The sequence below is a fragment of the Herbaspirillum sp. Her4 genome (genome assembly GCF_057961335.1).
Genome location: NZ_CM176330.1, coordinates 3,426,832 through 3,483,576, shown reverse-complemented (window position 1 = coordinate 3,483,576; position 56,745 = coordinate 3,426,832). Strand labels below are relative to the sequence as shown.

Sequence of the window (56,745 nt, the reverse complement as noted above, 5' to 3'; positions counted from 1 at the left end):
ACGCCGTGGCCGCCGACGCCCGTGCCGCCCAGCTCGAGCTGGAAGGCAATGTGGTGCGCACCTACGTGCAACTGGCGCTGCAGTACGGCCTGCTGGACAACACCGAGGCCATGCTCAAGGAAGAACAGAAGATCCTCGACCTGGCCCATCGCCGTTTCAAGGGCGGCCTCGGGACCCAGCTGGAAATCACCCAAGCCGAATCCCCCCTGCCGGAAACCCGCCGCCAGATGGAAGCCCTGCAGGAAAACATTGCCCTGACCCGCAATCAGCTGGCCGCGCTGCTCGGTGCTGGCCCCGGTGCTGCCGACGGCATCACGCGGCCGACCATGCAACTGCAGACCTCGCTCGGCCTGCCTAGTGCGCTGCCGGCCGACCTGGTCGGCCGCCGCCCTGACATCAGCGCCGCCCGCTGGCGTGTGGAAGCGGCCGCCAAGGGCATTTCGGTGGCCAAGGCCGCCTTCTATCCCAACATCAACCTGCTGGCCGGCATCGGCCCCGCTGCCGCCGGTGGCGGGCTGTTCTCGTTCCTCTCGGCCCCCAATCTGCAAACCACCTACGGTCCGGCGATCTCGCTGCCCATTTTCGAAGGCGGACGCCTGCGCGGCCAGCTGGGCGCGGCCAGTGCCGGCTATGACATCGAGGTGGAACACTACAACGCCCTGCTCTCGCAAGCCCTGAAAGGCATCTCCGACCAGGTCGTGACCCTGCAGTCGGTGGCGCGCCAGCAGAAGCAGGCGCAGGAATCGGTGCAAGCGGCGCAGAAGAACGTCGACATCGCCACTCGCGCCTACCAGCGCGGCCTGAGCGACTATCTCAACATCCTGCATGCGCAGACCCAGTGGCTGCGCCAGCAACAGATCGTGCAGCAATTGCAGGCACAGCGCCTGGCGGCCTTCGCGGCCCTGCAGACCGCACTGGGCGGCGGCATCGAGGATGAAGCACCGGCCAAGGTGGCGGCAAAATGAACACCCCTGCCCTTTCCATCAAAGCCCAGTTGCGCGAAGCTGCCACCGATTGGTGGCGCAGCGATGCGCCGACCTGGGTCTATGTCTTCAAGATGGTCTTCGCCGGCTTGCTGGCGCTGGGCATCGGTTACGGCCTGGATCTGGAATCACCGCGCTCGGCCCTCATTACCGTGTTCATCGTCATGCAGCCGCAAAGCGGCATGATCCTGGCCAAGAGCTTCTATCGCGTCATCGGTACGCTGGTCGGTTCGGCCGCGGTGGTGGTCTTCGTCGGCTTGTTTGCCCAGACCCCGGAACTGTTCCTGCTGGCCTCGGCACTGTGGATCGGGCTCTGTACCGTGGGCTCGGCCCATAACCGCAATTTTCGTTCGTATGGCTTCGTGCTCTCCGGCTATACGGTGGCGCTGATCGGCTTGCCCTCGGCCCTGCACCCGGCCGTCACTTTCGATTCGGTGATGACGCGGGTCAGCGAGATCATGGTCGGCATCGTCTGCGTGGGCCTGGTCAGCGCATTGGTATTCCCGCAGGCCAGCGCCCCCGGACTGGTGCGCATCATCCGCGGCCGCTTCACCGCCTTCGTCGACATGGTCAGTGCCACCTTGGGCGGCACCGCCGACCGCAAGCAGCTCGAAGCCACCAATGCCCGTTTCGTGGGCGACATCATCGGCCTCGAAGCCATGCGCAGCTCGGCCATCTTCGAAGATCCCGAAGTGCGCCTGCGCAGTGGCCGCCTCTCCCGCATGAACAGCGAGTTCATGGCCTTGTCGACCCGCGTGCATGCGCTGCACCAGCTGATGAACCGGCTGCATGCCAACCCGGCGCCGAGTGCCCGGGTGGTGATCGAGGCCATTTCACCCTACTACCGCGAAGTGCAGCCCCTGCTCACCCGCGCCAGCGGCGAGCCGGTCATGAGCGCGCTGGACGCCGCCGATGCGGCCCTGAAGCTGGATGCCTACAAGCGTGAACTGCCGCGCCGCGTGCGGGCCACGCGCCATACGCTGTCCGAGCAGTGCCAGAGCGACAGCGCCATGCTGGACTTCGATACGGCCTCCGAACTGCTCTACCGCGTCATCGAGGAATTGCACGCCTATACGCTGACCTATGCCTCGCTGACCCAGCGCCACCACGAGCGCGAGCAATGGGAGCATTCCTATGCCCCCAAGACCAGCATGACTACTGCCTTGATTGCCGGTGCCCGCGCCGCCATCGTGATGCTGGCCCTGGCCGCGTTCTGGATCGTCAGCGGCTGGCCCAGCGGCGACGTGGCCGTGCTCAATGCCGCCGCCTTCTGTGCCATCACCTCGCCCGCGCCCGATCCGGCCAAGGCGACCCGTACGGTGGCCATTGGCGTGCTATTTGCTGCGGTAGCCGGCTACTTGTACACCTTCCATATCCTGCCGCGCCTGGATGGCTACTGGATGCTGGCCAGCGCGCTGATGCCGGTGCTGATGCTGGCCGTCTACCTGACCACCCGACCCGCTTATGCAGGTTATGGCTTGGGGATCTGCATTTTCTTCCCCTTCCTGGCGGTGCCGGACAATTTTGCACACTTCAATGCGGCCGGTTATCTGAACGAATCCGTGGCGCTGGTGGTGTCGCTGATCGTCACAGCCGTGGCCTTCATGCTGCTCTTGCCGCCGACCACCGACTGGACCGTGCGCGTGCTGGAAAAGCAGTTGCGCAAGCAGGTGGTCGATGCCTGTTTCGGCAAACTGGCGCACCTGGCCTTGAAGTTCGAGAGCGGTACCCGCGACCTGATGCACCAGATCACCATGTTCACCAGCAGCCGTCCCCTGCTGCGTCAGAAGGCGCTGGGCTGGATGTTTGCCACGCTGGAAGTGGGCCACGCCATCATCGAACTGCGCAACGAGCTGCAGGGCATCCGCTCGGAGGCCCCGGACCTGCTGCCAGCCTCTGCCTATGCCGCCCTGAACCGTCTGCGTGAAGCCATTCCGGCGCTGTTTGCACAGCCCTCGGCGGCCACCCTGTCGGCGGCGCTGGCCGCCAACGATGCCACCATCGCCGAAGTCCAGGCCGCCATCGGTCCGCATTACCGCGAACGCAGCGAACGCCATCGCCTGCAGCGCACCTTGAGTTACCTGCATTTCATCCGTACCGCCCTGCTGGACGAGCAATCACCGCTGCACACCATGCGCGCCGGGGGCCAGAACAACACAACGGGAGCCCGCCATGCCACGTGAGATTTCCTTCTTCGACGCCTATATTCCGACCGTCCTGCTTCTGGCGGTGGTAGCCGCCGTGTTGGCCATGCTGGCCGACCGCGTGCTGGTGCGCTTCGGCTTCTACGAGCTGACCTGGCACCCCGCCTTGTTCCGGGTCAGCCTGTTCGTCTGTCTGGCGTCCTTGCTGGGGCTGGCGGTGTATCGCTAGCGCACCGCACTTCCTTGCGTACTCATCCCTTACGAAAAGATAAAGAAACAATCAGGAGTAGTTCATCATGCCGGTCAAATCGATCTTCCGCGTTCTCATCACCACGGCCATCTTCCTGCTGGCCATCCTGCTGGCCTGGAGCCTGTGGCAGCACTACATGCATTCCCCCTGGACCCGTGACGGCCGCGTGCGCGCCGACGTGGTCAATATCGCCCCCGATGTCTCCGGGCAGGTAGTGGCCTTGCCGGTGCGCGACAACCAGCTGGTCAAGAAAGGCGACCTGCTGATGGAAATCGACCCGGCCCGCTACACCCTGGCGCTGCAGCAGGCAGAGGCTGCCGTCACGGCGCGCAAGGCCGATCTGGACGTGCGCAAGGCGGAAGTGGAAGCGCGCCGCGCCGACCTGAACATGCGCCGTGCGCAAGCCCGCCGCCGTGCCGATGTGGATGCGCTGGTGGTCTCGCGCGAAGCCCGCGAAGATGCCGGCAGCCAGGTCACCGCCTCGCAAGCCCAGCTGGAAGCTGCCCAGGCCCAATTCCAGGGAGCGCAGGCGCAATACCAGGCCGCGTTGTCGCAGCGGGATACGGCCAAGCTGAACCTGGAACGCACCAAGGTCTTCTCGCCCGTGGATGGCTACATCACCAACCTGAGCGTGCGCCGGGGCGACTATGCGGCCGCCGGTGCAGCCAAGATCGCGGTGATCGACAGCCATTCCTTCTGGGTCTATGCCTACTTCGAAGAAACCAAGCTGCCACTCCTGTCGATCGGCGACCGCGCCAAAATCCAGCTGATCAACGGCGCATCCATGGAAGGCCACGTGGACAGCATCGCCCGCGGCATCTATGACCGCGACAACCCGCAGAGCCGCGAACTGACGGCCGACGTCAACCCGACCTTCAACTGGGTGCGCCTGGCCCAGCGCATCCCGGTGCGCATCCACCTGGACAAGGTGCCGGAAAACGTCTTGCTGGCCTCGGGGCTGACCTGCACGGTGGTGCTGGAGCCGGGCAGCGGCAAGCAGCAGGCGATGGCAAAGAATTGATGACGTTGCAGTGAGATGAAACGATGAAGCGACCTGGCGACAGGTCGCTTTTTTTATGGACGCTTGCGCATGACGGCACCGACGCACATGCCTACCGGCTTGAGCAGCTTGTCGGCCGTGGCCAGGGTGGGACTGGACTCACCGCGTTCGATGTCCTGCAGGGTACGGGCCGATACGCCGCACACCTTGGCATATTCGGCGATGGTCAGGCGCAAGGTGGTGCGGATCTTGCGGACCACCGCCGGCACCGGCAGCGTGGGATCGGCGGCCAGTTCGTCGAAGAGTGCGCGGCGCTCTTCCATCTGCTCGATGGCGGTCAGGGGCTTGAAGCGTTTGTCCATTCAGAGCGCCTCCAGCTGTGCCCGTACCTGGTCCACGGTGGCGGCCAGCGGGTCGAGGAAGGTGCTTTCGATACCCAGGCTGCGGCCATATGGCAGCAGGTCCGCCAGCGGCGACGCCATCTCGCGCAAGGCCGATCTGACCGGTTCCTGTACGATCTGCGCGGCTTCGCAGGCCTGCGTGATGACGCTGGCCCACTGCGGTGAGCCACCATCGTCGCGTTCCCAGCGCATGCGCCGTGCAATGCCATCCGGATGCAGCCACATCGGGGCGAAGTCGAACAGCGGCGTCAGGCTGATCCGCCCCTGTGCATCGCGCCGGATGGCGGTATTGCGGGCGTGATTGTCCTTGTTGCGCAGGACGATGTTGGCGATGTCGCGCTTCAGATATTCGATGATCTCGGGCAGCGGATCGGTGGCGACTTCACCCAGCCTGGCGCAGACAACATTGTGCGACGGGATGGCCGCAAAGCCCGTCACGCCGCACAGGGAAGCAATGCTTTCCTGGGCGTGGCGTACGACTTCGGTCCCGCGCACTTCGCGGTCAAAACGGGGGATGAACAAGGCCTTGCCATGCAGTTGCAGCGCGCCGTGGACCTTCAGGCCCAAGTGCATCGCCAGCTGCATGTAGGGGGCCTCCAGACGCAGGATGTCGGCCAGATCCGGGTCGGGCCCGCGTCCGAACTTGACGATGTAATGGCGCTCGGCCTGCTCATCGGGCAAGGCGTGGTCGAGGTAGAACAGGCCATCGCGGGCACGGGTGAGCAGGATCTTGGGCCACTCGCCCTGTACCCCCGACGAGCCCGCCAGGAACAGGCCATGCTGGGCGAGGTATTCATTGAAGTCTTCGGAGCGTGCAGCGATGTCCTCCATCGCAAAGCCGCGCAGTTGCGGTCCGCTGCGCGCCTGCACCCACTCCCAGGCTTCCTGCACGCGCAGGTTGCCGATGGGATTGCCCGCGCCAGCACACAGCAGCGGCCAGTCGGCGCTGGCTTCGGCGCGTTCATCCAGCCCCAGCTGGCGCAACAGCTCGCCACGGCCATAACCTTGCGGCAGCAGATCGATCAGGCAAGCTGGCCAGCGCGCTTCGCTCAGGCTCTCCAACCCCACCGGCACGTTCACCGACAAGGCCGCAGCATCGCGCCTGCCCATGTAATCGATGGCGTGCACGGCTTCATAGCTGAAGTAAGTCGAGGCCGCCATGCCCAGCTCGACCGGCGCAGTCAGTGACAACGCACCGGCCTGCCGCCAGGCCCCGTCGATATGAACTTGAAGTGTGCAGGAAGTCTTCATATACACATCATACTATCATTATTGACCCGAAAATCCAGTTCAATCATGATATTTTGATGTGCAAATGATCTTGTGCTACTCGGCAAACACCTGCCACACCAGCCACACATTGGCCGCCGAAATGGTCACGAAAAGCAGCCAGACCAATACGCTCACCCACCAGCGGTTGACCAGATCGCCCATCAGATCGCGGCGGCTGGTCAGGCGGATCAGCGGATACATGGCGAAGGGCAACTGCAGCGACAGCACCACCTGGCTGGCGACCAGCAGCTTGCCTACCGAATGCGGCCCCAGCGTGAGCACGCCGATCAGCGCCGGTACCAGGGCCAGCGCGCGGGTGATGACGCGGCGCTGCCAGCACGGAATCTTCAGTTTGAGGAAGCCTTCCATGATGACCTGTCCGGCGATGGTGCCGGTGAAGGTCGAACTCTGTCCGGAGGCGAACAAGCCTACCCCAAACAGAATGGCCGCCATGGCCGAGCCGGTAATCGGGTCCAGCAGGTGGTAGGCCTGATCGAGCTCGGCAACCTGCGTATTGCCGCTCTTGTGGAAGGCCGAGGCCGCCAGGATCAGGATGGTGGCGTTGATGACCATGGCGATCAGGAGCGACACCGTGGTATCGACCCGCGTATAGCGCACCGCCTCCAGCAGCGATGCCGGATCGCGCTGCACGCTGCGGGTCTGGACGATGGAGGAATGCAGGTAGAGATTGTGCGGCATCACCGTGGCCCCGATGATGCCGATGGCCAGGTACAGCGGCTCGCGGCTGGAAATGGCCTGCAGCGAGGGGACGAAGCCCTGCATTACCTCGTGCCAGTCCGCCTTGACGAAGGCCAGTTGCGCCAGCAGGCAGGCGGCGATGGTGATGACCAGGCCCAGGATGATGGCTTCGACCTGGCGGAATCCCCTGCCCTTCAAGCCCAGCACGATCAGCGTATCCAGCGCGGTCAGCAGCACTCCCACCGGCAACGACACCCCCAGCAGCAGGTTGAAGGCCAGCGCGCAGCCCAGCACCTCGGCCAGGTCGCAGGCGATGATGGAGAGTTCGGCCAGCACCCACATGCCCTTGCCCACGGCGGGCGGATAGTGCTCGCGCGAATGCACCGCCAGATCCTTGCCGGTAGCGATGCCCAGCCGCGCGCACAGGCATTGCAGCACGATGGCGGCCAGGCTGGAGAGCATCACCACGAACAGCAGCTGATAACCAAACTGCGAACCCGCCTGGATGGACGTGGCCCAGTTGCCCGGATCCATGTAGCCGATCGAGACCAGCAGACCGGGCCCGACGTAGATGCGCAGCTTCTGCCAGACCGAAGCACCACGCGGCACGTTGACGGTACCGGCCACTTCGGAAGGACAGAACGGAGCCGTGGCCGTCGTGGGCAGACCCGGGATGCGGGGAAAGCGGAAAGTGAATGGCAAGACGAAAATCCCCCTTTGTGCCGTTGATGGCGTCGCCGGGATCAGTGTCCCGGGCGATGCTGACTTATTGCGCCCACTTGGCCAGCGCCGTGTCGTCGCTCTCGCGGGCATCGACCCAGCGCGCACCGTCAGGCGTTTGCTCTTTCTTCCAGAACGGGGCCTGGGTCTTGAGGTAATCCATGATGAATTCGCAGGCGGCAAAGGCTTCGCCGCGATGCGGTGAAGTCACCGCCACCAGCACGATCTGCTCGCGCGGCTGCATCGGACCGACGCGATGGATCACCAGCGCATCGAAGATGGGCCAGCGTGCCTTGGCTTGTTCCACGATCTGCTCCAGGGCCCGCTCGGTCATGGCCGGATAGTGTTCCAGTTCCATCTCCGAGACCGCTGCACCATCGTTGAGATCGCGCACGGTGCCCACGAAACTGACCACCGCGCCGACGCGCGGATTGGCCAGGCGCAACTGCGCCACTTCAGTGGAGAGATCGAAATCGGCAGTCTGGACGCGGACGGGCATGGTTCAACAGGAAATGAATGCAGGCTGCGATTCTACCAGCGCCAGCCCGTGCGCGAGTGCAGCGGCGTTACACCAGCAGTCCCCACAACAGCAGCGTCATGCCCAGCCCGATCACCGAGACCAGCGTCTGGATCACCGACCAGGTAGCCAGGGTCTGCTTCAGGTTCAGCCCGAAGTATTCCTTGACCATCCAGAAGCCGGCGTCATTGACGTGACAGAAGAACACCGAGCCGGCACCGATGGCCAGTGCCATGAGCGAGTTGTGGGTGGCAGAGAGGCCCGCCACCAGCGGCGCCACGATACCGGCCGTGGCGGTCGTGGCGACAGTGGCCGAGCCGGTGGCCTGGCGCAGCGCCACGGCAATGATCCAGGCCAGCAAGATCAACGGCATGTGGGTGCCATCGGCGATCTTGGTGATGGTGTCGCTGATACCGGCCGACAGCAGGGTCTGCTTCAGTCCGCCACCCGCACCGATGGTCAGCAACAGACCGGCGATGGGCGGCAAGGCGCGGCGCAGCGTGGCACCAACTTCAAAGCGGCTGCTGCCCTGCCCCCAGCCCAGCACCACCACCGCAAACAGCACCGTCACGGTCAGCGCGATGATGGGTTCGCCGAAGAAATTGAGCATTTCAAACAGCTCGGTCTTGGGCGTGACCCAGATGCGCGCCACGGTGCGGCCCAGCATCAGCACCACCGGCAGCAGGATGGTCACCAGCGCCACCAGGAAGCTGGGCTGCGACTGGCCTTCACGGGCGCTGAACAGTTTGCCGATCTGGTCCGGTTCAGCCAGGTTCAGGCGCGGCGCGATGAAGTTGCCGTACAGGGGACCGGCGATGATCACCGCAGGGATGGCCACGATGAAGCCCAGCAGCATGGTCGTGCCCAGGTCGGCGTGCAGCGCGGACACGGCGATCAGCGGGCCCGGATGCGGCGGCAGCAGCGCGTGCAAGGTGGTCATGCCGGCCAGTGCAGGAATGGCCACAAGCATGATGGGCAGTTCGGAACGGCGTGCCATGACGAAGATGATCGGTGCCATCATCACCAGCCCCACTTCGAAGAACAGCGGCAGGCCAACCACCAGCGCCACCAGCGCCATCATCCAGGGGATGATGCTGCCGCGTGCATAGCGCAGCAGGGTATTGACGATGCGGTCGGCTGCGCCTGATTCGGCCATGAGCGCACCCAGCATGGCCCCCAGCGCGATGATGATGCCGGCTTCGCCGAGCAGGCTGCCGGCCCCTTTGCTGAAGGCTTTGGCAATGTCTTCCAGCGGCAGGCCGGCACCGATGCCGGCCACGAAGGTACCGATGAGGATGGACAGGAAAGGTGCGATGGACAGGAAACTGATCAGCACCACGATGGTGACCAGTGCCGCCAGCGTCACCAGCAGCAACTGCGTGTCCTGGGCCGCCCAGGCGGCCAGATGGGTCGAAATCAAGATAGATCCTTCTACAGGTGTGGATGAATGCGCATCGCTTCATTGAACGATGTCTTTTGCACCCCCTCCGCAGACCTGTTTGGCGCAGGCCTGGTCTCCTCCCAAAGAATCGGGATTCCGAATGGTCGATCTCAGCCCGCTGGATGCGGGTCTTCCGTCTTTTGCCAGACGCTGGCCAGCCACGGCTGCTGCTCGCGTGGCAATCCGTCAGGGCGGTAATAATGCCGCAATTCAACGAAGCCTGCAGGCAGCAGGTAGCCACGCCAGCCTTCCAGGCTATGCCACACGCCATAACGCGGACCGCTCCAGCCTTCCAGATCATTGCCGCGTGGATTGGAACTGAAGAGGATGCCGCCCGGCTTCAGGCTGGCATGCAACTGCCCCAGCACACGCGGCAAATGCACCGCCGGCACATGGAACAGCGAGGCATTGGCAAAGATGCCGTCGAAGCGCGCCACCGGCAGATCCAGTTGCAGGAAGTCCTGGTGCACGACTTCGCAGCCGCTCGCCGCTCGTGCCATTTCGACGAACTCGGCGGTACCGTCCAAACCCACCGCCACATGGCCGCGCCGGGTGAATTCGATCAGGTCGCGTCCCGGACCACAGCCGACATCGAGGATCGTGAACGGTCCCTGCCCGGCGGCTCCCGCCCTGGCGTGCAGTGCGTCCAGCAGGGCAGCCATGTTCTGGCTGACGTCATGATCCCAGGTCCCTTCGCGGAAGCTCTCGGCATGGCTGCTGTAATGCGCAATGGTGCCGGCTACGGGATCGCGGTGGGGGCTCACCTCAGCCTCCGGTGACGGGCGGGAAGAAGGCCACTTCGCCGCCGTCGACGACCTCGGTATCGGCCTCCGTCATCTCATGGTCGTAGGCCATGCGCAAATTCTTTTCGGGGCCGAGCACTTCGGCCCAGATGCCGCCGCGGCCCATCAGGAAGGCTCGCACGTCGCCGACGGTCCTGACGCTGTCGGGCAGCTCGATGATTTCCTGCGAGGTCTGCAGGGCTTCGCGCACGCTGGCGAAGAAACGGAGTTCGATTTTCATGGATTTCCTTGAGGGTGGCAGCAGGCCCTTAGTGGGCGATATGAATCTTGCTGCGGATATGCTTGAGATGCACCACGATGGTAAAGGTCATCATGACCAACAGCGACCAGGCGCTCCACTTGCCCAGGTGCACGGTGGACCAGGCCCCCATCTGGTTGGGGTAGCGCCAGATGCCGAAGAAGGTGCTGATGTTCTCGGCCAGCCAGATGAAGAACCCGATCAGCAGGAACGCCAGCAGCAGCGGCATCTTGCGATCGCGGTCCAGCGGACGGAACAGCACCGTGGAGCGGGCATAGAGACCCAGTGCACAGGCCGCCAGGTACCAGCGGTAGTCGCCGATGTAGTGATGGGTGAAGAAATTGACGTAAATCAGCAAGGCGATCAGGGTCGCCATCCAGTAAGGGGGATGATGCTGGATGCGCAGGTCGAACAGCCGCCAGGCCTGGATGATGTAGCTGCCCACGGCGGCATACATGAAGCCGGAGAACAGCGGCACCCCGAACAGCTTGGTATAGGCAAAGTCAGGATAGCTCCACGACTGGATCGCCCCCGAGGTCTTGAACACCTCCAGCGCAAAACCGACCACGTGGAAGACGCTGATGGCCTTCAGTTCGGCGATGGTCTCGATGCGGGTCGATACCATCCAGACCTGCACCAGCAAGGCGAAGAGCAGCAAGGCGTCATAGCGCGGAATGCCGAACAGACCGGCGCGCGGCATCAGGAACACGGCCGCAAAGAACAGCCCCGCAAAGAGGCAGCAGCGCGCCTCCTTGAGGCCGAACATGAGGAACTCCAGCACGAAGCGCCGCCAGCCGGTGGCTTCGCTGGGAATGCTGCTGCTCAGGTACTGATCGATTTTCGCCAGTCTCATCGCTGTTGCGCCGCGTTCAGTTCAGCAGATGATCGAAGGCCAGGAACTGCACCGTGTCGCCGGCGGCAATGGTCTGCCCCGGCGGATTGTCAATCAGGCCATCGGCCCAGGCAGTCGAGGTCAGCACTGCCGACCCTTGGCTGGGGAACAGATCCAGTCCGCCCTGCGCATTGCGGCGCACGCGCAGGAATTCCTGGCGGCGGTCGGCACGCGGCCAGTCGAAGTCGGCGCGCATGGCCACCGGTTGCGGCAACACGGCCTCGCGCGGCAGCCCTTGCAGGCGCAGGATGAAGGGCCTGACGAAAAGCAGGAAGGTGACGAAGGACGACACCGGATTGCCCGGCAACCCCAGGAAGAAAGCTTCACTTCCCTGTTCGCCCGCCCCTGGCCCGCGGCGCACCTGGCCGAAGGCCAGCGGCTTGCCAGGCTTCATGGCGATCTGCCACATGTTGATGCGGCCCTCGGCTTCGACAGCAGGCTTCACATGGTCTTCTTCCCCCACCGAGACGCCGCCGCTGGTGATGATGAGATCGTGCTCGCGCGCGGCCTCGCGCAGGGTCTGCCGGGTCGCCTCCAGACTGTCGGGAACGATGCCGAAGTCACTGACCTGGCAGCCCAGTTTCTGCAACAGGCCGCGCAGCAGGAAGCGATTGGAGTTGTAGATGCCGCCCGGTTTGAGCGGCTGGCCGGGCATGGTCAGTTCATCGCCCGTGAAGAACACCGCCACGCGCACCGGCCGCAGTACCTGCAACTGCGCCTGTCCGATGGAGGCCGCCAGCCCCAGTTCCTGCGGACGCAGGCGGGTACCGGCGGCGAGGATGGTGCTGCCCTGGCGGATGTCTTCACCGATCAGGCGCACCCATTCACCGCTCCTGGGGACATGGCGGATCACCACGTGCTCACCCTCGCTCTCGCAGGCTTCCTGCATGACGACGGCGTCGGCCCCTTGCGGCATCATCGCACCGGTAAAGATGCGCGCCGCCGACCCCGGTTCCAGCGGCTGGCCCACGTGGCCCGCCGGAATGCGCTGCGATACGCGCAGGCGCGCTTGGCCCGATGCGCAATCCGCCGCCCGCACGGCGTAGCCATCCATCTGCGAATTGTCCATGCCGGGCACGTCGATGGAAGCCGTCACCGGCGCTGCCAGCACGCGTCCGCACGCCTCCAGCGTATCGACGGTCTCGCTCTCCACCACCGGCACGGCGGCCGACAACAAGGTATCGAGCGCCTGGCTGACGCTTTGCATGGGCGGGCGGGCCGGCTTGTCGGATGAGGGGGCTGCGGAAGGAACGGGCGTGGAGGACATGGCAGGCCTGACGGAGAAGATCGAAGTTCGGGACAAGGGTGAAGCGTTGTTTTCTGGTCGATACAGCGACCCGACATTCTAATGCAATCGCCGCCCGTACGCGCTCCATGAAAAACGCCGTCCGGGCCAATGGCGCGGACGGCGTAGAGATGGTAAGGCGCGGCTTACAGACCGGTGTGCTCGGCCACGTAAGCCTTCACCCGGGCGGCATCGGCCGGCATCACCTCGAAGCGCTGCGGCAGCGCCTCGATGTTCTCGAAGCCCGCCGGACGGTCGGCGTCGCGGCCCAGGGCTTCGCGGATGGTTTCATTGAACTTGGCCGGCAAGGCCGTCTCCAGCACGATCATGGTCACGCCCGGCGTCAGATGCTCGCGCGCTACCTTGATGCCATCGGCGGTATGGGTGTCCACCGTGATGCCATAGGCCTTTTCAGCAAAGCGGATGGTCTCCAGGCGGTCTGCGTGGGTCGACTTGCCGGAGGCGAAGCCATACTGCAGGACGCTGGCGAATTCATTGCCGTCGCTGCCGGCCTGGCCGCTCAGGTCAAAGCCGCCTGCGGTCTCGACCTTGTGGAACAGCGCCTTGACCCGTGCGCTGTCGCGGCCCAGCAGGTCGTAGACGAAGCGCTCGAAGTTGGAGGCCTTGCTGATGTCCATGCTGGGGCTGCTGGTGTGGTAGGTCTCGGCGGACTTGCGCACGCGGTAGTGACCGGTGCGGAAGAATTCATCCAGCACGTCGTTCTCATTGGTGGCCACCACCAGCTTGTCGATGGGCAGGCCCATCATGCGGGCGATGTGGCCGGCGCAGATGTTGCCGAAGTTGCCCGAGGGGACGGTGAAGGACACCTTCTGCTCGTTGCTGGTCGTGGCTGCCAGGTAGCCGCGGAAGTAATACACCACCTGCGCCACCACGCGCGCCCAGTTGATCGAGTTGACGGTGCCGATCTTCTTGGCGGCCTTGTATTCGAGGTCGTTGGAGATGGCCTTGACGATGTCCTGGCAGTCATCGAAGACGCCTTCCACGGCCAGGTTGAAGATGTTCGGGTCCTGCAGGCTGAACATCTGCGCGGTCTGGAAGGCGCTCATCTTCTTGTGCGGCGACAGCATGAAGACACGGATGCCCTTCTTGCCGCGCATGGCGTATTCGGCGGCGCTGCCGGTGTCACCGGAGGTGGCGCCGACGATGTTCAACTCTGCGCCCTTCTTGGCCAGCGCATATTCGAACAGGTTGCCCAGCAGTTGCATCGCCATGTCCTTGAAGGCAAGCGTGGGACCATTGGACAGGCTCTGCAGCACCAGCTTCTTGCCGTCTTCTTCCTGCAGGGTGCGCAGCGGGGTGATCTGGCTGGCATCTTCACCGGCGCGGGTGTTGCGGTAGACGTCGGCGGTATAGGTCTTGTGGGCCAGCGCCTTCAGGTCGGCTTCGGGAATGTCGGTGGCAAATTTCTTGAGCACCTCGAAGGCCAGGTCGGCATACGACAACGTACGCCACTGGTCCAGCTCGGCACCGCTGACCTGCGGATACGTGGCCGGCAGGTACAGGCCGCCGTCAGGGGCCAGGCCGCCCAGCAGGATGTCGGAAAAGGAAGGAGTTGCAGCGTGACCGCGGGTGGAAACGTATTGCATGTCGATTAGAATGCGCCGGCAGGCGGCGGGAGCGTGGAATGGGAGGAAAGTGCACGATTATACGGCCAGCGGGCGCTGCACAAAAGCGCGGCATGGAAGAAAGCTGCACCTGCAGACAGGGCGGTGGCGCAGGGTCTCGGGCTGACAGGCCATTTGTTGCACTGAATCATCATGGCGCCGGCGCAAGCTGAAATAAAACGTTACCACCCTTGAAAGCCGCGCATGCCCGGGCTATGCTGCGCCACTTCGTGCAGCGCCGCCGGGATGGCGGGAATGTTTGCACGCTGGCCACATCAAAGATGCACTTCAAACTCAAAAGGATGGAAAACGGCATGAACCACAAGATCAAGACCCTGCTGGCCGCGGCCGGCCTGTTCGGCACCCTGCTGGCGAGCCTGCCGGCGCACGCCGAGAACTGGCAATCGCTGGGTGGCTCGGATACGTCCGAACTGCTGGTCGATACCGACTCCATCGTCGAATCGGGCGGCATCCGCGAAGCCTGGTCGATGTGGAACTTCAAGGAAGCGCGTCCCAACAATGGCGACAAGAGCTTCCCCGCGCTGAAATCCTACAAGGACCTGCACCAGTACAACTGCAAGGCCGGCAGCATGAAGCTGGTGCGCGAAATCATCTTCGCCGAGAACGATGGCAAGGGCGACAAGCGTGACCACAGCGATGCCCTGAAGGGACAAGAGTTCATCAAGCCCAAGCCGATGTCGGTCGGCGACGCCATGCTGCAGGCAGTCTGCAATTTCGAACTGAAGAAATGATCATAGGGGGCGTTTACCACCCCCCTTCTTCCCGATCCAAAGAAAAACGGAGCCCGCGGGCTCCGTTTTTCCTTGATGCAATGACAGCAGATCGAATCAGCTCAGCTCTTCCAGGCGGATCTTGGTGACCTGGCCGACCACTGTCGCCAGGGCTTCGATCTTGGCAATGGCAGCCTCGATGTTCTTTTCCTGGGTCTGGTGGGTCAGCATGATGATGTCGGTCTGCTGCTCGCCTTCAGCCGGCTCCTTCTGCAGCATGGCGTCGATGGAAATGGTCGAATCCGCCAGGATGCGCGTCACATCCGCCAGCACACCAGCCTGGTCGGCCACGCGGATGCGCAGGTAGTAGCTGGTCACGACTTCGCTCATCGGCAGCACCGGGGTATCGGCCATGGCGTTGAGCTGGAAGGCCAGCGAAGGCACGTGGTGTTCCGGATCGGCGGTCGCCAGGCGGGTGATGTCGACCAGGTCGGCGATCACGGCCGAGGCGGTCGGCTCGGAACCGGCACCCTTGCCGTAGTACAGCGCTTCACCCACGGCGTCGCCACGCACCACCACGGCATTCATCGCGCCTTCAACGTTGGCGATCAGGCGCGAGGCCGGAATCAGCGTCGGGTGCACGCGCAGTTCGATGCCCTTGGCAGTCTGGCGGGTGATGCCCAGCAGCTTGATGCGGTAGCCCAGTTTCTCGGCATAGGTGATGTCGCTTGCCTGCAGCTTGGTGATGCCTTCCACGTGGGCCTTGTCGAACTGCACCGGGATGCCGAAAGCGATCGAGGCCATGATGGTCAGCTTGTGGGCGGCATCCACGCCTTCGATGTCGAAAGTCGGATCGGCTTCGGCATAGCCCAGACGCTGCGCTTCCTTCAATACCACGTCGAAGTCCAGGCCCTTGTCGCGCATCTCGGAAAGGATGAAGTTGGTGGTGCCGTTGATGATGCCGGCCACCCACTGGATGCGGTTGGCGGTCAGGCCTTCGCGCAGGGCCTTGATGATGGGGATGCCACCGGCCACGGCCGCCTCGAAGGCCACCATGACGCCCTTTTCCTGCGCCGCCTTGAAGATTTCATTGCCATGCTTGGCGATCAGGGCCTTGTTGGCCGTGACCACGTGCTTGCCGTTGGCGATGGCCTTGAGCACCAGGTCGCGGGCGATGTCATCGCCGCCGATCAGCTCCACGACGATATCGATCTCGGGATCGTTCACCACCAGGTTGCCGTCATTGACGACCTTGACTTCTCCTTGGGTCAGTTCGGTCGCGCGGGCAGTATTGCGAGCGGCGACCATGGTAATTTCAATGCCCCGGCCTGCACGGCGCGCAATCTCTTGCTGGTTGCGCTTGAGAACATTGAAAGTACCGGAACCCACGGTGCCGATGCCGAGCAAACCTACTTTGATGGATTTCATATTGTCTTCGTGGTTGGTGAAAAATGACCGCCACGCCGCAGGCCGCGGACGTGACGGGTACTGCAAAACGGATCAGGCCGTGCCGTGGCGGCGGCGATAGCCTTCCAGGAAGTGCGCGATGCGCCCCATGGATTCGGTCAGGTCGTCGGTATTGGGCAGGAACACCACGCGGAAGTGGTCCGGCGTCGGGCAATTGAAGCCGGTGCCCTGCACGATCAATACCTTTTCCTCGGCCAGCAGTTCGTAGGCGAATTCCTGGTCATCCTTGATCGGATAGACCTCCGGATCCAGGCGCGGGAACATGTAGAGCGCCGACTTGGGCTTGACGCAGGTCACACCGGGAATATCGGTGAGCAGCTTGTGCGCCAGGTCGCGCTGCTTGGTCAGGCGGCCATTGGGGGCGACCAGGTCATTGATGCTCTGGTAGCCGCCCAGCGCGGTCTGGATGGCGAACTGGCCGGGCGCATTGGCGCACAGGCGCATCGAGGCCAGCATGTTGAGGCCCTCGATGTAGTCGCGCGCATGCTTCTTCTCGCCCGAAACCACCATCCAGCCGGCGCGGTAGCCGCAGGAACGATAGTTCTTGGACAGGCCGTTGAAGGTGATGAACAGCACATCGTCGGCCAGCGAGGCCAGCGAGGTGTGGGTGTTGCCGTCGTAGAGCACCTTGTCGTAGATCTCGTCGGCCAGGATGATCAGTTGATGCTGGCGCGCCAGCTCAATGATCTCCTTCAGCACCTCCACCGAATACAGCGCGCCGGTCGGATTGTTGGGATTGATGACGACGATGGCCTTGGTGTTGGGGGTGATCTTCTTCTTGATGTCGGCGATGTCGGGCTGCCAGCCTTGCTGTTCATCGCAGACGTAATGCACCGGAGTACCGCCGGACAGGCTCACGGCGGCCGTCCACAGCGGATAGTCGGGCGACGGCACCAGCACTTCGTCGCCGGTGTTGAGCAGCGCATTGACGCTCATGACGATCAGTTCGGACGCGCCATTGCCCAGGTAGATGTCATCGATGGTCACGCCTTCGATCTTCTTTTGCTGGGTGTAGTGCATGACCGACTTGCGGGGCGCGAACAGGCCCTTGGAATCGGTGTAGCCGGAGGCATTGCCCATGTTGCGGATCATGTCCTGCACGATCTCGTCGGGCGCATCGAAGCCGAAGGCGGCCAGGTTGCCGATGTTGAGCTTGATGATCTTGTGGCCTTCTTCCTCCATCTGGCGCGCCTTTTCCAGCACGGGACCCCGAATGTCGTAACACACATCTGACAGCTTCTTGGATTTCTGAATCGGTCGCACAGCTCTTCCTCTAATCGTTTCGCGACAGGCGGCGTCGGCCCCTGCCCGTCCTGTCCTGCTTCATCGGCCGCGGGCACCGGACCGGAACCTTTATCCTGCGGCTCCCCTCCATTACCACGCTTGCCATCATTTTCCTGCACGTTTTTGCCTGCTGCAGTGCAATGTAAAGCACCTGCAAAGCGGCCTGCGGCGCTGCCTCATGGGCTTGCCGGGAACCGGCCATTTTGCCCAAAGCTAAGCATTTTATCAATCAAATAGGCGTGCGCCGGGGTCGGAAACGGCTACAATGGCGCACTTTACGACCGCGTTGCTGCGATGCATGTCGACTTGACATCATGGCCCGGCCGTTCGCCCCGCGGGGCCGCCTGCAACCCATCCTGCCCATCTGCGATGAAGCTCCATTCGACCGAAACCAAGCAATACCAGACCGTCACCGCCTATGATGAGGACGGCGTCGAGCTCAATGCCATCCGTTTCACCAACAGCCTCCTGGTGCTGCCCGAGACCGAGCCGGTGCCCTGGCCGGCAGAGAGCTTCGAGGCGCTCACTCCCGAGCATTTTGCCCAGATCGATGCCACCGCACCGGACGTGGTCATCCTGGGCACCGGCGAGCGCCAGCGCTTCGTCCATCCCAAGCTGACCACGGTGCTGACTGCGCGCCGCATCGGCGTGGAGTGCATGGACAACCAGGCCGCCTGCCGGACCTACAACATTCTCATGGCCGAAGGGCGCAAGGTGGCGCTGGCGCTGATCATTGCGCCCCAGGCCTGACGCCGGCACCTGCCGCGACAAGAAACCCAAGAACACGCAACAAGGAACCGCTGTCAATGCGCGAACTGTATAAATCCAAGGCGTTCGTCTGGACGCTGCTCATTCTCTTCCTGCTGGTCTGGTTCTGGATGCTCGGAGCCCGTGTACTGGTGCCCACCGACGAAGGCCGCTATGCCGAGATGGCGCGCGAAATGGTGGCCACGCAGGACTGGATCACCACCCGCCTGAACGGCATCAAGTACTTCGAGAAGCCGCCCCTGCAAACCTGGATGAATGCCATCACCTTCGAGCTGTTCGGCCTCGGTGAATGGCAGGCGCGCCTGTGGACCGGCCTCTGCGGCCTGCTGGGCATCGGCCTGGCGGCTTATACCGGCACCCGCGTCTTCAGCGGCCGCGTCGGCTTCTATGCCGCCCTGGTGCTGGCCTCCAGCTTCTTCTGGGCGGGCATGGGCCACATCAATACGCTGGACATGGGCCTGTCGGGCATGATGACCATCGCCCTGTGCTCGCTGCTGATGGCGCAGCGCGACGGTGCCTCCCGTGAAGGCCAGCGCAACTGGATGCTCCTGTGCTGGGCCGGCATGGCATTGGCGGTGCTGTCCAAGGGCCTGATCGGCATCGTTCTGCCCGGTGCGGTGCTGGTGCTCTATACCCTGTTTGCGCGCGACTGGGCGATCTGGAAGCGACTGCATCTGGTCAAGGGCCTGATCCTGTTCTTTGCGATCTGCACCCCGTGGTTCGTCGCGGTGTCGCTGCGCAATCCGGAATTCCCGCAGTTCTTCTTCATCCACGAGCACTTCCAGCGCTTCACCACCAAGATCCATAGCCGCACCGGTCCGTGGTATTACTTCATTCCCATCCTGGTGCTGGGCATCATTCCCTGGCTGGGCGTGTTCTTCCAGAGCCTGTGGAAAGGCACCCGCGAGCAACGCGACACCGCCGGCTACAACAGCCTCAACGGCGGGCGTTTCCAGCCCAAGCGGATGCTGCTGGTGTGGGCGGTGTTCATCTTCGTGTTCTTCAGCATCTCGGACTCGAAGCTGCCCTCCTACATCCTGCCGATCTTCCCGGCGCTGGCGCTGCTGATCGCCTGCTACCTGGACGAAGCGGACTACAAGGCGCTGGCCTGGGCCGGTTCGCTGGTGGCCCTGCCCTCGGCCGTAGCCCTGGCCTTCATCCCGCGCGTGCCCTCGCTGGCCAAGGATGCCTACTCGCTGCCGCTGGTGGAGGCCCACGTGCCCTACCTTTACGCCGCCACCCTGATCTTCTTCGTCGGCGGCATCGCCGCCATCCGCCTGGCACGCCAGCACAAGGACTGGGCCGTGACCGCGCTGGCGGCGACCGCCTTCGTGGCCGGCCAGCTGCTGATGCTGGGCCATGATCCGCAGGGCCGCTACTCGGCGGGCGTGGACTACGTGCCGGCATTGCAGGCCGAATTGAAGCCGGAAACCCCGATCTACCTGGTCGGCCGCTATGAGCAGGCCCTGCCCTTCTACCTGCGCCGCACCATGACCCTGGTGCAGCATGCCGACGAAATGGAGTTCGGCCTCAAGCAGGAACCGCAGCTGTGGCTGCCGACCATCGACGCCTTCGTGGCGCAATGGGTGGCCGACAACGCGGCTGGCAAGAAGGATATCGCCATCATCGATCCGACCATCTACAAGCAGCTGGTTGAGCGCAAGCTGCCGATGCGCCTGATCGGCCAGGACCCGCGCCGCGTGATCGTGGCCAATGATCCGGCACCTGCCGCAGCAGTCGCCGGCGAGAAGAAGGCGGCGAAATGAACCTGACTACCTTTGGCTTCATCTTCGTCGGCATCTGCCTGAACGCCGTTGCACAACTGCTGCTCAAGGCCGGTACCAATGCCGTCGGCGCGATCCACCTGACGGCGGACAACTGGTTCTCCACCGGCCTCAAGCTGGCTACCCAGTTGCCCATCATCGGCGGCCTGTCCTGCTACGTGATCTCGGTGGGCGTGTGGATCATCGGCCTGTCGCGGGTGGACGTGACCATCGCCTACCCGCTGCTCTCGCTGGGCTACATCATCAATGCCATCGGTGCCTGGTACTTCCTGGGCGAAGCCATCTCCCTGCAGCGTCTGCTGGCCATCGGCGTGATCATCGTCGGCGTGGTCTTGCTGACCAGAAGCTGATTTACAATACCGGGTTGCCGCGCGCCCGGCGTGCCGGCCACTGCGCTGCCCGCTGCGGCGGCGCCCTCCCCTTGAACCTAGTCTGACCGGATTCCACCATGAGCCTGCCTTTCCTGCCGTTTTCCAAACCCACCATCGATGAAGCCACCATCGCCGCCGTCGGTGAAGTGCTGCGCTCGGGCTGGATCACCAGCGGCCCCAAGGTGCAGGCGTTCGAAAAAGCCTTGTCGGACTACCTGGGCGGACGCATCGTGCGTACCTTCAACTCCGGCACCTGCACCATGGAAATCGCGCTGCGCATCGCCGGCATCGGCGCGGGCGATGAAGTCATCACCACTCCCATCTCCTGGGTCGCCACCGCCAACGTGATCCTGGAAACCGGCGCCACCCCGGTGTTCGCCGACATCGATCCGGTCACCCGCAACATCGACCTGGACCGCCTCGAAGCCGCCATTACCCCGCGCACCAAGGCCATCATCCCGGTCTACCTGGCCGGCCTGCCGCTGGACATGGACCGCCTCTACGCGATTGCCGCCAAGCACAATCTGCGCGTGGTGGAAGATGCCGCCCAGGCGCTGGGTTCGACCTGGAAGGGCAAGCGCATCGGTGCCTTCGGCGATTTCGTCTCCTTCAGCCTGCAGGCCAACAAGAACATCACCAGTTCCGAAGGCGGTTTCTTGGTGCTCAACAATGCCGAGGAAGCCCGTCTGGCCGAGAAATACCGCCTGCAGGGCGTCACCCGCAGCGGCTTCGACGGCCTGGAAGTGGATGTTCTGGGCGGCAAGTTCAACATGACCGACGTGGCCGCCGCCATCGGCCTGGGCCAGTTCGCCCACATCGATGCCGTCACCGCCCACCGCAAGGAGCTGGCGCGCCACTATTTCGCCTGCTTCGGCAGCGATTTCGAAGCCAGCTTCGGTGCCCAGCTGCCAGTGGCCGACTTCGAGAACTCCAACTGGCACATGTTCCAGCTGGTCCTGCCGGAGCGCATCACTCGCGCCGCCTTCATGGAAAAGATGATGGAAAAGCAGGTCGGCATCGGCTACCACTACCCTTCCATTCACTTGCTGAAGCTCTATCGTGAACGTGGCTTCAAGGAAGGCATGTTCCCGGTGGCCGAACGCGTCGGCCAGCGCATCGTGTCGCTGCCCATGTTCAATGCAATGAGTAAAGAGGACGTGGAACGCTCGGTGGAAACGGTAAAATCGGTGCTTGGTTGATTTTTGCGGATAATGCAAAGAATTCGACGAAAAAATTCGGCATAATTCGTTTTATTTGCATTTTCGCAAGCTGGTCTCCTGCATTTCCCCTGGCCTGAACGCCGCGATGACCCTGTTTCGTGGCGCATCGGGCCATTGATTTATTGCAGAACACGCTTTCAGTACCGCTGGATGCGGGCTCCAGGGCCAGGCATTCCAGCCTTTATTTTTTGATATTTGATGAAACCAGAACTGTCCGTCGTCATCCCGGTTTACAACGAGGAATCCGGGCTCTCCAAATTGTTCGAGCGCCTTTACCCGGCGCTGGACGCCCTGGGCTACAGCTATGAAGTCATCTTCGTCAACGATGGCAGCCGCGACCGCTCCGCCGGCATCCTGGCCGAGCAATACCGCCTGCGCCCGGACGTGACGCGGGTGGTGCTGTTCAATGGCAACTACGGCCAGCACATGGCGATCATGGCGGGCTTCGAAGCCACTCGTGGCGAAGTGGTGGTGACGCTGGATGCCGATCTGCAGAATCCGCCGGAAGAAATCGGCAACCTGGTGGCCAAGATGCGCGAAGGCTACGACTACGTCGGCTCGATTCGCCGCAAGCGCCAGGATTCGGCTTGGCGCACCTACGCTTCCAAGGCCATGAACCGCCTGCGCGAGAAGATCACGCGCATCAAGATGACCGACCAGGGCAACATGCTGCGTGCCTATGGCCGCAACGTCATCGACCTGGTCAACCAGTGCCGCGAGGTCAATACCTTCGTGCCGGCCCTGGCCTACACCTTCTCGCGCAATCCGACCGAGATCGTGGTGGAACATGAAGAGCGCTCGGCGGGCGAATCGAAGTATTCCTTCTACAGCCTGATCCGCCTGAACTTCGATCTGGTCACCGGCTTCTCGCTGGTGCCGCTGCAATTCTTTTCGCTGCTGGGTATCGGCCTGTCGTTCGCGTCGGCGGCGCTGTTCATCCTGATCGTGCTGCGCCGCATGCTGATCGGCGCGGAAGTCGGTGGCGTCTTCACGCTGTTCGCCATCACCTTCTTCCTGATGGGCGTGATCCTGTTCTCCATCGGCCTGCTGGGCGAATACATCGGCCGCATCTACATGCAGGTGCGCTCGCGCCCGCGCTATGTGGTGCAGGCCATCCTTGAGCAATCCTCTTCAGAAGACAAGCAAGCCCTATGAACGCCGTCGTCTTTGCCTACCATGATGTGGGCGTCCGCTGCCTGAAGGTCTTGCTCGCGCGTGGCGTGCAGGTGTCGCTGGTGGTGACCCACGAGGACAGCGCTACCGAGAATATCTGGTTCGGTTCCGTGGCCGGCCTGTGCCGCGAACATGGCATTGCCTGCATCACCCCCGCTGACCCACGCTCGCCGCAGCTGCTGGCGCAGTTGCAGGCGCTGCAGCCGGACTTCCTCTTCAGTTTCTACTACCGTCATATGCTGCCGGTGGAAGTGCTGGCCTGCGCCAGGCGCGGTGCCTACAACATGCACGGCTCGCTGCTGCCCAAGTATCGTGGCCGCGTCCCCATCAACTGGGCGGTGCTGCACGGCGAGACCGAAACCGGTGCCACCCTGCATGAGATGACGGTCAAGCCCGACGCCGGTGCCATCGTGGCGCAGACTGCCGTACCGATTCTGCCGGACGATACCGCGCATGAAGTCTTTGGCAAGGTGGTCGTGGCGGCAGAAATGACGCTCTGGAACGTGCTGCCGGCCATGCTGGCGGGCAATACGCCCAACCTGCCCAATGACCTCTCGCAAGGCAGCTACTTCAGCGGCCGCAAGCCGGAAGATGGCCGTATCGACTGGCGGCGTACCGCCGGCGAGGTCCATAATCTGGTGCGCGCGGTGGCCCCGCCCTATCCGGGTGCCTTCGAGGAAATCGCGGGTGATAAAATTACGGTCACGAGAACCCGGCTGGTTCCGCCGGCGGCCCATCCTGCGCTGCAGCGGGCCCACGGTACGCAAGACAAGTTCTTCGAAGGCGGCAAGTTGTACGCACGTTGTGGCGATGGCAACTTCCTCCAGATCCTGGGCATCCTGATCAATGATCAGGATGCTTCACTCAACAATTACCTGAAATACATGGCCTCCTGAAGTCCGGCCATTCACTAGCTCTCTACATTATGAAAAAAGTCCTCATTCTCGGCGTCAACGGCTTCATCGGCCACCACCTGTCCAAGCGCATTCTGGAAACCACGGACTGGCACGTCTATGGCATGGACATGATGACCGACCGCATCACCGACATTCTGGAAAACGAGGCCTACAAGTCGCGCATGCACTTCTTCGAGGGCGACATCACCATCAACCAGGAATGGGTGGAATACCACGTCAAGAAGTGTGACGTGATCCTGCCGCTGGTGGCCATCGCGACCCCGTCGACCTACGTGAACGCCCCGCTGCGCGTGTTCGAGCTGGACTTCGAAGCCAACCTGCCGATCGTGCGTTCGGCCGCCAAGTACAAGAAGCACCTGGTCTTCCCCTCGACCTCGGAAGTCTATGGCATGTGCCATGACGAGGAATTCGATCCGGAAGAATCCGAACTGATCTGCGGCCCGATCAACAAGCCGCGCTGGATCTACTCCTGCGCCAAGCAGCTGATGGACCGCGTGATCTGGGGCTACGGCATGGAAGCCGGCCTGAACTTCACCCTGTTCCGTCCGTTCAACTGGATCGGTGCCGGCCTGGACTCGATCCACACTCCGAAAGAAGGTTCGTCGCGCGTGGTGACCCAGTTCTTCGGCCACATCGTCCGTGGCGAGAACATCTCCCTGGTCGACGGCGGCCAGCAGAAGCGCGCCTTCACCTACATCGATGACGGCATTGACGCCCTGATGAAGATCATCGCCAACGAAGGCGGCGTGGCCTCCGGCAAGATCTACAACATCGGCAATCCGGTGAACAATTATTCCATCAAGGACCTGGCCGACATGATGCTCAAGCTGGCCGCCGAGTACCCGGAATACGCCGAGACCGCCAAGCAGGTCAAGCTGGTCGAGACCACCTCCGCCGCCTACTACGGCAAGGGTTATCAGGACGTGCAGAACCGCGTGCCCAAGATCACCAACACCTGTGACGAACTGAACTGGGCCCCCAAGACCACCATGGCCGACACCCTGCGCAACATCTTCGATGCCTACCGCAGCCAGGTGGCTCAGGCACGTGCGCTGATGGATTGATTGGCCGCTGACTGACGATCTCATGCAAACCGCGCTTCGGCGCGGTTTTGCTTTTTCCGGCCATTTCCGTCTGGCTTGCGCCGGAACAGATCGCCGTCGTGACACCGTATTGCCCCGCATGCTGCGCTGCTGCATATTGTTCTATCCGGCGCAGGATGCTAGTCTCGCAACTTGTCGTCAGCCGCCGCAGTCCAACGCCCGGCGCACTACCCCGACAGTCAGCAACACCATGGCGGACCACCGCCGATCACCCTCTTTCCGGTCCAGCGAATTGCCCAAACTCACTCTCAAGATCGACGCCGATACGTACCGCGGCACCCGCGTGGGCGTCCCCAACCTGATCAACCAGCTGCGCCGCCATCGTGCCGGTGCCACCTTTCTGTTCTCGCTCGGGCCCGACCACACCGGCTGGGCGCTGAAGCAGATCTTCCGTCCGGGCTTCTTCAGCAAGGTCTCGCGCACTTCGGTGGTGGAACACTATGGCATCAAAACGCTGATGTACGGCACCCTGCTGCCCGCCCCCGACATCGGCAAGACCTGTGCCGATTTCATGCGCTCAGCCAGGGACGCGGGTTTCGAATGCGGCATCCATACCTGGGACCACCGGGTCTGGCAGGACGACGTTCGCACTGCCGACGCTCAGTGGACCGTGGAGACCATGCACAAGTCGCATGCCCGCTATCGGGAGATTTTCGGCGAGGCACCCCGTACGCACGGCGCTGCGGGCTGGCAGATGAACGATCACGCCTTCGTCCAGCTGGACCAGTTCGGCATGGCCTACTCCTCGGACGGACGCTCGCAGCTGCGGGAAAACGGCCGCCTGGCCGATGCCGATGCCGGCCCGCATCGCCTGTCGGCCTTCGGCAAGCCGCTCTCCTGCGTGCAACTGCCCACCACCCTGCCCACGCTGGATGAAATCCTGGGCCGGGAGATCGGCGGCAAGATGATCGACGCGAGCAATGCTGCTGAATTTTTGCTTCAGTTGACCAAGGAACCCCGTGACCATGTCTTCACTCTTCACGCGGAGCTTGAAGGACAGAAACTCGGCCCCATTTTCGAACAATTGCTCACCGGCTGGCGTGCCCAAGGCTACGAACTGGTCTCCATGGGCGACTACTACCAGAGCATCAAGAATGACGTCCTGCCCATCCTGCCGATCGCCTGGGGCGAACTGCCCGGCCGGTCGGGCGAGATGATCGTGCAGGCCATGTAAGGCTGCACAGGGCTTGATCATGGCTTTATCAGGGCCGGGAACCCCGGCCCGCCAACCATCCACCAACAAGACTTCACCTACGGGGCGCCACTTTGACAGACCGACCATCCCTCCTGAACAAGACCGTGCCGGACTTCTCCGCCGCCATGACCAGTGGCAAGACCTTCAACCTGGCCGACTATCGCGGCAAGAACCTGGTTCTGTATTTCTATCCCAAGGACAACACCCCCGGCTGTACCACCGAGGGCATGCAGTTCCGTGACCTGCATCCGCAATTCCAGGCCGCCAACACCGAGATCTTCGGCATCAGCCGCGACAGCCTGAAGTCCCACGAAAACTTCAAGGGCAAGCTGGGCATGCCCTTCGAGCTGATTTCCGACCCCGATGAAACCCTGTGCACCATGTTCGACGTCATGAAGATGAAAAACATGTATGGCAAGCAGGTACGTGGCGTGGAGCGCAGCACGTTTGTGATTGACGCCGCAGGCAAAGTGGTGAAAGAATGGCGTGGAGTGAAGGTTCCTGCACACGTGGATGAGGTGCTGGCCTTCATCAAAACCCTGGCCTGAATGAAGTTCGATTCCTGAGACAGGCGGTCCGGTTGCTGCAGCGCAATAGCCCACCCGGCTGCTGCGCGCAGGGTCCGGACGGCAACGATCGATTCAGGCCGCGGCGCGGAGACCTGGCAAGTAGCTGCGACGCGTTCCAACCATGCGGTCAAACGATACAAGCCATTGAATTCAAACAGAAAAACGTTTGCTGGAAGCCGTTTCAGGTTAAGGCCCGAGGCCTGCCGAAACGGCTTTTTTACTTTTTACTTTGCCACCCCCGCCGTCCCGGCCAATCAAGCCCTCGCCCAACCCCTGTCTGCCCTCCGTACGGCAACGGTCGCTACGTTGCAGCACAGGTGCAAGGATTTCATTGGCATGCCCGGCCTTGCAGCAAGATCCCTTTCTTTGCTGTCTGATGTATTGCTTCACCTGTTCGCTCTGACAAAGCGGTGTTTTCTTCATCCACTTCCGAGGTCCTGATGCCCCTGCCCAAAATGCCGAGCAAACCAGCTTCGATGCTGTCTCCCGAGGACTATCCCAAGGCCGATCGCAACAAGCCCGTCAAACCGAACATCACTCTCGTTGAAACCTCCGCTCCCGTAGTTGCACCCCAAGCAGTTGCAGTTGCCGTTGCCGACGTCTCCGATACCAAGGTCACCGCGCCCCGCGCGCGCATCACCGGCAAGACTGCCGCCGTGGCCGAGAAACCGAAAGCCGCTCCCAAGAGCGCAGAAGCCCGACCCAAGTCGCCCACCAGCCGCGTGGCCGACAAGCTGGGCAAGTCCAAGCTGTTCGTGCTGGATACCAACGTGCTGATGCACGATCCGACCTCGCTGTTCCGCTTCGAGGAGCATGACATCTACCTGCCCATGGTCACGCTCGAAGAGCTGGACAACCACAAGAAGGGCATGTCCGAGGTGGCCCGCAATGCGCGCCAGATCTCGCGTTCGCTGGATGCGCTGGTGTCCGACGTGGCCGAGGATTCGATCGACCTGGGCATCCCGCTGGCCAAGCTGGGCAACAAGGATGCCAAGGGCCGCCTGTACTTCCAGACCAAGCTGCAGAACGCCGCCCTGCCGGAAGGCCTGCCCGAAGGCAAGGCCGACAACCAGATCCTGGGCGTGGTGCGCGCGCTGGACCAGCAGTATCCGGAACGTCCGGTGGTGCTGGTCTCCAAGGACATCAACATGCGCCTCAAGGCGCGTGCCATTGGCCTGCCCGCGGAAGATTACTTCAACGACCATGTGCTGGAAGATACCGACCTGCTGTATTCGGGCATCCAGCAGCTGCCGGATGACTTCTGGAACAAGCATGGCAAGGGCATGGAGTCCTGGCAGGAAAGCCGCCACGGCAGCAGCTACACCTACTACCGTGTCACCGGCCCCTATGTGCCCTCGCTGCTGGTCAACCAGTTCGTTTTCATCGAGCCCAAGAATGGTGAACCGGCCTTCTACGGCCAGGTCAGCCAGATCAACGGCAAGACTGCCGTGCTGCAGACCCTGCGCGACTTCGGCCACGCCAAGAACAGCGTCTGGGGCATCACTGCGCGCAACCGCGAGCAGAACTTCGCGCTGAACCTGCTGATGAACCCGGAGTGTGATTTCGTCACCCTGCTGGGCCAGGCCGGTACCGGCAAGACCCTGCTGGCACTGGCCTCGGGCCTGGCGCAGGTGCTGGAGACCAAGCTCTACAACGAAATCATCGTCACCCGCGTGACGGTGCCGGTCGGTGAAGACATCGGTTTCCTGCCGGGCACGGAAGAAGAGAAGATGGGCCCCTGGATGGGCGCCTTCGATGACAACCTCGAAGTGCTCAACAAGTCCGATGGCGATGCCGGGGAATGGGGCCGCGCCGCGACCCAGGACCTGATCCGCTCGCGCATCAAGATCAAGTCGCTCAACTTCATGCGCGGCCGCACTTTCGTGAACAAGTTCTTGATCATCGACGAGGCCCAGAACCTGACGCCCAAGCAGATGAAGACCCTGGTCACGCGCGCCGGCCCTGGCACCAAGATCGTCTGTCTGGGCAACATCGCCCAGATCGACACGCCCTACCTGACCGAAGGCTCCAGCGGCCTGACCTATGTGGTCGACCGCTTCAAGGGCTGGGCGCACAGCGGGCATGTCACCCTGGCGCGCGGCGAACGCTCGCGCCTGGCCGATCACGCCAGCGACGTGTTGTAAGCACTTTTCTTCAGCACCCAAGCAAAAAGCCACGTGAAAACGTGGCTTTTTGCTTTTGGGCGGCCGCTGCGCTGGCAGCGACCATGAATGACGGCTTGTTACAGCACGTGCACGCCGATCCACCAGGCGATCGCCGCTACGAAGGCGGAGGCCGGAATGGTGAAGATCCAGGCCCAGACGATGTTGCTGGCCACACCCCAACGCACGGCCGACATCTTCTGCGCCGCGCCCACGCCGACGATGGCGCCGGTGATGGTGTGGGTAGTCGAGACCGGAATGCCCAGGGCGGTGGCGATGAACAAGGTGATCGCACCGCCGGTTTCGGCGCAGAAACCGCCGACGGGCTTCAACTTGGTGATCTTCTGGCCCATGGTCTTGACGATGCGCCAGCCGCCGAAGAGCGTACCGAGGCTGATGGCGCAATAGCAGGAAATGATGACCCACATCGGCGGCGCATCCGGGGAGGAATAGCCCGAAGCGATCAGCAGCATCCAGATGATGCCGATGGTCTTCTGCGCGTCATTGCCGCCGTGGCCCAGACTGTACATGGAGGCCGACAGCAGTTGAAGACGGCGGAACCAGCCATCGATCTTGCGTGGCGTGGAGCGGAAGAAGATCCACGACACCACGAGCATCATCAGGGAGCCAAAGACCAAGCCCAGCACGGGCGAGAGCACGATGAAGAGAATCGTCTTCAGCAGGCCCGCCGAAATCAGCGCGCCGGTACCGGCCTTGGCCACGGCCGCGCCGACCAGGCCGCCGATCAGGGCATGCGAGGACGAGGACGGGATGCCGTAATACCAGGTCACCAGGTTCCAGAAGATGGCCCCGATCAGGGCACCGAAGATGACGTACTGGTCAACGATGGCCGGTTCGATGGTGCCCTTGCCCACCGAAGCCGCCACGTGCAGTTGATGGAACACGAACACGGCCGCCAGGTTGAAGAAGGCGGCCATGGCCACGGCGGTCTGCGGACGCAGTACGCCCGTGGAGACCACGGTGGCGATCGCGTTGGCGGCGTCGTGGAAACCATTCATGAAGTCGAACAGCAGCGCCAGGACGATCAACAACGCGAGAATATGTAAGCTGATTTGGATTGTTTGCATGGGGGAAACCGTTGTGTGAAACCAGCGGCGTCCCCGTCGGAAATCGAGGGAATCGCCGCTACGCCGCGAGATCAGGCGTTTTCGACGATGATGCCTTCGATGATGTTGGCCACGTCTTCGCAGCGATCGGTGACGGTTTCCAAGATTTCGTAGATGGCCTTGAGCTTGATCAGGGTGCGCACGTCCGGTTCATCGCGGAACAGCTTGGACATGGCCGCACGCATGACGTGGTCGGCGTCGGATTCCAGGCGGTCGATTTCCTGGCAGATCGACAGGATCTGGCGCGAGTTGTCCATGTTCGACAGCAGGCCCACGGCGGCTTGCACCTTCTCCGCACAGGACAGGCACAGCTCGGCCAGGCGTTTGGCTTCCGGCGTGATGGCCTTGATGTCGTAGAGCGAGATGGTCTGGGCCGCATCTTCGAGCAGGTCCAGGATGTCATCCATGCGGGTGATCAGCTGGTGGATGTCATCGCGGTCCAGCGGCGTGATGAAGGTCTTGTGCAGCAGTTCGATGGCATTGTGCGTGACCTTGTCGGCTTCCTTCTCGACGGCTTCAATGGCGTGCACGCGAATTTCAAGGTCGTCGAAATTGGTCATCAGCGCCACCATTTCTTTCGCGCACTTGACCGCCAGCTCTGCATGCTGATTGAAAAGGTCAAAGAATTTGCCTTCAGTCGGCATCAATCGTCCAAACATTTTTCTCTCTCATCAATGGTTAGCGCTCATGTAAAGCGCCGTTTCGAACCGGCCTGCGGCTACCCCCTTGGAAGCCGGTACCCCGCCCTGCCGGTCCTGCACGAACGGCCTTGGGGACCGTTCGCCTTGCATGACACGGGCGGCCCGACGCCGCCCGTGATCCTTGTGCAGCGACACGCCCTGGTGGCGCGCCGCCGATGACATCAGTCGCCGCCGTAAGGCTGCGCCAGATTGCCGATATAGTTGTCGTACTTGGTATACATCCCCAGGAATGACAGGCGAATGCTGCCGATGGGGCCATTACGCTGCTTGCCGATGATGATTTCCGCCGTGCCCTTGTCGGGCGAGTCCGGATTGTAAACTTCATCACGGTAAATGAACAAAATAACGTCAGCATCCTGTTCGATAGCGCCTGATTCGCGCAAGTCGGACATCACGGGACGCTTGTTGGGACGTTGTTCCAGCGAGCGGTTCAGCTGCGACAGCGCGATCACCGGGCAGTTGAGTTCCTTGGCCAGGCCCTTCAGACTACGCGAGATTTCCGAGATTTCGGAGGCGCGGTTTTCAGAAGAGCTGCCACCGTTGCCCGACATCAGCTGCAGGTAGTCGATGATGATCAGGCCCAGCTTGCCGCATTGGCGCGCCAGGCGGCGCGAACGTGCGCGCAATTCGATGGGCGACAGCGCCGGCGTTTCGTCGATGTAGAACTGCGCATCGTTCATCTTCTGGATGGCGTGCGTCAGGCGCGGCCAGTCTTCGTCCAGCAGGCGGCCGGTACGCAGGCGGTGCTGGTCCAGGCGTCCGACCGAACCCAGCATACGCATGGCCAACTGCGCGCCACCCATTTCCATGGAGAACACGGCTACCGGCAGGCCCGACTCGATGGCGACATGTTCGCCGATGTTGATCGAGAAAGCGGTCTTACCCATGGAAGGACGGCCGGCGACGATGATCAGGTCGCCCGGCTGCAGGCCGGAGGTCATCTTGTCCAGGTCCATGAACCCGGTCGGAACGCCGGTGATGTCGCTGGTATTGTCGCGATTGTAAAGTTCGTCGATGCGCTCGACCACTTGCGTGAGCAGCGGCTGGATTTCCATGAAGCCCTGAGAGCCGCGCGACCCTTCTTCGGCGATGGCGAAGATCTTGGATTCGGCCTCGTCCAGCATGGACTTCACATCCTTGCCCTGCGGATTGAAGGCATTGCCGGAAATCTCGTCGGCCACGGTGATGAGCTTGCGCAGAATGCCGCGATCACGGACGATCTCGGCATAGCGGCGTATGTTGGCCGCAGAAGGCGTGTTTTGCGCCAGTGCATTCAGATAAACCAGCCCGCCCACTTCTTCAGCCTTGCCACTGGTGGACATGGCTTCGTAGACGGTGATGACGTCGGCCGGCTTGGTACTGTTGATGAGCTTGACGATGTGCTCGAAGATGATGCGGTGATCGTAGCGGTAAAAGTCTTCAGCGCTGACGAAGTCGGCGATACGGTCCCAGGCTGCGTTGTCCAGCAGCAGGCCGCCCAGCACCGATTGCTCGGCCTCGATGGAGTGGGGCGGCACACGGAGCGCATCGAGCTGGGGGTCCGATGACTCTCTCTGGCCACGGAAAAATTCTGGATTGCCGCGGGACGATTCTTTCATGGCGCGCATTATAACCTGCTGATGTGAAGCCGTAGGTCCGGCCGAACGTTTTTGCACGACCAGATGCTTCATGCGAACGAATGCAATATGAAGCCATTGACAAGCCGCGCCATGACGATGGCCAGTGGCGGCGTGTCTTGGTACAACTGACAATAAAAAAGCCAGGCGAACCCGGCTTTTCTATTGCAAAACGAATTGCAGCAAACAGGCGTATTACGCTTGCTCGCCCTTGACTGCGATGGTGACATCGACCACCACGTCGGTGTGCAGAGCCACCGACACGGGGTGTTCGCCAACGGTCTTCAGCGGGCCGTTGGGCAGGCGCACTTGCGACTTCTCGACAGCAAAACCCTTCTTGCCCAGGGCTTCAGCGATGTCGAAGTTGGTCACGGAACCGAACAGACGGCCGTCAACGCCGGCCTTCTGCGACACTTCCACGGTAGCGCCGGCCAGCTTTTCGCCTTGGGCTTGGGCAGCGGCCAGCTTCTCGGCGGCAGCCTTTTCCAGATCAGCGCGCTTGGCTTCGAATTCAGCGATGGCTGCATCGGTAGCACGGCGGGCCTTGCGTTGGGGGATCAGGAAGTTGCGTGCGAAACCGTCCTTGACGCGCACGACATCACCCAGACCGCCGAGATTCACGATTTTTTCCAACAGAATGACTTGCATGTTTTTCTCCTATTTCTCGACGCTGATTAGGCGTTGTGCAGATCGGTGTACGGCAGCAGGGCCAGGTAACGCGCGCGCTTGATGGCGGTGTCAACTTGACGCTGGTAGTGGGCCTTGGTACCGGTCAGGCGTGCCGGCATGATCTTGCCGTTTTCCTGGACGAAGTCCTTCAGGGTGTCCACGTCCTTGTAATCGACCTGTTCAACGCCAGCGGCGGTGAAACGGCAGAATTTCTTGCGCTTGAACAGCGGGTTTTGCTGTTGGCGCTTGTTTTTCAGCTTGCTTTTATCGAACTTTTTACCGAATGCCATGGTTGGCTCCTGTATCTAAAAATTGGGTAAGGTCTGTTTGGCTACCTTGCGCCGCTCAATCCGGCGCGACCGGGCCAAAATCAACGATATGAAACACGACGCTCTTGCTGTTGCGATTCCTGCGGGCCAAAAAGCCGGTGAACCGGAAGACTTCACCCAGTGCCGCCCTGTTGAGCGCACCGGAGATTTCCCCCGCTGCCAGCGCCGCGATCTCGAATTCGACCTGACGCTTCATGCCAGCCTCCGTCTGCTCCGACTGATGCTGCAACCTGGCAGTGACAATCGGGATACCGGCCGGCGTATAACGCAATACATCACGTTCGGCCAGGCTGGCGATGACTTGAAGCTGGTTCACTCTCCGCTATGGTGTCGCAGCGCTTAAGCTGCCGGAGCTTCGGTACGGCTCTTGGCCGCGTCTTCCTTCTGCACTGCCTTCAGGATGGGCGAAGGACCGGTTTCGGCCTTCTTCATCTTGACGGTCAGGTGGCGCAGGACGGCGTCGTTGAACTTGAAGCCGGTTTCGATTTCAGCCAGCGTTTCGCTGTCGACTTCGATGTTCAGGCAGACGTAGTGAGCCTTGGCCAGCTTCTGGATCTGGTAAGCCAGTTGGCGACGGCCCCAATCTTCGACACGGTGGACCTTGCCGCCGCGGGTGGTGACGATGCCCTTGTAACGCTCGATCATCGCCGGCACTTGCTCGCTTTGGTCCGGGTGGACGATAAATACGATTTCATAATGACGCATGTAGACTCCTTATGGACTTATTGAAGACGCCCACCCCGGCGTCAAGACGGGTGTGGGAAGAGGAAAACCCGAGATCATACTAGGTTTCCGTCCTGACAGCAATGCCAGCGTCACGCCACTGCGGCCGCGGGGCCACAACGCGGGCCCTGCACATCGCCGCCAGCGGCTCAAAACCAGATTCTTCAGTTGCAGCGCGCTCTATATAAATGAGAAAGCTTGCCTTTTCCGCCCCGGAATATGCATGTTGCCGTTGACACAAGGATTGCACCTGTATAAAAATACAGACTGTTCATCCAGACAGCCTTCCCTCCGAGAAAGGCCACCCTCATGCTCAAACTGACTGCGCGCCAGGAACAGATCCTGAACCTGATCAAGAACGCCATCGAGAACACCGGCTTCCCTCCCACGCGTGCAGAGATCGCTGCCGAGTTGGGCTTCCGTTCCGCCAACGCCGCCGAAGAGCATCTGCAGGCCCTGGCCCGCAAGGGCGCCATCGAGATTTCCCCCGGCACCTCGCGCGGCATCCGCCTGCGCGAATCAGGTACCACAGGCATCAGTACTGCACGCCAGATGGCCCTGCCCCATCCCGCCCTGATGCAGCTGAGCCTGCCGCTGATCGGGCGCGTCGCAGCGGGCTCCCCCATCCTGGCCCAGGAACACGTGGAAAAGACTTACCAGGTCGACCCGGCCATGTTCCCGGCCAAGCCCGACTACCTGCTCAAGGTGCGCGGCATGTCCATGCGCGACGCCGGCATCCTGGACGGCGACCTGCTGGCCGTGCGGCGCGCCGACCAGGCGCGCAATGGCCAGATCGTGGTGGCCCGCCTGGCTGACGAGGTCACGGTCAAGCGCTACCAGAAGAGCGGCAGCGTCATCACCCTCTTCCCCGAGAATCCGGAATTCGAGCCCATCATCGTCAAGCCGGAAGACGACCAGTTCGCACTCGAAGGACTGGCCGTGGGATTGCTGCGCAGCTGGAACTGAATTCAGGCCGGCGCGCAGGCCCGACCGCAGGAAAGACGCTGCCAGCGGCGACTGATCGCTTGTTTATGCATGAACCTCCGCTTAAAACGGAGGTTTTTTGCTTTCTATTTAGCTCTTCACCTGTGACCGGTTACGCATATCATCCTTGATGGACAGCTATGCCCGGCGCAATGGATGCGCCCAACCAAGAGGACCCTTTTCGATGTCGACGCGCAAGAGCAGCAACAAGCACGGCAAACATATTCCGGCCCCGGCGGCCGCCAAGTCCAACCTGCAGGATCTGCTGGACGTTCGCAAATGTCTGGACCTGCTCGACAATCGCAAGACCGAGGAAGCCAAGACGATCTGTACAGCCGTACTGGCCCGCGCCCCCAATCTGGTGTTTGCCAACCACGCGCGCGGACTGATCGCCATGCAGGAAGGCCAGTTCGCCCAAGCCGAGCAATACCTGCGCAAGGCCATCGAGGCCGATCCGAACAACGCCGAATACCTGAGCAACCTGGCCGGCACGGTGCTGAGTCAGGATCGCATCGACGAGTCCATCGCCATCTACGAGCGCGCCATCGCCATCGACAAGGAGAACCGGGCGGCACGCATCGGCCTGGCCAATGCCCTGCACGAAAAGAATGATCCGGAAGCCTCGATCAAATATTTCGAGGATGCGGCCCGACGCGAACCGAATGCGCCGGGCCCGCTGTCGCACCTGGGCCGCGCCCTGATCGACGCACGGCGCTTTGACGAGGCGGTCGCCACGATTCTGAAGTCGCTCGAATACCAGATCAATTTCGCTCCCTCCCACACCGCCCTGGGCGAAGCCTTTCATGCCATGGAGATGTACAAGGAGGCCGTAGAGTCCCACAAGACCGCCATCCTGCTCGATCCCCAGGACACCTACGCCCACAACAAGATCGCCGATAGTTATCTGAAAATCAACAAAATCGAAGAAGCTCACGAACACCTGCTGCGCGTCATCGAGATCGCGCCCAAGGATCCGAATGGCTACGTCAAGCTCGGTTCAAGCTACTTCAACACGGGCGACCGCTTCGACGATGCCATGCGCATGTTCAAGCAGGCCCTGGCGCTGGACCCCAAGCACGCCCTCACCTACAACAACATCGGCGCGATCCAGCACGATCATGGCGATTATGACGATGCGCTCGGCAATTTCCGCACGGCATTGGCGCTGCGGCCGAATTACCCGACCGCCAAGCACAACCTGGCACTGACCCTGTTGCTGCGCGGACAGTTCGAGGAAGGCTGGGAGTGCCACGAGAGCCGCCTCACCACCAAGGAACGCGCCCACGTCTACCGCCTGATCCACAAGCTGTTCGAGGTCATTCCGAAATGGGATGGCAAGTCCTCGCTGGCGGGCAAGCGCATCCTGCTGATGCACGAGCAAGGCTTTGGCGACAGCATCCAGTTCCTGCGCTATGCCCGCTTGCTCATGGAGCAAGGTGCCAGCGTGGCGCTGCATGTGAAGAATCCTCTGTACCGCCTGTTCCAATCCTTCACACCGGCAGTGACACTGGTGCGCGAAAGCGATCCCCTGCCACCCTGCGACTGCGCCTATGTGCTCATGAGCCTGCCCTATGCCCTGCGCACCCATAGCGTAGAGGATATCCCGCGCTATGCGGAAGGCTATCTGTCTGCCGATGCGTCGCTGGCGGCGCACTGGAAGCAGAAGATTTCCACCTTGACACGATCAGCGGACAATCTGCGCGTCGGCATCGTCTGGGGCGGCAATCCGGAGCATGGCAATGACCGCCATCGCTCGATTCCGCTGGAGAAAGTCAAGCAGTTGTTTGAAATTCCCAGGATGGAGTTTTATTCATTACAAAAAGGCAAGCCGGCAGACGGCCTGAAGGAATTGCCGACCGATTGGCCCGTCTTTGACCTGGGCAATGAGTGCCAGGACTTCGCCGATACCGCTGCCGCCATCAGCAATCTTGACCTGGTCATCTGCGTGGATACCTCGGTGGCCCACCTGGCCGGAGCACTAGGCCACCCCACCTGGGTACTGCTGCCGCATGTCCCCGACTGGCGGTGGCTCAACGACCGCGATGATTCCCCGTGGTATCCCGGCATGCGCCTGTTCCGCCAGCCGGCAGTCAGCGATTGGGACTCGGTCCTGAAAAAGGTTGGCGAAGAATTAACGCTGCTGCAACATAAGAAAGCCCAAGGCTGAGCTGGCAAGGAGCGCCCAGCCATTGCAGGAAACCGCCCTTCCCGGGCGGTTTTTGCTTTTCGGAACATTTTTCTTGGCCGCAACAGCAATTTTCCTAAAGTTTTTGGAATTGCCGTCGAAAAAGGATTTGCTTGGAGTTTCAAAGCACGCAGTTTTAGTTCGGAAAGCCTTGAAAAAGATTTTTTGCAAAAGCCCTAAACTTTTTCCAAGACTGCCCGATAAAGCAATCAACAGAGGTTGAAACGCCTGGGGCTCATGGGTAGAAGACCAACGTTAGGCACTGAAACTCGGATCATCGGTCTCAAATCTTAGGAGAATTAACATGGCAGCAGTCATTAATACCAATATTCCGTCGCTCAATACGCAACGGAACCTGAATTCCTCGCAGTCGTCGCTCAATACCTCGATCCAACGTCTGTCGTCCGGCCTGCGCGTCAACAGCGCCAAGGACGACGCCGCCGGCCTGGCCATCGCCGACCGCATGAACTCCCAGATCAAGGGTCTGGCAGTTGCACAACGTAACGCCAACGACGGTATCTCGATGGCGCAAACCGCTGAAGGCGCTCTGTCGACCGTCGGCGACAACCTGCAGCGTATGCGTGAACTGGCTGTGCAAGCAGCCAACGGCACCAACAGCGCACAAGACCGCAAGACCCTGAACGACGAATACACCCAGCTGTCGCAGGAAGTGTTCCGTGTTCTGAACGGCACCAGCTTCAACGGCCAGAACCTGTTCACCGGTGTTGGCCAAGGCGCATCGGCCGGTACTGGCTCCGACGCCAACAACGTGTCGGCCTCCCTGACCCTGTCGTTCCAGGTCGGCGCCAACGTGCAAGACAACAAGCTGAACGACCAGATCACCATCACCCTGGATGACCTGTCGAACAACTCCACCATCGCTACCGTCATCGGCACCAGCGCCAAGGGCCTGATCGGTCTGGGCGACACCTCCGGCGTGAGCACCGCGCAAGCGACCTACACCTCGGCCAAGGCTGCCCTGGACAACCTGTTCGCTACCGGTTCGTCCCTGTCCTCCTCGGCACTGGCTTCGTCGGCCGTGACCCTGCAAGCTGCCGTTGACAGCGCCAAGCTGTCGCTGGATCAGGCAGTTGCCGCCCCGTCCGCTCAGAGCGACGCTCAGAAGGCCATCCAGAACCTGGACAAGGCCATCAGCCTGATCTCCTCCAAGCGTGCAGAATTCGGTGCAGTGCAGAACCGCTTCAGCGCGGTCATCAGCAACCTGCAAGTGTCGAGCGAAAACATCACCGCGTCGCGCAGCCGTATCATGGATACCGACTACGCGCAGGAAACCGCGAACCTGACCCGTGCGCAGATCCTGCAGCAAGCTGGTACCGCGATGCTGTCGCAGGCCAACTCGGCACCGCAGCAGGTTCTCTCGCTGTTGAAATAAGCCAGATAGCTAGGTAGGATGACGTGCGGGGGATAGACCTTATTCTCCGCACGTTCCTTTAAGGAAGGGAGTAGTACCATGTCGATTGCCCCACTTAATATCACTGCTGCTGGTGACTCCGGTACTGCCTATGCAGCACCGAAGACCGCCGAGAAGCCCGATCCCGTGGTATCGACGGTCGCACCGGCGGCCACTCCGGAAGCACGCCGCGCAACCGAAAGTGAAGTCAACGATGCCGTCGGCAAGTTGAACGACTTTGCGGCCGCCAATGCTGCCGCACTGAATTTCTCGAAAGACCAGGACACCGGCAAGACCATCATCAAGGTTGTCGATACGGCTACTGACACCGTGATTCGCCAGATTCCCAGCGAAGAAGCGATTGCCATCGCCAAATCGATCGACAAGATGCAAGGCTTGCTGATCAAGGAAAAGGCTTGAGTATCCCCTCGAGTCTGGTACGAACTGCAGTGGCTGAACAACCGCATGCGTCAATGCCCGTCCATTGCGCATGACGGAATCGGCTACCCCAGTTCATAACGGATTCAGATAGTTATTCCGCACAGCGTCCCTCTGCCCTACCCGACGCCGTACTTGAGAGCCCATCTCCTCTTGACCGCGCTGGACAACCGCACAGCGCTGTGCCTCACGCAAAGTTTCAGGAGTTGAACCGTGGCGACTTCCACCGGCACCATTTCCACATCGGCAGGCCCGCTCGATGTTTCCACACTGGTCAGTCAACTGATCTCGGCCGAAAGCCAGACACAGCTGACGCCGCTGACCACCCAGGCGAGCAGCTACAACACCCTCATTTCCGCCTATGGCAGCCTCAAGAGCGCATTGTCGAGCTATCAGTCGGCCATCACCTCACTGACCTCGGCCAGCTTCAGCTCCCAGAAGAGTTCGGTAAGCAACGCCGGCACCGGCACCACGCTGACCACCGACCCGTTCACCGCCGATGTCAACAGCGACGATTCGACCAAGATCCTGGCGCAGAAACTGCAGTCGGCCGGCGTAAGCAGCGGCACGACCTACAACGCCGGCGATTCGATCGCCATCAAGATCGGCACCAATTCGCCCACCTTCATCACCCTGCAAGCCAACTCGACCCTGGCTGGCGTACGTGATGCGATCAATGCCTCCAAGGCAGGCGTCACCGCCTCCATCACCACCGATGGCAGTGGCGACCACCTGGTCCTGGAATCGGCCACCGGCGGCACAGCCAACACCATCAAGGTCACGGCCAACAACAGCCTGTCCGCATTTGCCTATGATCCGTCGAGCTCGACACCGAGCACCATGACGCAGATCCAGGCCCCGCGCGACGCCACCAAAGCCGCATCCGGCACCTACTCGGTGGCCGTGTCGCAACTGGCGCAAACGGCCAAATTGAGCTCGGCCAGCATCACGCCGGGCACGACCTTTGACAACGGCATTCTGGCCATCAAGACCGGCACCGGTTCCACCGCGATCATCCAGCCTGCCACCAACACTCTGGCTGGCGTGCGCGATGCCATCAACAGCAGCGATGCCGGCGTGAACGCCACCATCGTCAGCGACGGCACCAACGACCACCTGGTGATTACTGCCAAGGACAGCGGCGCGGCCAATACCATCAAGATCACCGGCACCGGCAATTATTCCGTCTTCAGCGCCGACCCCAGCGGGACCGTGATCTCGCCCAACGTCAGCACCAGCCAGACTTACAGCTCCGGCACGCTGAGCCTGAAGGTAGGCGACACCACGGTGGCCATCAACCCGACCGCCAATGGCAGCGGCAACATTGACCTGAACCAGGTCATGAGCGCCATCAACAGCGCCAGCGCAGGCGTGACCGCCTCCATCAGCAACGACGGCACCAACAACCACCTGGTACTGACTCCGACTGGCAGCAGTGCGACGGCGGCAGTCTCGCTGACCGGCAGCGGCGATTATTCGGGACTGACCATGAGCGGCATGGGCCAGTTGCTCAAGGCGCAGGACGCCAAGCTGTCCATCGACGGCGTGGCGGTGACCAGCACCAGCAACAAGGTCGAGAACGCGATCTCAGGCGTGACACTCAATCTGGCCAAGGTCACCACCTCTTCTGACAACTTCACCCTGAACATCAGCAACGACACCTCCGGCATCACCACCGCCGCCAACAGCTTCGTGACGGCCTACAACACGCTGGCCAAGGCAGTGGCCGGGATGACTGCGCAGACGCCCTCCACCACCCTGGGCCAGGCCAACAACTCGGCTCCGCTGGCCAGCGAGTCGTCGGTGCAGACCATCATGAACCAGCTGCGCAATACCCTGTTCGCCACAGTGGACGGCGGCAATGGAATCAGCAGCCTGTCCGACATCGGCATCAGCTTCCAGAAGGATGGCACCCTCGCGCTGGACTCCACCAAGCTGGCCACGGCGGCTACCAACAATTTCGCCGGCATTGCCAATCTCTTCACTGGCACCGATCCGGATACGACCAACACTACGTCGTCCAAAAATGGTATCGTCACCAAGTTGCAGACCTTGATGACCAGTCTGTTGAGTGACAGCGGCATCATCGCCTCCAAGACGAATGGCCTGCAGGCCAGCCTGAAGATCAATCAGGATCGCCAGACCACGGTGCAGACCCGCCTGTCGAATCTGAAGGATGACTACACCAATCAGTTCAACCGCCTCAACGTCACGCTGGCCAGCATGCAGTCCACGCAAAGCTACCTGACCCAGCAATTGGCCAGTCTGGCCAAGAGCAGTTGAAGCGACACCGCGAACATAGGAGAACGTCATGTTCGGAAGCATGAAGCGCGGGGCCAATGCCTACGCCAACATCGGGGTGGAAACCGGCGTGATCGCCGCCAGCCCGCACAAGCTGATCACCATGCTCTTCGACGGTGCACTGGTGGCCATCGCCTTGGGCAAGAAGTCCATGGGCGAAGGCAATATCAAGGACAAGGGCGAATCCATCACCAAGGCCATCCTGATCATCGACAATGGACTGCGCGCCAGCCTGAACAAGCAAGTCGGCGGCGAACTGGCGCTGAATCTGGATTCGCTGTATGAATACATGAGCCGCCGCCTGTTCGAGGCCAATGCCACGAACAATCCGGCCATCCTCGACGAAATCCACGGTTTGCTCGACGACATCCGCTCCGCCTGGGAACAGATCGGACCGAATGCAGTGCAGTCTGCTGCCCCGCCGATGGCCATGACCCAGGATGTTTCTCTTTCCAGCTTTGCAAAGGCATGACTGACATGAACGGTGACGACGTCATCGCCCTCTATGAGTCGATCTCGCAATTGACCAACGAGATGCTGTCGGCCGCCCGTGCCGGCGACTGGGATCTGCTGGCAGCATTGGAAGCCCAGTGCGGCAAGCACATCGCCAGCCTGCGCGACAGCGAGGAAAACATCACCCTGCCTGAGCCGCTGCGCCATCGCAAGGTCGACATCATCAAGAAAATCCTGGAAGACGACCGCGACATCCGCAATCTCACCGAACCGGGACTGCGCAAGCTGTCGGCGCTGATCCAGAGCAACCAGACCGAACAGAAGCTCCTCAATACCTACGGCATGGGTAGTTGACCATGTTGCCGCGGGCCGATATCGCCAGCGCCGTCCAGCCCGTCAATCCTGTCGAAGCGGCCACGGCCGTCGTTTCGGTTGCTGATGCCCGGCAGGAAGCCTTCAGCCGCCTGGCCCAGATTGCGATCGGCCAGCAGATGTCGGGCCGCATCCTCTCCAACTTCAACGACGGTACCTTCCTGGTGCGCATCGCCAATACGGCGGCGCGCATGGTGCTGCCCAACAGCGCCCAGGTCGGCGACACCCTGACCCTGACGCTGGTCTCCAAGGATCCGCGTCCGACCTTCTCGGTCAATGAAGGCAGCATCCGTCCCGACGAGGAAAGTGCATCGGTCGCCTTGAGCACCGCCGGCCGCGCGATGCAGAAGGACCTCAAGTCGCTGCAGTTCGTCACCCGTGACGAAAGCGGTGCCGGACAGATCGCCCAGAACGAGGACATCGCCGATGCCCAGGCCAAGGGTGCGCGCCAGGGGCAGTCCGGCCCGCCCGCCAGCAGCACTACCACCCTCAGCAACGCCGGCCGTCTCATCGACACGCTGCTGCACGCGTCGCAACAAGGCGACGTCACCGATCACATCAATGCGGCCACACCCTTGCTGCCCAAGGCCGGCGTCCCTGTCGACCAGATGGCCTCGGCCCTGAAGGATGCCATTGCCCACAGCGGAGTCTTCTATGAATCGCACGTCGCTGCCTGGGCCGCCGGCCAGCGCCCGGCCGACGAACTGATGAAGGAACCGCAAGCCCAGGTCGCGGCGCGCCAGGGCGGCAACATCAACCTGCTCAGCGACAGCGACCCCGCCCAGAACCAGTTGGGGCAGATCATCAATCTCCAGCTCAATGCACTGGAACAGCAGCGTGTGGTCTGGCACGGCGAAGTCTGGCCGGGCCAGAAGATGGAATGGGAAATCAACCAGGAACATGGCCAGGACTCCCCGAAACAGGGTGCCACCGACGACGAAAACGCCCCCACCTGGCACAGCGTGGTGCGCTTCAACTTCGCCCACCTGGGCAGCGTCTCGGCTTCGATCCGCCTGATCGGCCAGCAGATCCACGTGCAGGTCAAGGCGGACAATGACGCTGCCACCGCAGCCCTGCGCGGCAACACCGGCCTGTTTGCCAATGCCATGGCGGCAGCAGGCACCTCTCTCGACTCCCTGATCGTCAAGCAAGCCGATGGAGAAACCTAATATTCCGCTGCAAAATGCCGTGGCCCTGGCCTACAACGCCAGCCAGGCAGCCCCCCAGGTAGTGGCCAAGGGCCGCGGCCTGGTGGCCGAAGCCATCATCGCGCGGGCGCGTGATGCCGGCGTCTACGTTCATGAATCGAAGGAACTGGTCTCGCTGCTGATGCAGGTCGAACTGGACCAGCAAATCCCCCCCGCCCTGTACCGCACTGTCGCCGAATTGCTGGCCTGGCTATATCGTATTGAAAATATGCAATTAAGCGGGTCAGTGATGTATGATACAGGGTCAAACTATTCCAATAATTCCTCTGGGGAAAGCGATCCTACTCGCTGAATTCCGACGTACACGACGCACAGATGGCTAACAACGACGAGATCGACGACGACAGCCCATACCGGGTTCATTCACGGCGGGAGATCATTGCCCTGCTGACCAGCATGATGGAGAAAAACCAGCTCCTGAGCCTGCTGATCAAGGGCGGATCCGAGTCCGTGATCACTTCCATTCTGGAAGTCGATGCCGATGACGACTCGCTCATCATCGACGCGGCTCCCAGCGCCATGCTCAACGAGAGCATCGTGGCCAGCAAGCGCATCGGCTTCGAAGCCTTGTACAACAGCATCCGCATCACCTTCAACGTGGACGGCGCACGGCAGGTGGAGTATCAGAGCCGCCCGGCGCTGAAGGTCGGCATTCCGGAAAGCCTGGTGCGCCTGCAGCGCCGTGAGTATTTCCGCATCCCGACTCCGATCGCCAAGCCTCTGCGCTGCACCTTCCGCATCACGCAAGCAGACGGCTCCTTCGTCACGGTGGTCACGCTGCTCAACAACATCAGCGCCGGCGGCGTCGGCATCACCGACGAGAAGAAGCTGCTGCCCACTACCCCGGGCGCCATGTATGAAGACTGCCAGCTCGAACTGGGAGATAACACCCTGGTCTCGGTCAAGCTGCAGGTGCGCGACTGCAAGGAGTTCAAGATGACCAACGGCAAGGTCGTCAATCGCTTCGGCTGCCAGTTCATCGACATCCCGCGCACCGTCCTGGCGGCCATCCAACGCTTCATCACCAAGCTGGAACGCGAACAGAACGCCAAGGCCTCGGGCATGATGTAATTCTACGCCGCTTCCCGGCGCGCCCATGAAAAAACACCCCAGCAACCGGAAACCGGTTCTGGGGTGTTTTTTCATGGAAGGACGAGCAACAATCCAGCCCGCCCCACAGCAGAAAACTTCACACCTGCATGGTCATGATGTCGCGGTAGGCCGAAACCAGCTTGTTGCGCACCTGGATGCTGGTCTGGAAGGAGATGCTGGCCTTCTGGGAAGCGATCATCACATCCGACAGATTCACGCTGTCATCCCCCATGGCAAAGGCCTGCGACATCTTGGCGGCTTTTGCCTGGGAATCATTGACCTGGTCAATCGCGCCCTTGAGCACGTCGGCGAAGTCCACGCGCTGCGCCGGCTTCTCCGCCGCGACGCCGCTCTGGACCGGGTCCACGCCACCCTGGGCGCGGGCTGCCGCAGCCTTCAGCTGGGCCACCATTGCCTCGATCTTGCTGGTATCAATCACACTGTCGATTGCCATCTGCCACCTCTTGAGTTCATTTTGCCGCTTGGCAAAAGCACAATACGCACCTTCGCCATCTACAGCAGCACCTTAACACTGCTGCATTGACAAATCGCACCAATAAGCGGGGAATTTGCCATTCTGTTCGGGCGATCAAATTCTTCCTGCCAACGGACAATCCACACTGAGCAAAAAACCTCACAAAGGTAGGCAGTGATCAAAGTCTTTATCAAGCTGGCAATCGAGGGAACGCCAGAGGGGAAATCATGGCGGTAGCAGCCGACGGCACGATGACCGGCGAACCCAACAATCCGGGCGAACTCGGCAATATTGAGGGTATGCCCCAAGGGCAGGCCGCCCAAGGCGGCGTGATGGGCTACGCCCGTTCGCCGCAGGGCAAGCGCATTCTGCTCATCATTGCCGCCGCCGCCACGCTGGCGCTGATGGCGGGCATCTGGCTGTGGAGCCAGAAGGTCGAGTACCGCGTCCTGTTCGCCAATTTCAACGACCGCGATGGCGGAGCCATCGTGGCCTCGCTGCAGCAGATGAACGTGCCCTACAAGTATTCGGACGGCGGCACGGCCATCCTGGTCCCCGAGAACATGGTGCATGACGCTCGCCTGAAGCTGGCCTCGCAAGGCCTGCCCAAGGGCGGCAACGTCGGTTTCGAACTGATGGAAAACCAGAAGCTGGGCATTTCCCAGTTCCTGGAGCAGGTCAACTTCCAGCGCGCGCTGGAAGGCGAACTGGCACGCTCGGTACAATCGCTGGCTTCGGTGCAGACCGCCCGTGTTCACCTGGCCCTGCCCAAGGCCTCGGTGTTCGTCCGCGACCAGCAGAAGCCGACCGCCTCGGTGATCCTCAGCCTCTACCCAGGCCGCTTCCTGGACCAGCAGCAAGTCAGCGCCATCGTCCATCTGGTGGCCAGCAGCGTGCCTGAGCTCTCGCCCAAGGCCGTGACCATCGTCGACCAGAACGGCAATCTGCTCTCCGACACCACCAAGCAAGCCCAGACCAACACGCTCGACCCGACCCAGCTGAAGTATGTCCAGGACATGCAGCAGGACATCGTCAAGCGCGTCGAGTCCATCATCGCCCCCATCGTCGGCAACGGCAACGTCCGCGCCGAGGCCACGGCTGATGTCGATTTCTCCCGCAGCGAGCAGGCCTCCGAGGCCTACAAGCCCAACCAGACGCGCGACACCGCTGCCGTGCGCAGCAAGCAGAGCAGCGAGGCCAACAGCGCGACCTCGGGTACCTCGGGCATTCCGGGTGCATTGACCAACCAGCCCCCTGCCCCTGCCACCGCGCCGATCGTCAACCCGGCAGTGGCCAATGGTGCGGCCAACCAGAACGGTACGGCGGCCACGCCCAACGGCGCAGCACCGACCCCCGCGGCCAGCGGCAATTCGCGCAAGGACGAGACCATCAACTACGAGGTCGACAAGACCGTGCGCTACACCCAGCAACCCATGGGTGGCGTGCGCCGCCTGACGGTGGCCGTGGTGGTGAACTACAAGCGTACCCTGGACAATACCGGCAAGATCGTGATGCGCCCGCTGACCGAGGCCGAGCGCAACCAGATCACCGACCTGGTCAAGGAAGCGATGGGTTACAACAAGGATCGCGGCGACTCGCTCAACGTGGTCAATACCCAGTTCAGCACCGACATGGAACCGGAAGTGCCGCTGTGGAAGCAGCCAGGCATGATCGAACTGGCCAAGGAAATCGGCAAATACGTGCTGGTGGCCGCGGTCCTGCTGTTCCTCTACTTCCGCGTGCTGCGCCCGATCGTCTGGAAGCTGTCGGGCCGCGAAGAGCGCGAGCGCCTGGCCAAGGAAAAGGCCGAGGCCGAGGCCGCCGCCGCTGCCGCAGCGGTTGCCGCCGGCTTCGATCCGGACGATCCGGACGCCATCGTCAACCTCTCCGGCGAGCCGGCAGTCGACGAACGTGCACAGTACAAGGCCAACCTGGAAACCGCCAAGCAGTGGGCCAAGAATGATCCGAAGCTGGTGGCAAGCATCATCAAGTCATGGGTGAACAATGAGTAACGACGGCGTTCAGAAAGGTGCCATCCTCATGCTCGCCTTGGGCGAGGATGAGGCCGCCGAAGTCATGAAATACCTGGGCCCGAAAGAGGTCCAGAAGTTGGGCGCGGCCATGTCGGCCCTGCGCAACGTCAGCTTCGAGGAAATCAACGAAGTGCTGGAAGCCTTCGTCGCCGAAACCGGCCAGGCCTCGTCGCTGGGGCTGGATTCGGATGAATACATCCGCAGCGTGCTGACCAAGGCGCTGGGCGACGACAAGGCCACTTCCCTGCTCAACCGCATCCTGGGCGGGCGCGATGCCTCCGGTATCGAAAGCCTCAAGTGGATGGACGCGCAGTCGGTGGCCGAGCTCATCCGCAACGAACACCCGCAGATCATCGCCACCATCCTGGTCCACCTGGAGCGCGACCATGCCTGCGGCATCATCAACAATTTCACGGAACGTTTGCGCAACGACGTCATCCTTCGTATTGCAACCCTGGACGGCGTGCAGCCGGCCGCGTTGCGCGAACTCAACGACGTGTTGACCAAGCTGCTGACCGGCAACGAAAGCCTCAAGAAACAACAGATGGGCGGTATCCGCACCGCGGCCGAGATCCTCAACTTCATGTCGGGCGAGAACGAGACCGCGGTGATGAACAACCTGCGTTCCTACGACGAGGACATGGCGCAGAAGATCATGGACGAAATGTTCGTCTTCGAGAACATCATCGACATCGACGGCCGCGGCATCCAGCTGCTGCTGCGCGAAGTCCAGTCCGAGTCGCTGATCGTGGCGCTGAAGGGTGCCTCGCAAGGCCTGCGCGACAAGATCTTCGCCAACATGTCGCAGCGTGCGGCCGAGATGATGAAGGAAGACCTGGAATCCAAGGGACCGGTGCGCCTGTCCGAAGTCGATGCGCAACAGAAGGCCATCCTGCAGATCGTGCGCCGCCTGGCCGACGAAGGCCAGATCGTGCTGGGTGCCAAGGGCGAGGACGCGTTCGTCTGATGCGTTTGAGGCAGATGCAGGGTGCCGTCGGCATGCCGGCCTGAGGAGTCAAAGAAGCCATGCGTGCAAAGATCATTCCCAAGGAAGAGATGACGCCCTACCAGCGATGGGAGCTGGCGTCCTTCAACGAAGAACCCGAACCGGAGCCGCAGCCCGAAATGCTGCCCGAGGAAGAAGAATTCCTCGAAGAGCCGCCACCGGTCCCGCAACTGACAGCCGAACAGCTTGATGCCATCCGCGAGGCCGCCCGCCAGGAAGGTTTTGCCGAGGGCCGCGAACACGGCCTGCAGGCTGGCCGCTCCGAAGGCTACGTCGCCGGGCTCCAGCAAGGCCAGCAGGAAGTCAACGAAATCATCCAGCACTTCCGCCAGATCGCAGTCAATTTCAGCACCGAAGTCTCACAGTGCAGTGAAAAGATGGCCCCCGAACTGCTGGACCTGGCGCTGGACCTGGCCAAATCCATGCTCAAGACAGCCCTGAACGTGCGTCCCGAACTGATTCTGCCGACCGTCAGCGCGGCCATCCACGCCTTGCCGGTGCTGCAGCTGCCGGCCAGCCTGACGCTGCATCCCGAAGATGCCGCCCTGGTGCGCAAACACCTGGGCGAGGAACTGGCCCAGCAAGGCTGGAAGATCGAGGAAGACGCCCATCTCGACCGCGGCGGCTGCCGTGTCGAAACCCGCACCAACCAGATCGATGCCACCACCCCGACGCGCTGGCAGCGCCTGGGCGAGTCGCTGTCCAAGCAGCTCGACTGGCTGGAATGATTCATCCGAAGTGATAGTTACCTGAACGGGAGACCCGCATGAACTCCCCGATGCCTTCCCATAGCAGCCTGTGGCAAGCCTACCTGCACAACTGTCGCAGCCTGGTCGCCATGGCCGAGCCTACCCGCACGGCCGGGCGCATCACGCGCGTAGCCGGCCTGGTGATGGAAGCGGTCGGACTGAAGCTTCCTGTGGGCAGCCCCTGCAACGTCCCGCTGCCCAACGGCACGATGATCGAAGCGGAAGTCGTCGGCTTCCAGGATGAACGTTTGTTCCTGATGCCGCAGAGCGATGTCGAAGGCATCGTCCCTGGCACCCGCGTCTATCCGGTCGAACCGGTGCGCCCTCCTCCGCGCACCGGCCCCATCAGCTTCACTCCGCGCCGCGTCGACGAGCACAGCCGTCGCCTGCCGGTCGGCGACGAGCTGCTGGGCCGCGTGCTCGACGGAGCCGGCCGCCCGCTCGACAATCTCGGCCCCCTGCATACCGAACGCTCGGCCCCGCTGGCCGTGCGTGCGGCAAACCCGCTGGGACGCGCGCCCATCCGCGACATTCTGGATACCGGCATTCGTGCGATCAACACCATGCTCACCGTCGGCCGTGGCCAGCGCATGGGCCTGTTCGCCGGTTCCGGCGTGGGCAAGAGCGTGCTGCTGGGCATGATGGCGCGCTATACCAGCGCCGATGTGATCGTGGTCGGACTGATCGGCGAACGCGGCCGCGAAGTGAAGGAATTCATCGAACAGATTCTGGGTGCCGAAGGGCTGGCGCGCTCGGTCGTGGTGGCGGCGCCCGCCGACACGCCGCCGCTGATGCGCCTGCAGGGCGCTGCGTACTGCACCTCCATCGCCGAGTATTTCCGCGATCAGGGCAAGGATGTGCTGCTGATCATGGATTCGCTGACCCGTTACGCCATGGCCCAGCGCGAAATCGCCCTGGCCATCGGCGAACCGCCTGCCACCAAGGGCTACCCGCCTTCCGTGTTCGCCAAGCTGCCGGCCCTGGTGGAACGCGCCGGCAATGGCGATGAAGGCGGCGGCTCCATCACCGCCTTCTACACCGTGCTGACCGAAGGCGACGACCAGCAGGACCCGATCGCCGACGCCGCCCGCGCCATCCTGGACGGCCACATCGTGCTGAACCGCCAGTTGGCCGAGGCTGGCCACTATCCTGCCATCGATATCGAACAATCCATCAGCCGTGCCATGCACAGCATCACGGATGCCGACCATCAGCGGCGTTCGCGGCATCTGAAGCAATTGTATTCACGTTTCCAGCGCAACCGCGACCTCATCAGCGTCGGCGCGTACGCCGCCGGCAGCGACCCCGTGCTGGATGAAGCTATTGCCTTGTTGCCAAGAATGGAGTCCTTTTTGCAGCAGGGCATCCATGAGCAGGCCGATGTATCAGAGAGCTTGAGGCAACTTACCGCTCTATTCGGGTGATTGAGCGCGCATCCTCAAAAATATAATCAGAGTGATCATGGCTACTCCCTCCGCACTTGATACGCTGATTGAATTGGCGACCAAAGAAACCGACGAAGCGACCAAACGCCTCGGCCGGGCTATTCGCGTGAGTGAAGAAGCACAACAGAAGCTGGGGATCCTGCAGCAATACCGCGACGATTACGCCGCGCGCTTCCAGGAAACCCTGACCAATGGCCTGACCGCGCTGGCGTATCGCAACTTCCAGCTGTTCCTGGAAAAGATCGACAATGCCATCGATGGCCAGGTCAACGTGGTGCAAAGCAGCCAGCAGCGCGTGGCCGAGGCCCGTACCGCATGGCAGGCCTGCGAGCGCAAGCGCATGTCCTACGACACACTGGCCACGCGGGCGCGCGACCAGGAAATGCACAAGGAAAACAAGCGCGACCAGAAGTCCATGGACGAGCATGCCGCCCGCATCAGCTTCTACAAGCGCTGACCGCTGAAGCAGCCAGCCAGGCAAGACCGAACCGAACGCGCGCAAGTACAGAATCGCAACCAGCATCCAGAGCAGCAGACCGCATTTACCGACAGGCCACCATCATGAACACTTCCCTGCCGCTGTTGAACGTGATCACCGGCTCCCAGGCCGCCACGGGTTCGCGCTCGGGCAATCCTGCCGACAGCTTCTCGGCCGATGTGCCTTTCAACCAGGTCCTCAACAGCCAGGTCAGCACGCGCGTACAGGACAACCAGGCGCAGGCGCGCCAGGCCCAGCAGAATGCCGACACCCAGGCGGCCAATGCCCAGGCTGCCGCCAAGCAGGCCGCTGCCAATCAGCAATCCCAGACTGCCGCCAACAATGCCAGCAAGAGCGCCGCCAACGATGGCAGCGACCAGAGCAGCCAGGTCAGCGACAAGGATGAAGACGAGGACAGCAGCGACACCGCCACCCAGGCCTCGGCTGAATTGCTGGCTCTGGTCGCCAACATCGCCCAGAACGCCGTCAAGCCGGCCGCCGATGGCAAGGCCAAGGGTGACGGCAGCGCAGCCGACCTGCTGGCCCAGGGCAAGCGCGGCAGCGGCAAGCTGTCCCTGAGCGATCAGCAGCAAGCCCTGGCGGACGACAAGCAAGGCAAGGTCGACCCGGCCGCCCTGCAGGATGCCCTGGCCGCCGCCAAGGGCAAGCAGGATGCCGCCGCCAGCGAACTGGCCCGCAAGAGCAATGCCGAGGCCAACCCGGCTCCGCAGGCGAGCAATACGAAGGACGCCAAGCCCGCCATCGACCTGGGTGCTGCCGCCAAGGCCGAACCCAAGGACGATGCCAGCGCCCTCACCGCCCGCGCCCAACTGAACAAGGCCACGCCCGAGCTCGCCGCTCCGGCCGCCAAGCAGGATGCCGCCTCGGCCGCGCCGACCCCGGTGGTGCTGCCAGCCATGCAGCAAGCCGCTGTCGCCAGCCAGCCGCAGGCCGTGTTCACCCCGGCCTACAGCGACAAGATCCAGTCCAACGTCGGCAGTGCCGGCTGGAATCAGGCCCTGGGCACCAAGATCACCTGGATGGCCACGGCGGGCATGCAAAGCGCCTCGCTAAGCCTGAATCCGCCCGACCTCGGCCCGATGCAGGTGGTGCTGAACGTGCACAACCAGCAAGCCGACGCTACCTTCATCACCGCCCAGCCCGAAGTGAAGCAGGCGCTGGAAGCGGCCATGCCCAAGCTGCGTGAAATGATGGACCAGGCCGGCATCCAGCTCGGACAGGCCAATGTCCAGACCGGCATGCCCAATCAGCAGCAAGGTGCCGGCAACGGTCAGCAGCAGGCGCGCAGTGGTTCTTCCGGCAGCTTCGGCAAGGAGCAGGAGGCCGATGTGGCCGTCAACGGCACGGCCACCGCGACGGCGACCACCAGCGGACTCGGCCTGGTCGACACCTTCGCATAAGCGGCGGGCCCCGGAAACCTTAAAAATCAAGCAATTTTCGTCTGTGCAAGACTCAACAATGTGATTTGCCTGCCGATAAGCAGATAACGTCGCATACCGCGCTGACGAACTGAAAGGAACAGTAGATGGCAACAAAAGGAAAAGCCCCGGCCAAGGGAGCTGAAGCAGATGCAGCACCGGCAAAATCCAGCAAGAAGATGCTGTTCATCATCGTGGGCGCAGTGCTGGTGCTGGTCATCGGCGGTGCTGCAGCGTTCTTCATGATGGGTGGCAAGGGCAAGAAGGGTGATGATCACGCTGAAGAGAAGGTTGAAGCCAAGGCACCGACCTTCGTGGTGATCGAACCCTTCGTGGTGAACCTGCAGCAGGAAACCGGCGACCAGTACCTGCAAGTGGCAATGACCCTGCAAGTGCCGGACGGCCAGACCGCTGAAGCCCTCAAACTGTACATGCCGCAAGTACGCAGCCGCCTGCTGATGGTGCTGTCCAGCAAGAAGGCCTCGGAGCTGCTCACCAGCGAAGGCAAGCGCCGCCTGACCGACGAGATCATCGACCAACTGGGCGAACCGTTCTCGGGCAAGGGCAAGGGACCGCAGATCACCGACGTGTTCTACACCTCGTTCGTGATCCAACAGCAGTAACACCGTATCGAAGTCAGAGATCGTCGACCATGGCCGAGCATTTTCTATCACAGGAAGAAGTCGATGCCCTTTTGAAGGGCGTGACGGGAGATGAAGACGAAGAAAAAATCGTCGAAGAAGCTCCTGGTACGGTACGTACCTACAACCTGGCCACGCAGGAACGCATCGTGCGCGGGCGCATGCCCACGCTGGAAATCATCAACGAGCGTTTCGCGCGTCTGTTCCGCATCGGCTTGTTCAACTTCATTCACCGTACCGCCGAAATCTCGGTCGGTCCGGTGAAGGTGTCCAAGTACAGTGAATTCATCCGCAACCTGGTGGTGCCAACCAACCTGAACCTGGTGCACATCAAGCCCTTCCGTGGCATCGGGCTGGTGGTGTTCGACCCGCAGTTCGTGTTCATGCTGGTGGACAACATGTTCGGCGGCGATGGCCGCTTCCACACCCGCATCGAAGGCCGCGAATTCACGCCCACCGAGCAGCGCATCATCATGCGCGTGCTGGAGATCACCTTCGAGACCTACGCCAAGTCGTGGGAACCGATCTATCCGATCGAATTCGAGTTCATTCGCTCGGAAATGAATACGCAGTTCGCCAACATCGCCACGCCCAACGAAGTGGTGGTCTCGACCACCTTCACCGTCGAGCTGGGACCGGTGTCGGGCGAGATTCACATCTGCACGCCCTATTCGATGATCGAACCGGTGCGTGACCGCCTCACCAGCAGCATGCAAGGCGAGGCGCTGGAAGTGGACAAGCGCTGGATCCGCCTGATGAAGCAGCAGATCCAGACGGCCGAGGTCGAACTGATCGTCAATTTCGGCACCGCCCGAGTCAATTTCACCGATCTGCTGCACATGCAGGTCGGCGACGTCATTCCGCTGCAGACCAATACGACCGTCGAGGCACAGGTTGACGGCGTACCGGTGATGGAATGCAGCTACGGCCAGTCCAATGGCCAATACGCCTTGCGCGTTGAAAAACTGCTGTCCATCACCCATCAAGAAACACCGGAAAGCTTTCAAGGAGATTAGTAATGGCTGATGAGAACGTAGCAGGCGCAGGCGCAGCGGAAGACGATCCGTGGGGCGCGGCCATGGCCGAGCAAACCGAGGCTGAAGAGGCGCAGAAAAAAGGCGAGATGGAAGACGAGAAAGGCATCACCGCAGCCCCTGCGATGGCCACCGTCTTCAAGGACCTGAGCGCCGCCGATATCAAGACCAACACTCCCAACGATATCGACTTCATCCTCGACATCCCGGTGCAGCTGACCGTGGAACTGGGCCGCACCAAGATCGCCATCAAGAACCTGCTGCAACTGGCGCAAGGCTCGGTGGTGGAACTGGACGGCATGGCCGGTGAACCGATGGACGTGCTGGTCAACGGCTGCCTGATCGCCCAAGGCGAAGTGGTGGTGGTCAATGACAAGTTCGGTATCCGCCTGACCGACATCATCACGCCGGCAGAACGCATCCGCAAGCTCAACCGCTGAGCGGGATGGCTTGAGTTTGATGACACGTTTTTACGCAGCATCGATGTGGCAGGGCCTGCGCCGGATCCGTCCGGCGCCGATGTCGGCCCTGGTCTTCCTGGGGGGCAGCCTGGTGGCTGCCGCCCACGCCTGGGCCGACAATGCCCCCGCCGCAGCTCCGGCTGCAGCCGCGCCAGTGGCCGCCGGCGCTTCCCTTCCCTCTTCCTCCGGCAGTGTGTTCACCATGCTCTTCGGACTGGTGGCGGTGCTGGCCGTCATGGCCGCCGTCGCCTGGCTGTTCAAGCGCATGGGCCTGGCCAACAGCCTGGGCGGCAATGCCGTGGCCAAGGTGGTCGGGGGCGTGTCGGTCGGCACGCGCGAACGGGTGATGGTGGTCGAAGTGGGCGACCAGTGGATCGTGGTCGGCGTCGCTCCCGGGCGGGTCAATGCCCTGGCCACCCTGCCGCGCCAAGAAGGCGTCGCCGCCCAACCCGCCAGCGCCGGACCGGCCTTCGCCAGCTGGCTCAAGCACACCATGGACAAACGAAATGGCGGTGCCGGCAACGGCGGCCGTCCGGGTAATGATGGCAGCACATCCTAAGCCGCAAGGCCTTCTCTCTTTCCTGCTCCGCCGGAGCGGCGCGCTGCTGCGCAGCCGCTACTGGTGGATGGCGCTGCTGTGCCTGCCGCTGGCCGCTTCGGCCCAGCAAGGCCTGCCCGCGCTCAACAGCATGCCCGCCCCGGGCGGCGGTACGAATTATTCGCTGCCGATCCAGACCATGCTGTTCCTCACCTCGCTGTCGTTCATACCGGCGGCGTTGCTGATGATGACCTGTTTCACCCGCATCGTGATCGTGCTGTCGCTGCTGCGCCAGGCGCTGGGCACGCAGTCCACGCCGCCCACTCAGGTGCTGGTCGGCCTGTCGCTGTTTTTGACCTTCTTCGTCATGAGTCCGGTGTTCGACCGCATCTATACCGAGGCCTATCAGCCCTTCGCGGAAAACAAGATCCAGATGATGGAAGCCCTGGACAAGGGAGCCGCGCCGCTCAAGGAATTCATGCTCAAGCAGACCCGCCAGTCCGACCTGGCGCTGTATGTGAAGCTGTCGCGCGGTCCGGCCCTGCAAGGTCCGGAGGATGTGCCGCTGCGCCTGCTGGTCCCGGCCTTCGTCACCAGTGAACTGAAGACTTCTTTCCAGATCGGCTTCGCCATCTTCATCCCCTTCCTGATCATCGACATGGTGGTGGCCAGTATCCTGATGTCGATGGGCATGATGATGATGTCTCCGGCCATCGTCTCGCTGCCCTTCAAGCTGATGCTGTTCGTGCTGGTGGATGGCTGGCAGCTGCTGATCGGCTCCCTGGCCCAGAGTTTCTACTAGCCCAAGGCAAGGATACGTATGACACCCGAAAGCGTCATGACCATGGGCCGCCAGGCCATGGAAGTCACTCTCCTGATCGCCGCCCCGATGCTGATCACGGCCCTGCTCATCGGGCTGCTGGTGAGCATCTTCCAGGCCGCGACCCAGATCAACGAACAGACCCTGGCCTTCATTCCCAAGCTGGTGGGCGTGTTCCTGGCACTGATCATCGCCGGCCCGTGGATGCTGACCATCATCCTCGACTACATGCACACCATGTTCAGCGGGATTCCCGCCATGGTCCAGTAAGCCGGTCCGCCGGGCAGGCCCGGCGGCTCCTGATCCATGCTCACCTTCACCAGCCAGCAACTCTACGCCTGGGTCGCCATGTTCATCTGGCCGACCACGCGCATCCTCGGGCTGCTGTCCATCGCCCCGCCCTTCGGCAGCGCCAGCGTGCCCATGCTGGTCAAGATCCTGCTGGGCATCGTCATCGGCGCGGTGCTGGCACCGGATGTGCCGATTCCGCCGGCCATCGATCCGATGTCGATGACCGGGCTGCTGATCCTGCTGCAGCAATTGCTGATCGGCCTGTCCATGGGCTTTGCCATGCGCGTGGTGTTTGCCGCCGTGGAAGCGGCGGGTGAACTGACCAGCTCGACCATGGGCCTGTCCTTCGCGGCCTTCTTCGATCCCCAGACACAGGGCCGTACGGCCGTCATCAGCCAGGTGTTCTCGCTGCTGGCCACCATGGTGTTCATCAACCTGAACGGCCACCTGCTGCTGTTGCAGGTGATGGCAGAGAGCTTCCACACCCTGCCCATCACGGGCGTGCCGATCACCACCGAGGGCTTCCATCAGCTCGGCCTGTGGGGGGCCAAGGTCTTCAGCATGGGACTGCAATTGTCGCTGCCGCTGCTGATCGCACTGCTCATCACCAACTTCGCCCTGGGCATCCTCACCCGCGCCGCGCCGCAGCTCAATCTCTTCGGGATCGGTTTTTCGATTACCATGCTGGCGGGATTCATCCTGATCGCCTTCG

The 56,745-nt window shown here is 62.1% G+C and carries 58 protein-coding genes (2 of these 58 cut by a window edge); 38 read left to right on the top strand and 20 right to left on the bottom strand.

Annotation, left to right across the window (positions count from 1 at the left end; genetic code table 11):
• From ACWFUC_RS15805 to ACWFUC_RS15790, 4 genes are all read left to right on the top strand, one after another.
• Positions 1-965, top strand: the 3' portion of a protein-coding gene (locus tag ACWFUC_RS15805; RefSeq protein ID WP_489625372.1) for an efflux transporter outer membrane subunit. It extends 499 nt beyond the left edge of the window; only the last 965 of its 1,464 coding nucleotides appear in the window; its start codon lies beyond the left edge, outside the window; the stop codon is at positions 963-965.
• On the top strand, positions 962-3,166 hold the full coding sequence (locus ACWFUC_RS15800) for an FUSC family protein (RefSeq protein WP_489637210.1): 2,205 nt from the start codon (positions 962-964) through the stop codon (positions 3,164-3,166). The genes ACWFUC_RS15805 and ACWFUC_RS15800 overlap by 4 nt, the downstream gene beginning before the upstream one ends.
• A complete protein-coding gene (locus ACWFUC_RS15795; protein ID WP_039788384.1) occupies positions 3,156-3,356 on the top strand; it encodes a DUF1656 domain-containing protein in 201 nt (66 codons plus the stop codon). The genes ACWFUC_RS15800 and ACWFUC_RS15795 overlap by 11 nt, the downstream gene beginning before the upstream one ends.
• A 67-nt stretch (positions 3,357-3,423) precedes the next feature.
• Positions 3,424-4,398, top strand: coding sequence for an HlyD family secretion protein (locus tag ACWFUC_RS15790; RefSeq protein ID WP_121039833.1), 975 nt, complete (start codon positions 3,424-3,426; stop codon positions 4,396-4,398).
• A gap of 53 nt (positions 4,399-4,451) precedes the next feature.
• Here the strand turns inward: ACWFUC_RS15790 and ACWFUC_RS15785 are convergent, their stop codons facing one another.
• From ACWFUC_RS15785 to thrC, 10 genes are all read right to left on the bottom strand, one after another.
• On the bottom strand, positions 4,452-4,739 hold the full coding sequence (locus ACWFUC_RS15785) for a helix-turn-helix domain-containing protein (protein ID WP_121039830.1): 288 nt from the start codon (positions 4,737-4,739) through the stop codon (positions 4,452-4,454).
• Positions 4,740-6,029, bottom strand: a complete 1,290-nt coding sequence (locus ACWFUC_RS15780) for a type II toxin-antitoxin system HipA family toxin (RefSeq protein WP_489625371.1) — start codon at positions 6,027-6,029, stop codon at positions 4,740-4,742. It lies immediately after the preceding gene.
• A 75-nt stretch (positions 6,030-6,104) separates the two neighbouring features.
• Positions 6,105-7,451, bottom strand: a complete 1,347-nt coding sequence (locus ACWFUC_RS15775) for an Nramp family divalent metal transporter (protein ID WP_489625370.1) — start codon at positions 7,449-7,451, stop codon at positions 6,105-6,107.
• Positions 7,452-7,515: 64 nt separating this feature from the next.
• Complete coding sequence (gene moaE, locus ACWFUC_RS15770) at positions 7,516-7,968, bottom strand: molybdopterin synthase catalytic subunit MoaE (RefSeq protein ID WP_121039821.1); 453 nt, start codon at positions 7,966-7,968, stop codon at positions 7,516-7,518.
• A gap of 67 nt (positions 7,969-8,035) precedes the next feature.
• On the bottom strand, positions 8,036-9,406 hold the full coding sequence (locus ACWFUC_RS15765; protein WP_489625369.1) for a GntT/GntP/DsdX family permease: 1,371 nt from the start codon (positions 9,404-9,406) through the stop codon (positions 8,036-8,038).
• Between the two features lie 131 nt (positions 9,407-9,537).
• Positions 9,538-10,191, bottom strand: coding sequence for a class I SAM-dependent methyltransferase (locus ACWFUC_RS15760; protein WP_489625368.1), 654 nt, complete (start codon positions 10,189-10,191; stop codon positions 9,538-9,540).
• 1 nt (position 10,192) lies between these two features.
• Positions 10,193-10,450: a molybdopterin converting factor subunit 1 gene (gene moaD, locus ACWFUC_RS15755; protein ID WP_489625367.1), complete on the bottom strand. Its 258-nt coding sequence runs from the start codon at positions 10,448-10,450 to the stop codon at positions 10,193-10,195.
• 28 nt (positions 10,451-10,478) lie between these two features.
• Complete coding sequence (locus ACWFUC_RS15750; RefSeq protein WP_039788398.1) at positions 10,479-11,321, bottom strand: DUF817 domain-containing protein; 843 nt, start codon at positions 11,319-11,321, stop codon at positions 10,479-10,481.
• A 16-nt stretch (positions 11,322-11,337) separates the two neighbouring features.
• Complete coding sequence (locus tag ACWFUC_RS15745; protein ID WP_489625547.1) at positions 11,338-12,567, bottom strand: molybdopterin molybdotransferase MoeA; 1,230 nt, start codon at positions 12,565-12,567, stop codon at positions 11,338-11,340.
• A gap of 224 nt (positions 12,568-12,791) precedes the next feature.
• Complete coding sequence (thrC, locus tag ACWFUC_RS15740) at positions 12,792-14,252, bottom strand: threonine synthase (RefSeq protein ID WP_310835507.1); 1,461 nt, start codon at positions 14,250-14,252, stop codon at positions 12,792-12,794.
• Between the two features lie 332 nt (positions 14,253-14,584).
• Here thrC and ACWFUC_RS15735 point away from each other — a divergent pair, with 332 nt between their 5' ends.
• Positions 14,585-15,022 carry a surface-adhesin E family protein gene (locus ACWFUC_RS15735; RefSeq protein WP_034340981.1) on the top strand — a complete coding sequence of 146 codons (438 nt, stop codon included), beginning with the start codon at positions 14,585-14,587 and terminating at the stop codon, positions 15,020-15,022.
• A 96-nt stretch (positions 15,023-15,118) separates the two neighbouring features.
• Here the strand turns inward: ACWFUC_RS15735 and ACWFUC_RS15730 are convergent, their stop codons facing one another.
• Together ACWFUC_RS15730 and ACWFUC_RS15725 are read right to left on the bottom strand one after the other, a co-directional pair.
• A complete protein-coding gene (locus ACWFUC_RS15730; RefSeq protein WP_034340975.1) occupies positions 15,119-16,429 on the bottom strand; it encodes a homoserine dehydrogenase in 1,311 nt (436 codons plus the stop codon).
• 72 nt (positions 16,430-16,501) lie between these two features.
• Positions 16,502-17,731, bottom strand: coding sequence for a pyridoxal phosphate-dependent aminotransferase (locus ACWFUC_RS15725; protein WP_489625366.1), 1,230 nt, complete (start codon positions 17,729-17,731; stop codon positions 16,502-16,504).
• A 390-nt stretch (positions 17,732-18,121) separates the two neighbouring features.
• Between ACWFUC_RS15725 and ACWFUC_RS15720 the strand changes: the two genes are divergently transcribed.
• From ACWFUC_RS15720 to ACWFUC_RS15675, 10 genes are all read left to right on the top strand, one after another.
• Entirely contained in the window at positions 18,122-18,502 is a 381-nt protein-coding gene (locus ACWFUC_RS15720; protein WP_039788406.1) for an Mth938-like domain-containing protein, read from the top strand.
• Positions 18,503-18,558: 56 nt separating this feature from the next.
• Positions 18,559-20,286: a glycosyltransferase family 39 protein gene (locus tag ACWFUC_RS15715; protein WP_489625365.1), complete on the top strand. Its 1,728-nt coding sequence runs from the start codon at positions 18,559-18,561 to the stop codon at positions 20,284-20,286.
• Entirely contained in the window at positions 20,283-20,654 is a 372-nt protein-coding gene (locus ACWFUC_RS15710; protein WP_121039800.1) for an EamA family transporter, read from the top strand. The genes ACWFUC_RS15715 and ACWFUC_RS15710 overlap by 4 nt, the downstream gene beginning before the upstream one ends.
• A gap of 98 nt (positions 20,655-20,752) precedes the next feature.
• Positions 20,753-21,874 (top strand): DegT/DnrJ/EryC1/StrS family aminotransferase, encoded by a 1,122-nt coding sequence (locus tag ACWFUC_RS15705; protein WP_134135257.1) that lies wholly within the window; start codon positions 20,753-20,755, stop codon positions 21,872-21,874.
• Positions 21,875-22,093: 219 nt separating this feature from the next.
• Positions 22,094-23,050 carry a glycosyltransferase gene (locus ACWFUC_RS15700; protein ID WP_034330258.1) on the top strand — a complete coding sequence of 319 codons (957 nt, stop codon included), beginning with the start codon at positions 22,094-22,096 and terminating at the stop codon, positions 23,048-23,050.
• Entirely contained in the window at positions 23,047-23,964 is a 918-nt protein-coding gene (locus tag ACWFUC_RS15695) for a formyltransferase (RefSeq protein ID WP_134222219.1), read from the top strand. The genes ACWFUC_RS15700 and ACWFUC_RS15695 overlap by 4 nt, the downstream gene beginning before the upstream one ends.
• A 29-nt stretch (positions 23,965-23,993) precedes the next feature.
• Positions 23,994-25,049 (top strand): bifunctional UDP-4-keto-pentose/UDP-xylose synthase, encoded by a 1,056-nt coding sequence (locus ACWFUC_RS15690; protein ID WP_051057356.1) that lies wholly within the window; start codon positions 23,994-23,996, stop codon positions 25,047-25,049.
• Between the two features lie 271 nt (positions 25,050-25,320).
• Positions 25,321-26,262, top strand: coding sequence for a polysaccharide deacetylase family protein (locus ACWFUC_RS15685; RefSeq protein WP_134222218.1), 942 nt, complete (start codon positions 25,321-25,323; stop codon positions 26,260-26,262).
• Positions 26,263-26,354: 92 nt separating this feature from the next.
• Positions 26,355-26,831: a peroxiredoxin gene (locus ACWFUC_RS15680; protein WP_083859450.1), complete on the top strand. Its 477-nt coding sequence runs from the start codon at positions 26,355-26,357 to the stop codon at positions 26,829-26,831.
• Between the two features lie 461 nt (positions 26,832-27,292).
• A complete protein-coding gene (locus ACWFUC_RS15675) occupies positions 27,293-28,996 on the top strand; it encodes a PhoH family protein (protein WP_199725020.1) in 1,704 nt (567 codons plus the stop codon).
• Between the two features lie 98 nt (positions 28,997-29,094).
• On the opposite strand, the gene ACWFUC_RS15670 is transcribed toward ACWFUC_RS15675, so the two are convergent.
• From ACWFUC_RS15670 to rpsF, 7 genes are all read right to left on the bottom strand, one after another.
• A complete protein-coding gene (locus ACWFUC_RS15670) occupies positions 29,095-30,102 on the bottom strand; it encodes an inorganic phosphate transporter (protein WP_039788418.1) in 1,008 nt (335 codons plus the stop codon).
• Between the two features lie 71 nt (positions 30,103-30,173).
• Positions 30,174-30,800, bottom strand: a complete 627-nt coding sequence (locus tag ACWFUC_RS15665; RefSeq protein WP_034330265.1) for a DUF47 domain-containing protein — start codon at positions 30,798-30,800, stop codon at positions 30,174-30,176.
• Positions 30,801-31,003: 203 nt separating this feature from the next.
• Positions 31,004-32,449, bottom strand: coding sequence for a replicative DNA helicase (locus ACWFUC_RS15660; protein ID WP_039788420.1), 1,446 nt, complete (start codon positions 32,447-32,449; stop codon positions 31,004-31,006).
• A gap of 204 nt (positions 32,450-32,653) precedes the next feature.
• A complete protein-coding gene (gene rplI / locus ACWFUC_RS15655; protein WP_121039788.1) occupies positions 32,654-33,106 on the bottom strand; it encodes a 50S ribosomal protein L9 in 453 nt (150 codons plus the stop codon).
• A gap of 26 nt (positions 33,107-33,132) precedes the next feature.
• Positions 33,133-33,417, bottom strand: coding sequence for a 30S ribosomal protein S18 (gene rpsR / locus ACWFUC_RS15650; protein ID WP_006462643.1), 285 nt, complete (start codon positions 33,415-33,417; stop codon positions 33,133-33,135).
• Positions 33,418-33,472: 55 nt separating this feature from the next.
• Positions 33,473-33,772 carry a primosomal replication protein N gene (priB, locus tag ACWFUC_RS15645; RefSeq protein WP_288066116.1) on the bottom strand — a complete coding sequence of 100 codons (300 nt, stop codon included), beginning with the start codon at positions 33,770-33,772 and terminating at the stop codon, positions 33,473-33,475.
• Positions 33,773-33,795: 23 nt separating this feature from the next.
• Positions 33,796-34,161, bottom strand: a complete 366-nt coding sequence (gene rpsF / locus ACWFUC_RS15640) for a 30S ribosomal protein S6 (RefSeq protein WP_006462645.1) — start codon at positions 34,159-34,161, stop codon at positions 33,796-33,798.
• Positions 34,162-34,488: 327 nt separating this feature from the next.
• Between rpsF and lexA the strand changes: the two genes are divergently transcribed.
• The 10 genes from lexA (at position 34,489) to ACWFUC_RS15590 (ending at position 44,602) form a co-directional block, all read left to right on the top strand.
• Positions 34,489-35,145: a transcriptional repressor LexA gene (gene lexA / locus ACWFUC_RS15635; protein ID WP_034332791.1), complete on the top strand. Its 657-nt coding sequence runs from the start codon at positions 34,489-34,491 to the stop codon at positions 35,143-35,145.
• Between the two features lie 202 nt (positions 35,146-35,347).
• Positions 35,348-37,330: a tetratricopeptide repeat protein gene (locus ACWFUC_RS15630; protein ID WP_489625363.1), complete on the top strand. Its 1,983-nt coding sequence runs from the start codon at positions 35,348-35,350 to the stop codon at positions 37,328-37,330.
• Between the two features lie 322 nt (positions 37,331-37,652).
• Entirely contained in the window at positions 37,653-38,741 is a 1,089-nt protein-coding gene (locus tag ACWFUC_RS15625; protein WP_489625362.1) for a flagellin N-terminal helical domain-containing protein, read from the top strand.
• A 78-nt stretch (positions 38,742-38,819) separates the two neighbouring features.
• Positions 38,820-39,179: a flagellar protein FlaG gene (locus tag ACWFUC_RS15620; protein WP_034332788.1), complete on the top strand. Its 360-nt coding sequence runs from the start codon at positions 38,820-38,822 to the stop codon at positions 39,177-39,179.
• 231 nt (positions 39,180-39,410) lie between these two features.
• Positions 39,411-41,480 carry a flagellar filament capping protein FliD gene (fliD, locus tag ACWFUC_RS15615; RefSeq protein ID WP_134222213.1) on the top strand — a complete coding sequence of 690 codons (2,070 nt, stop codon included), beginning with the start codon at positions 39,411-39,413 and terminating at the stop codon, positions 41,478-41,480.
• 28 nt (positions 41,481-41,508) lie between these two features.
• A complete protein-coding gene (gene fliS / locus ACWFUC_RS15610; protein ID WP_034332785.1) occupies positions 41,509-41,970 on the top strand; it encodes a flagellar export chaperone FliS in 462 nt (153 codons plus the stop codon).
• A gap of 5 nt (positions 41,971-41,975) precedes the next feature.
• Positions 41,976-42,305, top strand: coding sequence for a flagellar protein FliT (locus ACWFUC_RS15605; RefSeq protein WP_034332793.1), 330 nt, complete (start codon positions 41,976-41,978; stop codon positions 42,303-42,305).
• Positions 42,306-42,307: 2 nt separating this feature from the next.
• Positions 42,308-43,492 (top strand): flagellar hook-length control protein FliK, encoded by a 1,185-nt coding sequence (gene fliK / locus ACWFUC_RS15600; protein ID WP_121039766.1) that lies wholly within the window; start codon positions 42,308-42,310, stop codon positions 43,490-43,492.
• Entirely contained in the window at positions 43,479-43,823 is a 345-nt protein-coding gene (locus tag ACWFUC_RS15595; RefSeq protein ID WP_034332781.1) for an EscU/YscU/HrcU family type III secretion system export apparatus switch protein, read from the top strand. Before fliK ends, ACWFUC_RS15595 begins: the two co-directional genes overlap by 14 nt.
• Positions 43,824-43,846: 23 nt before the next feature.
• On the top strand, positions 43,847-44,602 hold the full coding sequence (locus ACWFUC_RS15590) for a flagellar brake protein (protein WP_121039763.1): 756 nt from the start codon (positions 43,847-43,849) through the stop codon (positions 44,600-44,602).
• Between the two features lie 118 nt (positions 44,603-44,720).
• Here ACWFUC_RS15590 and fliE read toward each other — a convergent pair whose 3' ends face one another.
• On the bottom strand, positions 44,721-45,077 hold the full coding sequence (gene fliE / locus ACWFUC_RS15585) for a flagellar hook-basal body complex protein FliE (RefSeq protein ID WP_039788439.1): 357 nt from the start codon (positions 45,075-45,077) through the stop codon (positions 44,721-44,723).
• A gap of 248 nt (positions 45,078-45,325) precedes the next feature.
• Here fliE and fliF point away from each other — a divergent pair, with 248 nt between their 5' ends.
• From fliF to fliR, 13 genes are all read left to right on the top strand, one after another.
• Positions 45,326-47,110 carry a flagellar basal-body MS-ring/collar protein FliF gene (fliF, locus tag ACWFUC_RS15580; RefSeq protein WP_121039760.1) on the top strand — a complete coding sequence of 595 codons (1,785 nt, stop codon included), beginning with the start codon at positions 45,326-45,328 and terminating at the stop codon, positions 47,108-47,110.
• Entirely contained in the window at positions 47,103-48,098 is a 996-nt protein-coding gene (fliG, locus tag ACWFUC_RS15575; RefSeq protein WP_034338562.1) for a flagellar motor switch protein FliG, read from the top strand. Before fliF ends, fliG begins: the two co-directional genes overlap by 8 nt.
• 59 nt (positions 48,099-48,157) lie before the next feature.
• Positions 48,158-48,865 (top strand): flagellar assembly protein FliH, encoded by a 708-nt coding sequence (gene fliH, locus ACWFUC_RS15570; RefSeq protein ID WP_039788445.1) that lies wholly within the window; start codon positions 48,158-48,160, stop codon positions 48,863-48,865.
• A 38-nt stretch (positions 48,866-48,903) separates the two neighbouring features.
• A complete protein-coding gene (fliI, locus tag ACWFUC_RS15565) occupies positions 48,904-50,310 on the top strand; it encodes a flagellar protein export ATPase FliI (RefSeq protein WP_121039755.1) in 1,407 nt (468 codons plus the stop codon).
• Between the two features lie 37 nt (positions 50,311-50,347).
• Positions 50,348-50,788: a flagellar export protein FliJ gene (gene fliJ / locus ACWFUC_RS15560; protein WP_489637209.1), complete on the top strand. Its 441-nt coding sequence runs from the start codon at positions 50,348-50,350 to the stop codon at positions 50,786-50,788.
• A 104-nt stretch (positions 50,789-50,892) separates the two neighbouring features.
• Positions 50,893-52,230, top strand: a complete 1,338-nt coding sequence (locus tag ACWFUC_RS15555) for a flagellar hook-length control protein FliK (RefSeq protein WP_489625361.1) — start codon at positions 50,893-50,895, stop codon at positions 52,228-52,230.
• Between the two features lie 125 nt (positions 52,231-52,355).
• Positions 52,356-52,871, top strand: a complete 516-nt coding sequence (gene fliL / locus ACWFUC_RS15550; protein ID WP_121039749.1) for a flagellar basal body-associated protein FliL — start codon at positions 52,356-52,358, stop codon at positions 52,869-52,871.
• A gap of 29 nt (positions 52,872-52,900) precedes the next feature.
• A complete protein-coding gene (gene fliM / locus ACWFUC_RS15545; protein WP_017450944.1) occupies positions 52,901-53,905 on the top strand; it encodes a flagellar motor switch protein FliM in 1,005 nt (334 codons plus the stop codon).
• 2 nt (positions 53,906-53,907) lie between these two features.
• Positions 53,908-54,363, top strand: coding sequence for a flagellar motor switch protein FliN (gene fliN, locus ACWFUC_RS15540; protein WP_121039746.1), 456 nt, complete (start codon positions 53,908-53,910; stop codon positions 54,361-54,363).
• Positions 54,364-54,382: 19 nt separating this feature from the next.
• Positions 54,383-54,943, top strand: coding sequence for a flagellar biosynthetic protein FliO (gene fliO / locus ACWFUC_RS15535; RefSeq protein ID WP_489625360.1), 561 nt, complete (start codon positions 54,383-54,385; stop codon positions 54,941-54,943).
• Positions 54,927-55,724: a flagellar type III secretion system pore protein FliP gene (gene fliP / locus ACWFUC_RS15530; protein ID WP_371925453.1), complete on the top strand. Its 798-nt coding sequence runs from the start codon at positions 54,927-54,929 to the stop codon at positions 55,722-55,724. The genes fliO and fliP overlap by 17 nt, the downstream gene beginning before the upstream one ends.
• An 18-nt stretch (positions 55,725-55,742) precedes the next feature.
• On the top strand, positions 55,743-56,012 hold the full coding sequence (gene fliQ, locus ACWFUC_RS15525; RefSeq protein WP_034331685.1) for a flagellar biosynthesis protein FliQ: 270 nt from the start codon (positions 55,743-55,745) through the stop codon (positions 56,010-56,012).
• A 36-nt stretch (positions 56,013-56,048) separates the two neighbouring features.
• Positions 56,049-56,745, top strand: the 5' portion of a protein-coding gene (gene fliR, locus ACWFUC_RS15520) for a flagellar biosynthetic protein FliR (protein WP_489625359.1). It continues 107 nt past the right edge of the window; only the first 697 of its 804 coding nucleotides appear in the window; its start codon is at positions 56,049-56,051; its stop codon lies off the right edge, out of view.

Bases quoted from the DNA above. Each gene is read 5' to 3' on its own strand.
- ACWFUC_RS15715 (WP_489625365.1), top strand. From the start codon at position 18,559: ATGCGCGAACTGTATAAATCCAAGGCGTTCGTCTGGACGCTGCTCATT.
- fliS (WP_034332785.1), top strand. From the start codon at position 41,509: ATGTTCGGAAGCATGAAGCGCGGGGCCAATGCCTACGCCAACATCGGG.
- ACWFUC_RS15730 (WP_034340975.1), bottom strand. From the start codon at position 16,429: ATGAAATCCATCAAAGTAGGTTTGCTCGGCATCGGCACCGTGGGTTCC.
- fliK (WP_121039766.1), top strand. From the start codon at position 42,308: ATGTTGCCGCGGGCCGATATCGCCAGCGCCGTCCAGCCCGTCAATCCT.
- ACWFUC_RS15750 (WP_039788398.1), bottom strand. From the start codon at position 11,321: ATGAGACTGGCGAAAATCGATCAGTACCTGAGCAGCAGCATTCCCAGC.
- moaD (WP_489625367.1), bottom strand. From the start codon at position 10,450: ATGAAAATCGAACTCCGTTTCTTCGCCAGCGTGCGCGAAGCCCTGCAG.
- ACWFUC_RS15660 (WP_039788420.1), bottom strand. From the start codon at position 32,449: ATGCGCGCCATGAAAGAATCGTCCCGCGGCAATCCAGAATTTTTCCGT.
- ACWFUC_RS15590 (WP_121039763.1), top strand. From the start codon at position 43,847: ATGGCTAACAACGACGAGATCGACGACGACAGCCCATACCGGGTTCAT.
- ACWFUC_RS15795 (WP_039788384.1), top strand. From the start codon at position 3,156: ATGCCACGTGAGATTTCCTTCTTCGACGCCTATATTCCGACCGTCCTG.
- ACWFUC_RS15695 (WP_134222219.1), top strand. From the start codon at position 23,047: ATGAACGCCGTCGTCTTTGCCTACCATGATGTGGGCGTCCGCTGCCTG.
- ACWFUC_RS15800 (WP_489637210.1), top strand. From the start codon at position 962: ATGAACACCCCTGCCCTTTCCATCAAAGCCCAGTTGCGCGAAGCTGCC.
- fliF (WP_121039760.1), top strand. From the start codon at position 45,326: ATGGCGGTAGCAGCCGACGGCACGATGACCGGCGAACCCAACAATCCG.
- ACWFUC_RS15705 (WP_134135257.1), top strand. From the start codon at position 20,753: ATGAGCCTGCCTTTCCTGCCGTTTTCCAAACCCACCATCGATGAAGCC.
- fliG (WP_034338562.1), top strand. From the start codon at position 47,103: ATGAGTAACGACGGCGTTCAGAAAGGTGCCATCCTCATGCTCGCCTTG.
- ACWFUC_RS15595 (WP_034332781.1), top strand. From the start codon at position 43,479: ATGGAGAAACCTAATATTCCGCTGCAAAATGCCGTGGCCCTGGCCTAC.
- ACWFUC_RS15710 (WP_121039800.1), top strand. From the start codon at position 20,283: ATGAACCTGACTACCTTTGGCTTCATCTTCGTCGGCATCTGCCTGAAC.
- fliP (WP_371925453.1), top strand. From the start codon at position 54,927: ATGGCAGCACATCCTAAGCCGCAAGGCCTTCTCTCTTTCCTGCTCCGC.
- fliJ (WP_489637209.1), top strand. From the start codon at position 50,348: ATGGCTACTCCCTCCGCACTTGATACGCTGATTGAATTGGCGACCAAA.
- fliH (WP_039788445.1), top strand. From the start codon at position 48,158: ATGCGTGCAAAGATCATTCCCAAGGAAGAGATGACGCCCTACCAGCGA.
- thrC (WP_310835507.1), bottom strand. From the start codon at position 14,252: ATGCAATACGTTTCCACCCGCGGTCACGCTGCAACTCCTTCCTTTTCC.
- ACWFUC_RS15690 (WP_051057356.1), top strand. From the start codon at position 23,994: ATGAAAAAAGTCCTCATTCTCGGCGTCAACGGCTTCATCGGCCACCAC.
- ACWFUC_RS15745 (WP_489625547.1), bottom strand. From the start codon at position 12,567: ATGCAAAGCGTCAGCCAGGCGCTCGATACCTTGTTGTCGGCCGCCGTG.
- ACWFUC_RS15790 (WP_121039833.1), top strand. From the start codon at position 3,424: ATGCCGGTCAAATCGATCTTCCGCGTTCTCATCACCACGGCCATCTTC.
- ACWFUC_RS15625 (WP_489625362.1), top strand. From the start codon at position 37,653: ATGGCAGCAGTCATTAATACCAATATTCCGTCGCTCAATACGCAACGG.
- ACWFUC_RS15735 (WP_034340981.1), top strand. From the start codon at position 14,585: ATGAACCACAAGATCAAGACCCTGCTGGCCGCGGCCGGCCTGTTCGGC.
- fliE (WP_039788439.1), bottom strand. From the start codon at position 45,077: ATGGCAATCGACAGTGTGATTGATACCAGCAAGATCGAGGCAATGGTG.
- fliM (WP_017450944.1), top strand. From the start codon at position 52,901: ATGGCCGAGCATTTTCTATCACAGGAAGAAGTCGATGCCCTTTTGAAG.
- moaE (WP_121039821.1), bottom strand. From the start codon at position 7,968: ATGCCCGTCCGCGTCCAGACTGCCGATTTCGATCTCTCCACTGAAGTG.
- fliL (WP_121039749.1), top strand. From the start codon at position 52,356: ATGGCAACAAAAGGAAAAGCCCCGGCCAAGGGAGCTGAAGCAGATGCA.
- fliO (WP_489625360.1), top strand. From the start codon at position 54,383: ATGACACGTTTTTACGCAGCATCGATGTGGCAGGGCCTGCGCCGGATC.
- fliQ (WP_034331685.1), top strand. From the start codon at position 55,743: ATGACACCCGAAAGCGTCATGACCATGGGCCGCCAGGCCATGGAAGTC.
- ACWFUC_RS15665 (WP_034330265.1), bottom strand. From the start codon at position 30,800: ATGTTTGGACGATTGATGCCGACTGAAGGCAAATTCTTTGACCTTTTC.
- ACWFUC_RS15720 (WP_039788406.1), top strand. From the start codon at position 18,122: ATGAAGCTCCATTCGACCGAAACCAAGCAATACCAGACCGTCACCGCC.
- fliI (WP_121039755.1), top strand. From the start codon at position 48,904: ATGAACTCCCCGATGCCTTCCCATAGCAGCCTGTGGCAAGCCTACCTG.
- lexA (WP_034332791.1), top strand. From the start codon at position 34,489: ATGCTCAAACTGACTGCGCGCCAGGAACAGATCCTGAACCTGATCAAG.
- ACWFUC_RS15555 (WP_489625361.1), top strand. From the start codon at position 50,893: ATGAACACTTCCCTGCCGCTGTTGAACGTGATCACCGGCTCCCAGGCC.
- ACWFUC_RS15700 (WP_034330258.1), top strand. From the start codon at position 22,094: ATGAAACCAGAACTGTCCGTCGTCATCCCGGTTTACAACGAGGAATCC.
- rpsR (WP_006462643.1), bottom strand. From the start codon at position 33,417: ATGGCATTCGGTAAAAAGTTCGATAAAAGCAAGCTGAAAAACAAGCGC.
- ACWFUC_RS15605 (WP_034332793.1), top strand. From the start codon at position 41,976: ATGAACGGTGACGACGTCATCGCCCTCTATGAGTCGATCTCGCAATTG.
- ACWFUC_RS15785 (WP_121039830.1), bottom strand. From the start codon at position 4,739: ATGGACAAACGCTTCAAGCCCCTGACCGCCATCGAGCAGATGGAAGAG.
- rplI (WP_121039788.1), bottom strand. From the start codon at position 33,106: ATGCAAGTCATTCTGTTGGAAAAAATCGTGAATCTCGGCGGTCTGGGT.
- ACWFUC_RS15780 (WP_489625371.1), bottom strand. From the start codon at position 6,029: ATGAAGACTTCCTGCACACTTCAAGTTCATATCGACGGGGCCTGGCGG.
- ACWFUC_RS15630 (WP_489625363.1), top strand. From the start codon at position 35,348: ATGTCGACGCGCAAGAGCAGCAACAAGCACGGCAAACATATTCCGGCC.
- rpsF (WP_006462645.1), bottom strand. From the start codon at position 34,161: ATGCGTCATTATGAAATCGTATTTATCGTCCACCCGGACCAAAGCGAG.
- ACWFUC_RS15620 (WP_034332788.1), top strand. From the start codon at position 38,820: ATGTCGATTGCCCCACTTAATATCACTGCTGCTGGTGACTCCGGTACT.
- ACWFUC_RS15675 (WP_199725020.1), top strand. From the start codon at position 27,293: ATGCCCCTGCCCAAAATGCCGAGCAAACCAGCTTCGATGCTGTCTCCC.
- fliN (WP_121039746.1), top strand. From the start codon at position 53,908: ATGGCTGATGAGAACGTAGCAGGCGCAGGCGCAGCGGAAGACGATCCG.
- ACWFUC_RS15670 (WP_039788418.1), bottom strand. From the start codon at position 30,102: ATGCAAACAATCCAAATCAGCTTACATATTCTCGCGTTGTTGATCGTC.